The sequence below is a fragment of the Azospirillum lipoferum 4B genome (assembly GCF_000283655.1).
Taxonomy (GTDB): Bacteria; Pseudomonadota; Alphaproteobacteria; order Azospirillales; family Azospirillaceae; genus Azospirillum; species Azospirillum lipoferum_C.
In genome coordinates this window covers 925,883-982,739 of record NC_016585.1, presented here as the reverse complement: position 1 = coordinate 982,739, position 56,857 = coordinate 925,883, and the positions used below count along the sequence as shown (strand labels likewise).

Genomic DNA, 56,857 nt, shown 5'->3' with positions numbered 1-56,857 from the left:
ATGGTGATCGGCGCCGGGTCGGTTCCGGCCCTCAGCGGCCGCACCTATCCGGTCCACAACCCGGCGACGGGAGAGGTTCTGGCGCAGGTTCCGGCCGGCGGGGCGGAGGATGTCGATGCCGCCGTCAAGGCGGCGCAGGCGGCCTTCGAAGGGCCGTGGTCGCGCCTGCCGCCGACGCAGCGTCAGGCGGCCATGCTGCGGCTGGCCGACCTGATCGAGGCAAACGGCGAGGAGCTGGCGCAGCTGGAGACGCTGAACAACGGCAAGTCGATCATGATGTCGCGGCTGCTGGAGGTTCAGGGAACGGCCGAGTATTTCCGCTACATGGCCGGCTGGGCGACCAAGATCGAGGGGTCCACCCTCGACGTGTCGATCCCGATCCCGCCGGGCATGCGCTATCAGGCCTTCACGCGGAAGGAGCCGGTCGGCGTCGTCGCGGCGATCACGCCGTGGAATTTCCCGCTGACCATGGCCGCCTGGAAGGTGGCGCCCGCCCTGGCCGCCGGCTGCACCGTCGTGCTGAAGCCGGCGGAGGAGACGCCGCTCACCTCCATCCGGCTGGCGCAGCTCTGCCTGGAGGCCGGCATCCCGGAGGGCGTGGTCAACGTCGTCACCGGCATGGGCGAGGAGGCGGGCGCGCCGCTGGTCGCTCATCCCGGCATCGCGAAGATCAGCTTCACCGGCTCCACCGAGACCGGCAAGCTGATCGGTGTCCAGGCGGTGCGCGACATGAAGCGGGTGACGCTGGAACTCGGCGGCAAGGCGCCGATGATCATGTTCGACGACATGGACCTGGATCTGCTGGGCGTCGCCGCCGGCGTCGGCAGCTTCTTCAACACCGGGCAGACCTGCTGCGCCGGTGTGCGCATCTATGCGCAGAAGGGCGTCTACGACCGCGTGCTGGACACCATCTCCGCCGTCACGCGCAGCCTGTCGATCGGCTCCGGCCTCGACCCGCGCCACCAGATCAACCCGCTGGTGTCGGCGCGCCACAAGGCCCATGTCCAGGCCTGCATCGCCCGCGGCGTCGAACAGGGCGCCAAGCCCGTCATCCGGGGCAGCGCGCCCGCCGACGGCTTCTATGTCGCGCCGGAACTGTTCGTCGACGTGCGCCAGGACATGGCGCTGATGCAGGAGGAGGTGTTCGGCCCGGTCGTCACCGTCACCCCCTTCGACGATGCCGACGAGGCGATCCGGCTGGCCAACGACACCCGCTTCGGGCTGGGGGCGTCGATCTGGACGACCGACCTCAACAAGATGATGCGGTATGTTCCCAGGATTCAGGCCGGGACGGTGTGGGTGAACAGCCACAATCTGCCGGACCAGAACATGCCCTTCGGCGGCTTCAAGCAGTCGGGGATCGGCCGGGAGCACGGGCGCGGCGCGCTGGACAATTACCTGGAGACCAAGTCTGTCTGCGTCGCCTTCCGCTGAGTTCGGGCGAGGGGCGGGTTGCCATGGCCCGCCCCGTCTTCACGCCATCCGGCTTCGGCCATCGGCGCCGCCGCATTGTGGGAAATTCAAGACATGCTGGATGCGATCCTTGCAGGCCGGCCGGGCGGCCGGCGGTTCCGGCGGCACCTGTTCCGCCATATCTTCGAAGCGTCGCCCGATGCCTTCATGCTGGTGTATCGGGACGTCGTCGTCGACTGCAACGATGCGGCGTTGCGCATGTTGGGCTATGACAGCCGCGAGGCCATTCTCGGCGTGTCGCCGGACGATTTCGATCCGGAATACCAGCCGGACGGCAGGCGGTCGGCCGATGCCAGCCTGGAGATCGTCGAGCTGGCCCAGCGCAACGGCCACCACCGCTTCGAATGGCAGCATGTCCGCAAGGACGGCACGCTCTTTCACGTCGTCATCACCCTGATGACCTGCAGGATCGCCGGCTACCCGGTGATGCTGAGCTTCTGGCAGAACATCGATGCGCTGGTCGCGGCGCGGCAGGCGGAACAGCGCAGCCAGCGCGAGCTGGGCGATTTCCTGCGCGACCTGTCGGGCGCCTTCAGCGCCACCGTCAGGACCGTCGAGGCGGATCTGTCGCGGAAGGTCGGCGCCGCGGTGCAGGAGGCCGCGAGGCTGTCCGAGCTGGCCGTCGACGCCAGCCGGCTGGCGAAGGTCGGCGCCGATGCGGTGTCGTCGGCGAACGGTGCGGCCGACGGGGTCGCCTCCGCGGCGATCGAGCTTTCGGCCTCGATCTCGGAAATCGGCCGCCAGCTTCTGTCGGGCCTCGGCGTGACGGAACGGTCCGACGGGCAGGCCGATCAGGCCCGGCAGATCGTCGGCCGTCTCGATGCCGCCGCTCGGCGGATCGACGGCATCGTCGATCTGATCCGCACCATCGCCAACCAGACCAACCTGTTGGCGCTGAACGCCACCATCGAGGCGGCGCGCGCGGGCGAGGCGGGACGGGGGTTCGCGGTGGTCGCGACCGAGGTCAAGGCGCTCGCCGGGCAGACCGCCCGCGCCACCGAGGAGATCGGCGCCGAGGTCGCGCGCATCCAGGCGGTCGCGCGGGAGGCGGCGGAATCGACCGGCGCCCTGGCCGGCGCCATCGGCACGCTGGGGCAGGTGATGGCCGGCATTTCCGCCTCCGTCGAGCAGCAGCGCGCGGCGACTGAGGAGATTTCACGCGGAATCCAGCATGTCGCCGACCGGACGGCGAGCGCCGCCGACCGCATCGGCGCCTGCGAGGCGTTGACGGGCGACACCCGCGACGCGGTCGGCGGGCTGGCGCGCGACGTCGGCGACGTGAAGGCGCTGGCCGATGCGCTGGGCGGCCATACCGAGGAGTTCATGCGGTCCCTCGGCCGCCGCCAATCACTTGAGTGAAAAGTTCAGTCGGGATCGGCTTCGCCGGCCGTCCCATCGGCGTCCCGCTGGGCATCCCGGCGGAATGCGCTGGGTTCCACCCCGGTCCATCTCCTGAAGGCGCGCCAGAACGCCGTTTCGTCCGAATAGCCGAGCGCACTGGCCACCTCGGAGATCCGCGCGCCCTTCTGGGACAGGTAGACCTGGGCCATCTGCTGCCGGTGCTGGGTCAACAGGTCGCGCAGGCTGGTGTTTTCCTCGGCCAGCCGGCGCTGGAGGTTGCGGGACGACATCCGCAGATCGCGGGCGAGCGTTTCGACCGTGATCGGCTTTTGCCCGAGATAGAGGCCGATCAGCGCGAGCACCTGCTCGGCAATGGTTTCCTCGGCATATTCCTGTCCGATCAGATCGGCGATGTGGTGTTCGAGGATGGTGGTCAGGCCACGGTCTTCCGTCCGATGGATGCGCGAAGCGTCGTCGCGGCGCATGACGAAGCGGTTTCCCGACTGCCGGAACAGCACGGGTGCCCGGAAAACCCGCTGGAGAAGGGCGGCGTCGCCCTCCTCGGCATGTTCGAAATGCACCTCGACCGGCCGCCAGTCCTGCGCGAAGCAGGATCTGACCAGCTGGCAGTTGGCGACGAGGGTGTATTCGGCATCCTGACGGCGCGGCCAGAGCGCCGCGTCGGCGATGCGGTAGCTCCACACCAGATCCTCGCCCACCTCGAACAGGGTCGACTGGGTCCCGCCCTGCAGGGCCTTCACGTAGGTGGAGAGCCGCTCAAATCCGACTCTCACCGTGGGAGACAGCGAGAACAGAACACCCATCGGCCCGATGTCGGCCGGGCGGATCTTCAAGCCGAGCTTGATCCCCAGATTCGGCTCCGCCAGGTCATCTGCCGCGCTCTCGAACAACCTGACATATTGCGCCAGAGGAAGCCTTGAATAGGGATCGGTCACCATGCCCTGAATTAAGCCATGCCTGCCCAAAAACTCAGCAATATCCATCTTGTACTGGGACAGATGGGTAAAGAGCGGGGCAAGAGCAGAGGCCCGGATCAGCGCCGATCTCCGGCTGGCGGATAGAGTATTGGCAGGGGGCATGGGGGGCGGTCCGCAGGCGGGGGGTTGGCGCACTCTATCGGAAAAATGGCGCGGAATACAATGGGGCCGGCTGAAAATACGTTCATAGTCCAGACACAATAAAAACCTACGCAGGGAGTCAATCTCATGTCCCTCGACGCAACCGCCCATGCGCCCAACGGTGAGCGCCTGTCGCGGAATTCCATCGGACTTGCCCATATCGTCTTTTTCGTCGTCGCCGCCGCCGCTCCGCTGACCGCGGTGGTGGGGGCGTCGCCCGCGGCCTTCGCCTTCGGCAACGGCGCAGGCGTCCCCGGCGCCTTCGTGCTGGCCGGGCTTCTCTACATCGTCTTCTCCGTCGGATTCACCGCCATGAGCCATCATGTCGGCGGCACCGGGGCCTTCTATGTCTATATCGCCCAGGGCCTGGGCCGGCATCTGGCGGTCGGCGGCGCGCTGATCTCGCTTCTGACCTACAGTTCGGTGCAGATCGCGGTCTATGCGCTGGCGGGCGTCTTCCTGTCGGGAATGCTGGCGGGCCAAGGCGTTGAGGTGCCGTGGTACGGCTGGTCTTTCGCGATGCTTCTGCTGGTGCATCTGTGCGGCCAGCGCAACATCTCCTTTTCGGGCAAGATCCTCGGCGTCGCGATGATCCTCGAATTCATCGTGCTGCTGATGCTGGATGTCGGCATCCTGTTCCAGGGCGGCGGCCCCCAGGGGCTGAGCCTGGACAATTTCTCGCCCTCGGTCGTGTTCGGGCCGGGGCTGGGCATCGCCCTGGTCTTCGTCGTCGGATCCTTCATCGGCTTCGAATCGACGGCGATCTTCGGCGAGGAGGCCCGCGATCCGGCGGTGACCATTCCGCGGGCGACCTATGTCGCCGTGCTGCTCATCACCCTGTTCTACGCCTTCTCCACCTGGGCCATCGCCCAGTATTACGGCTCCGCGCAAATCCAGCAGGAGGCCATGAACAACAAGGAAGCCCTCTATTTCGTGGCGGCCGAGAAGGTGCTGGGCGGCTGGTCGGTCGCGCTGATGAACGGGTTGCTGGTGCTGTCCTTCTTCGCCTGCGTCCTGTCCTTCCACAACACGCTGAACCGCTATTTCTTCGCGCTGGGCCGCGAGGGTGTCGCCTGGCACAAGCTGGCGGCGATCCACCCGGTCCACAATTCCCCCCATGTCGCCGGAACAGTGCAGACCCTCTCTGCGGGGGCCATCCTGCTGGCCTTCGTGCTGGGCGGCGCCGACGGGTTCGCGGTGGTCTTCTCCTGGATGTCGGCGCTGGCGGTGCTGGGAATCCTGGCCGTGCAGATCATGGTTTCCCTGGCGATCATCATGTATTTCCAGCGCAACCACCGCGGCGAGCATGGCCTGCTCTCCACCCTGGTCATGCCGGCCGTCGCCACAATCGGCCTGATCGGGGCCTTCTTCCTGGTCACCGAGAATCTGGAACTGCTGACCGGCAGCGACAGTCACATCGTCCAGGCCTTCCCGGTGGTGGTTCTGGCCTTCGGGCTGGGCGGGCTGCTGCTGGCCCGGGTGATCCGGCTGTGCAAGCCCGACCTGTACGAGAATCTCGGCCGGGTCTTCGACTGAGCCCTTCGCGATTGCGGAGCCGGGCCGGACGTCGGCAGAGACGTCCGGCCCGCCGTCATTCCGTCTCCGCAATCGGATCCTGCGTTCGGTGCCGCTTCCGGTACATCGACGGCGTCATGCCGAACCAGCGGCGGCAGGCGCGGGTGAAGCAGGCGCCGTCGGCATAGCCCAGGACATGGGCGATCTCCGTGATCGACAGGTCCGATCCGGTCAGGTAGTTCGCCGTCAGCGCCCGCCGCTTGTCCTGCTTGATGGACGAGAAGCTTTCCCCCGTCCGGCGCAGGGACCGCTGCAAGGTGCTGGGCGACAGGCCGAGGGCATGGGCCGTCGATTCCATGCGGAAGCAGCCGTCGCCGGGGAAATGATCCGACGCCATGCGGCGGACCTTGTCCTCCAGCGACTGGGTGGGCGCAGCCCGCTCGCGCAGCATGCCGAGGTAATGCTCGACGAAACCGCTGACCCGCTGGTCGACGCCGCTGCGGGAAATCGCGAGATCGCCGGCGGGAAAGATCAGCTCGTTGGCCGGCTGGTTGAAATAGAGCGGTGCCTTGAAAACGGCGTCGTGGGTTCTGAGGCTGGCCGGGGCCGCATGCTCGAAATGCACCTCCAGCGGACGCCATCCCGGGCCGGCCAGCGACCGCATCATCTCGACGACGATGGCCAGCGAGAATTCCGCGTCATGCCGGCGCGGAAAAATCCGCTTGTCTTCGATGCGATAGCGGAAAACGCATGCATCCCCATCCCGCGTCATGCTGCAGGTCGTCCCCTGCTGGACCAGCCAGTTGTATTCGATGAATCCGTTGAGTGCCGCCCCAAGCGTGGGTGCGGTGGTGAACAGCAGCCCGACCGGCCCGAGGGTGAGCGGTGAGAGGTTGCGGGCGACGGACAACCCGAAATTGCCGTCCTGGACATAGGCGGCGGCCGCTTCGAACGCGGCCACATAGTTGCGCAGGGGAATGTCGCGGTAAGGGTCGCGCGGCGTCGCTTCCGACAATCCGAAGCGGCCGAGCAAGGTGTCGGGCGCGTAGCCCCGGCCTCTCAGCGCGTCGATCAGGCTCTGCGTGACCATTGCCCAAATTTTGGGCTCATCGCCGGAAGACGTCTTCTTCGGCATGATTCGGATCCGGCTGCGGGATTATGACCTCGAATATCAAATTCCTGCCCGCAGTTGGCAAGCGGAATCGGTTGGCGGTTCCCTGTCGAAGGACTGAAGGGGGCGGGAACCCGGATGCGGAGCCGGAGCGGGGGCCGGATGCCGGTCATCCGTCCGCGCCTGCCGAATTTGTGCCGAATCCGGATAACCGGGGTAAATGTTGGCTGCCTAAGCTTTCTGCACAAAGCAATTTTCAAAAAGAGCAGGGAGCAACATGAGCAAACTAAAATCGATGCGCCGCTTCTGGAGTCCGGTCGCGCTTGCCGTCGCCGTCTGGGCAGGCCTGACCGCATCGCCCGCGCTTGCAACCGAGAATGGAGCGCCGACCACGCCTTTCGGCGTGTTCGAATTCGGCGCCGGCATCCTGCCGCCCCCGACGCCCTACGGTACGGTCGGCCTGCGCACCAATTACTATTCGGCCAGTTCGGTCAAGGACGGCGGCGGCAACACGCGGCTGTCGGATTTCAATATGCATGTGCTGTCGCTTGGCGCCGCCTACATCAAGATGACCGAGACGCAGTTCCTCGGCGCCAATGTCGGCTTCGGCGGCGTCGTCCCCTTTCTCGATATGGGCGGGCATGTGACTGTGCCGACGCCGGGCGGGCCGCTGACCCTCGAAAGCCAGACCTTCAAGCTGGGCGACATCCAGCTGTATCCGCTCATGCTGCAATGGAGGTCGAAGTCGCTGTTCGTCAACGCGGTCGCCCAGATCCAGGCGCCGACCGGATCCTATGACGCGAACCGCCTGTTCAATCCGGGATCCAACCATTGGTCCTTCGCCCCGGTGGTCGGCGTGACCTACATCACCGAAGGCGGATTCGAGCTGTCGTCGAATTTCGAACTCGACATCAACACGGTAAACCATAAAACCGACTACCGCAGCGGCATGGAATTCAAGCACGAGTTCGCCGTCGGCCAGCATTTCGGGCCGGTCGTGGCCGGTCTCGGCGGCTATTGGTATCAACAGATCACCGACGACAGCGGACCGGGATCGGGGGACGGCAACCGGGCGCGCGTGTTCGCGCTGGGGCCGGCGGTCAGTTACGTCGAACCGGGCATGCCGCTCGTCGCCTTCCATGCCTACAAGGAGTTCGGGGCGCGGAACCGGGCCCAGGGCTATGCGACGGCGCTGCGCGTCGGCTATTCCTTCTGAGGGGGCGGAACGATGACCGAACCCTCATTCCTTCCATCGACACCGCCACGCCCGGCCACGGCGCGCCAGGGCGCGGTGATCCTGCTGGGCAGCAGCCTGACCATCGTCGGCGCGGTGATGGTGGCACCGGTGCTGCCCAAGCTCGCCGCCGAGTTCGGCCCCACCACACCGCATGCCGATGCGCTGATCCCGCTGGTGGTCGCCGGGCCGGCGCTCGCCATCGCGCTGTTCGCCCCGGTCGCCGGCTGGCTGGCCGACCGTTTCGGGCGAAAGCCGATGCTGATCCTGGGGACGCTGCTCTACGCCCTTCTGGGCGCCGCCCCCAGCCAGTTGAACGACCTGTCGCTCATCCTGCTCTCCCGCCTGCTGTTCGGCTGCGCCGAAGCGATGGTGATGACCTGCTGCACCATCCTGGTCGGCGATTACTGGAGCGGCGCCGAACGCTCGCGCTACATCGGCCGGCAGGTGGTGACGATCGGCGTGGTCGGGTCGCTGTTCTTCGTGATCGGCGGGGCTGCCGGCGAAAGCTCGTGGCGCACGCCATTCCTGCTCTATCTGCTGCCGTTGCTGCTGCTGCCGGCCATGGCCCTGGTGCTGTGGGAGCCGGTCCGCACCCCACGGTCCGAGCGGCCCAAGGCGGCCTTCGACCGGGACAACCGGCGCAGGATGGCCGTGGCCTGCCTGCTGGTGTTCGCCGGCATGCTCGGCGCCAACATCGTGCCGGTGCAGGCGCCCGGCATCATCGCCGCGCTGGGCGTCAGCTCCTCCACCCTGATCGGTCTGGCGGCCGGGCTGGGGCTGCTGTCGTCGCTGTTCGGTTCCATCATCTGGCCGGGCCTGCGCCGCCTGCTCGGCACCCGGATGGTCAACGCGCTGTTGCTGGCGCTGATGGCGGTGGGTCTGTGGCTGCTGGTCCATGCCGGCACTTACGAGATGGCTCTCGTGGCGGTCGCCATCGGCGGGACCGGCGTCGGCCTGCTGGTTCCCAATGCGCTGGCCCCGCTGCTGGAGCATCTGCCGGAGGCCGCCCGCGCCCGCGGCGTCGGCGGCTTCACCTCCTGCCTCTATCTGGGCCAGTTCGGCAGCCCCATCGTGATCGCGGCCATCGCCGCCCATGTGCAGGGCGATGCCCAGGGGGTTCCGGCGGCGATCGGCGTGTTCAGCCTCGCCCTCCTGGGGCTGGCCGGCGTCTGGCTGGTCATCGGGCTTCGCCGCCAAGTCCCGGCCGGTGAGGCCGGATCGGCCTGAGCTCCCCGCAACCATTGCCGCGGGAGCCTGCTCCCGCGGTCCCCGCCTCAGCTTTGTTCCTTGGAGATCGCATCATGCAACACCCGACATCGACCGCCCCGTGGCGGGACGGGCTCGATCTGGCGGAGCGGATCCGCCGGGGTGACGTCACGCCGCTGGAGGCGCTGGATGACGCCCTGTCGCGGCTGGACCGGGTCAACCCGACGCTGAACGCCATCGTAGAGCCGCTGTTCGAGACGGCGCGCGACGCCGCCCGCAACCAGGAACGCGGTGCCGGCCCCTTCGCCGGGGTGCCGACCTTCGTCAAGGATCTGTTCCTGCCGGTCGCGGGCGCCCGCATGACCAACGGCTCGCGCCTGTTCGAGCAGGCGACCGGCCCGCTCGATTCCGATCTCGTCCACAGGCTGCGCAAGGCAGGGGCGATCATCGCCGGGACCACCACCTCGCCGGAGTTCGGCACCTCCTACAGCACCGAATCCCAGCTGTTTGGCGCCACCCGCAATCCCTGGTCGCCCGGCCATTCCCCCGGCGGATCGAGCGGCGGTGCGGCGGCGCTGGTGGCGGCGCGCGTGGTTCCCTTCGCCCAGGGCAACGACGGCGGCGGCTCGCTGCGGGTTCCGGCCTCCTGCTGCGGTGTGTTCGGCCTGAAACCGACGCGCGGCCGCGTTCCGAACGGCCCGCTGATCGGCGAAGGCTGGGCCGGCATGGGCATCGGGCACGCCATCACCCTGTCGGTGCGCGACAGCGCCGCCCTGCTCGACGCCACCGCCGGCACCGCTCCGGGCGATCCCTATGCGGCTCCGGCGCAGGAGGGCCGGTTCCTGGATGCCGTTGCACGGCCGCCGGGCGCACTGCGCATCGGGCTGGTGCGGTCTCTGGCGCCCTGGCCGACCCATCCCGACTGCCTCGCCGCCGTCGACCACACCGTCCGCCTGTGCGAAAGCCTCGGCCACCGGGTGGAGGAGACCGAACTGCCGGTCAGCGCAGCGGAGTTCTACGACCGCGTCTTCACCATCATCGGTGCCCAGACCCGCAGCCTGCTCAATATGGTCGGCGCCATGTCGGGGCGTCCGGCCGATGAATCGGTGCTGGAGCCGCGCACCCGCATCCTGTTGCGCGCCAAGGGCGAGGTCAGCGGCGCCGCCTATGCCGCCGCGGTGGACTCGATCCACATGCTGGGGCGGCGCATGGCCGCGCTGCTCACCGGTTTCGACCTGCTGCTGACGCCGACGCTGGCCAAGCCGCCGGTCGCCATCGGCGCCTTGGACATGGAGGATTCCCAGACGCTCGACGAGTTGATCGACCTGTTCCACAGCTACTCGCCCTTCACTGCGCTGTTCAACGCGACGGGCCAGCCGGCGATGTCGGTTCCCCTCTTCTGGTCGGCGGACGGCTTGCCGGTCGGCTCGCATTTCGCGGCGCCCTTCGGCGGGGAGAACCTGTTGTTCTCGCTGGCCGGCCAGTTGGAAGCCGCCCAGCCCTGGCACGGCCGGGTGCCGCGCGTCAACGCGCTCTGATCCGTTTCGGTGTGGTTGCCGCCCGTGCGTTCAGTCGCGCGGGCGGCGCAGCGTTTCCGACGGCAACTCCCCGAACAGGGCGCGGTATTCGTTGGCGAAGCGGCTCCAGTGCCAGAATCCCCAGCGGGCGGCGATGTCGCCGATGGAAACCGGGCCACGCCCGGCGGCCCGCAAGTCCCGGCGGACTCTGTCCAGCCGCATCGTCCGCAGGAAGTGGGTCGGGCTGAAGCCGAAGGTGTCGTGAAAGCAGTTCTGCAGCTTGCGGCGGCTGACGCCGACATGGCGGCAGATGTCGTCCACCGAGGGCTGCAACTCGGCATGCTCCATCACATAGGCCCGCGCCTTCTCGGCGATCCGTTTCTGCGGCGTGTCGATGCACAGCCGTTCCTCGTCCTCCGACAGGATGTCCAGCAGCAGATCGGCAATCTCATTCTCGATTGCCAACCGGCTCGCGGCCTGATCCAGGGCGCGGGCCAACACCGGCAGATCGGCGAAGATGTCCGAAACGGCGGTCTTCAAGGGCCACATCCGCGCTGTATCGCCGTACAGGAACGGCTGTATCTTGCGCAGGCGGCGGGCGGCGGACGCCCGGCCCTGGTTTTCCGCCATCTCCAGAAGCCATCGGCGCTCGACTGCGATGCAGACCAGATCGAGCCGGCGGGGGGAGCACAGTTCCGACAGCTCGCTGCCGGAGACAATGCAGGTTGGGAAGGTCAGTGCCCGTCCGGCGAAACGCCCCTCGCCGTGGGCGTCCATCGGCAGGTTGAACACCATGGTGCCGCTGGGGGCTGTTCCCTGCTTGGCGAGGGAGGCGTTGGCCACGTCGCGCAGGAGCTGCATGCGGTCGAGCCGGATATCGGTCAGCCTGCCATCGAAGCGGCCGCCGGAAAGCTGGACGAACCTCATCGACCATCCCCGTGCCTGCCCGGCACATTCGTCGATGTCCGATGTCCGGACCGTCGCAATCCGCGGAAGGTAAGGGCCTGCTCCCGATGGATTTGGCGTGATGTCCAGCAAAGATGCTCCTCCAGAAGGATGAGAGGATCGCGACCGCCAACGGTCCCGCCCGGCTTTCGGGAATGGCGGAACCGGCCCGGCCTCGGTCGGGGGCTAGGCCGGCTCATGCACTGTGCCACCCGTCCGATGAGCCGAGAACCATAATTGCTATTATAGATGATTGTTATGAGAAATACGAAGAAAATCGCCGGGCCGGGCCCTGCCTTTCAGGCACGTCGGCTTCGTCCGGTTCGCCAATCCGGATATGGCAGGGTGGAAATGTTGCGCGTGAGGGGGAGGCTTCGATTACTGCAGGCGGGCGAGGCGGTAGGGGGTCGGATCCACGATGGGCGCTCCGCCGGTCACGAGATCGGCGGCGAGCTGCCCGGCCGCCGGGGCGGTGCCGAAACCGTGGCCGGAGAAGCCGGTGGCCAGCGTCAGGCCGGGGATCGTCTCGACCTTGTCGATCACGGGGAGGGAATCCGGCGTGATGTCCATCGTGCCGCCCCAGACCTCCTCGATGCTTGCCTTGGCGAAGACGGGCCAGGCCGACCTGATATTCTCCATCGCCTCGGCGTTGATGCCGTGATCGACACGCGGGTCCATCGTCCGCACCTTTTCGAACGGCGTGGCGGCGGAGGGACGCCAGCGGCGCGCCAGCATGAGATCCTCGAAGAACTCCCTGCCGAAGCTGATGCGCAGTTGGCTGCGCCCTTCGCGGAACATCGGCAGATAACGCATGCCGAGCAGCGCATGGTCGAGGACCAGCGGCGAGCCGACAGCCCCGCGCTGGCAGATGGTGAAGCCGCCGTCCTTGCGCTTGCGGAAGGAGAAGTTGGGAGCGCCGACGGCGATGTCGGTGGGGCCGTCCATCGGCGCGGTGCGGATCGCGTAGCACACCAGCGGCAGGGTGGGCAGGAAGACGCCCAGATTGCCGAGAAAACGGCGGGACCACAGTCCGCCGGCGAGAACGACCTGCTCGCAGGCGATCTCCCCTCTTTCGGTGACGACGCCGCTCACCCTGCCGCCGGTCCGGGACAGGTCGCGGACGGCGCAGTTCTCCACGATGACGGCGCCCTTCGCCATCGCTGCCGCGGCGATGGCGCTGGAGGCGAGGGTGGGTTCGGCGCGGCCGTCCGACGGGGTGTGGATGCCCCCGGCCCATCCGCCCGTGCCGCCCGGCACCAGCCGGTCGACCTCCGCCGGCGAGAGGATCCGCGTGTCGAGCGACAGGGCCTCGGCCGTCTTCATCCACCGGCGATGAACGTCGAGTTCGGCCTCGGTCCTGGCGAGGAACATGATCCCGGCCTGCCGGTATCCGACATCCATGCCGGTGCGCGCGTTCATTGCGCCCCACAGCCGGTCCGATTCCAGGGCCAGCGGCAGGTCGGGGGCGGAACGGGAGGTCTTGCGCACCCAGCCGAGGTTGCGGGACGACTGCTCTCCCGCCAGCCGCCCCTTTTCCAGAACCACCACCGGAATGCCGCGCTCGCTGAGGGTCAGGGCGGTCACCAGCCCGACGATCCCTCCCCCGATCACGACGACGGTCGTCGACTTGGGCAGAACCGTGGATGTCTGAACGGGAGAGATGACCGGGGCCATGGCGGATGTCCTTGATGCGAAAGGCGCGGGGAAGGTGACGGGCAGGGGGATCAGGGGGAGAGTGTGATGCGCTCCACCTCCGCCCTGCTGCTGCCCCGGTAGGCGGTCACCTCGATCTCCACCTTGTAGGTGGTCGAGCCGAGCGGCGGGCAGGTGACGGTCGTGGTCGGATCGACGCCGCGGAACCGGTCGCCGAAGATCCCCATGACGGTGTGGGTGTCTTCCGGATTCTGGATGAACACCCGGGTCGCAACCACATCGGCCAGGCTGGCGTCGACCGCCTTCAGCGCCCGTTCGATGTTGTCGAACACCTGATTGGTCTGGGCGGTCACGTCGGCCGGAATCTCCTTCGTCTCCGGATTGCGGCCGGCGGTGTTGGACACGAAGATCCAGTCGTCCACCGCGACGATGCGCGAGTAGCTGCTGATCTCTTCCAGCTTCGTGCCGGTTTTGACTTTGGTGATCTTCACCATTTCGGACGCTCTCAAATGCCAGGGGAAAGGGCCAGGGGGGAACGGGTCAGCGCAGAACCGGCGTGTCCCAGAGATTGAGCGTCACCCCGATCCCCTTCTTCACGGCATTGCGGTAAACGACGGTGCCCCAGGCGACGTCCTCGACCGGCATGCCGCCGACCGACAGGATGATGATCTCCTCGTCGTTGCGGCGGCCCGGCCGGGCGCCGGCGCAGATCGCGCCCAGATCCTCGAGTTCCTCGCGGTCCATCTTTCCTTCATGGATCATGTCCATGAAGCGGACGCCGATGACCGGGACATGGACATGGGCGGGCTTGGGCAGTTCTTCGAACCACGCCTCATAGAGGCCGATGTTGTCCATCACCTTGCGGATGTCGGATTTTTCCATGCCGGCGTCGATCTCGCAGGATGCCGGCATCGACAGGAACGCGCCCGGCTTGACCCAGTCGCGCCTGACGATGGGGTATTTTGAAACGTCGCCGGTCTCGCCGGATGCGCAGTAGGTCACGATGTCGGAACCGCGGACGATGGTCTCGATGTCGTGGACGACTTCGATCGTGGTGATCTGCGGGTAGGTCTCCCGCGTCCAGGAGATGAAGCTGTCGAGGCTCTTCTGCCCGCGGCCCTGGACCTTCACCGTATCGATGTTCGGGCAGGTCGCCATGAAGGCCGCCAGCGAGGTTTTCGCCATCACGCCGGGACCATAGACGCCGATCACGCGGGAGTCGCGGCGGGCCAGATGCCGGGCCCCGACGCCGGGAACCGCACCGGTCCGGTAGGCGGAGAGCAGGTTGGCCGACATATGCGCCAGGGGAGCGCCGGTGTCGGCGTCGTTCAGCGTGAACATCAGGATCGAGCGGGGAAGGCCCTTTTCGCGGTTCGCGATGTTCGAGCCGTACCATTTCATGCCCGCGGTACAGTATTTGCCGCCGAGATAGGCGGGCATCGCCATGAAGCGGCGGTCGGCCGTCGGCTTCGGCATGGTCGGGAACGGCGAGTTTTCCGGGAAGACCACCATGGCGCCATGGGAGTCGTTGTTGGCGCCGGCCATCCGGTAATCGCCGGTATGCAGCAGCACGAACATGTCTTCCATCGTGTCCACGCAGGCGGCCATGTCGGTCACGCCGGCTTTCACCATGTCCTGTTCCGAGAGATAGAGGAAATCGATCCTGGGCAGGTCGCTCATCGTGTCGTTCTTTCCTGAAGGCGCCGGGGGCGAGCATTCCTGCGCTCACGATGGCGGCGGAGGCCGTTCGCCCGGCGGGTGCGGGTGGTCGGGAGGGAGCATCCGAAGAAATGGGATCGGATATTTCCGGTCCTTCGGATATTTATCTTAATCAAATCGGGCGTTGGAACGAAAATGTGGGCGCGAATATTTTAAAAATGGAATGCCAAGCGACGCGTTATCGATCATCGAACATGGTCACAGAGATTTTAATCTTGTTTTCTGATGGAACGACTCGAATCTCTTGGTCGAGGCGCCGGGGAGTTAGTGATTTCCCTGAGCTTGATCGGTGTTGCACGGATAGCGTCCTTCTTAGCGGAAGCTTGGTCGGTGGGCTCAATTGCTGCCGATGCCGATAGACGACTTGCCCAATCAAGATTTGGGAAATGGCTCCAAACTGCTTGATCGGATCGGTCAATTTTTTGATATTTCAGGTCAGTCGATGGTTTCGGTCTCTCAAACCGCTTCGACGGGACGCGGTGAAATCGGCTGTACCCGGCCAGCCGGTCGCGATCTCTCCGGCCGTGACCTCTCCGGCTGTGGAAAGTGGGGCCGGGACGACCGCGGCGAGGGTCTTTTCAACTGCGTGAGCTGTGAGGCGCCGTCGGCATGATTATGGAGAGTAGGCATTCCTCTGGCGTGGGAATGGACGATATCTATAAATATAGACGCAAATAATAATGCCTATAATGCCATATATAGCAACAGAATGAATCCAAATATGTTGCCGATTCGCAAAATATACATTGACAATGCTGCCGATGCGGCGGTATGTTGTTTCTGCACAAAGGGCATTTAACTCTCGGAAGCCTGCCAAATATCCATTGGCAGGCTTCTTTTTCTGCCCAGTGACGCTATCCGTGGGCTGCGCTCAATGGTTGAGGCAAACGCCGGTCGGCGTCGTCCTGCATCGGTTTCCGGCGACAGGCAACGACAACCTGTGACTGGGCGAGCGCCAGGACGCCTCGAGCGATTCGCGGGCTTGGCTGGTCGGGCCGGCCAAGGCGATCCGTTGAGCCGATCGTCCGCCGGAGCCTGGGTCAGCGCCGTTCCGTTTTCTCCTTCAGACCTCCAAGCCCGGCCTGTATGAATTTGGTCATCGCCGCCTGGGCGGCTGCATCGTCGAGTGTCTCGGGCGGGTAGTTCCCGGTGTCGCCGCGGTAGAAGCGTGCGGACCATCGCACCGTGCTGCCGTCGTTCGGGGCTTCGCTCACCGTAAGCGTGGCCGAGTAGAAGCTCACGGGAAAGCTGTCGAGGTTCGGCTTGATCAGGCGGTAGGAAAGGCTCCGTCCAGCGGCATCCATCTCGTCCAGGCTCTCCACCAGCGCGCCGCCGTCGCGCAGGGTGAGGGTCCGTTCGACGTTGCTGGCGGTCTCTGCCGCAACCGTGCAGGTCGCGACCAGCGGATGCCAGCCGGCGAGACCGGCGAAGTCCGCAAGCTTTTCCCACACCACGGAGGGGGCTGCCGCGATGACGATGCTCTCCTCCACCTTGTGCGGGGTCGGGCCATGTGCCGAAGCGGGGGTGACCGATAGGAGGAGTGCGGCGATCAGAAGGAATCGTTTCAGCATCGGGTCAACCTTTTGCGGTGAATGGATGGGCAGGCCGGCGGCGGCGACGCCGCTCCAGGATCGGCAGCAGGCCGTACAGCGTCAGCAAGGCCAGCAGCGCCAGGCTTGCGGGAAGGGGGCTGAGGTCCACCGCAGCCACGATGGGGCGGCCGGCGGCATGGAGTTGCAGGGCGGCTTCGAGGGCGTCCGTGCTGGTCAGGTGGACGTAGCCCAGCCCGGTCCGTTGCGCCAATCCCTGCAGATAGGCTTCGCGAACCGAGGTGAGATGCTCGGTGCCGGCCACCGGGATCGCGCCGAAGGGGGCGTTGCGCGGGTGCCAGCCTTCGCGGGCCGCCGCACCCGCCGGCGGCGGTCCGAGGCGCGATTCGTGAGGCACGTCCGCAGCCTGGACGAACCCGATCTCATGCCCCCGGTCGTCGAAGCGGGGGATCGGCACCGGGACCGTGCCGCCGACACCGACGATGATGCCGTTCACCGCTCCCGGCCTCCGTTCGAATGGTGGCGGACCGGACGCCGGCGGCGGCGGGGCCTCCTGCCCGTCGGTCAGGAAGACCAGGCTGCTTTTCAGGTCGCCGGCAATGGCGATGGCGCTGTCGAGCCCCGAAACGATCCGGCTGTCACCCTCCCAGGCCATGCGCCAGTCGAGGGAGGCGATTGCCCCGTCGATGGCCGCATAGCTGCCGCAGGTCTCGACCGGCTCGAACAGCAGGAAGCTGCGCCGCTCCGTGAAGATTCCGAGGCCGGCGCGGGAGCCGCAAGGCAGGCGGGCGAGCAGATTGCGAAGCCGATGCTTCACGAACTCCAGGCGGGCCACCGCGCGACCGTCGAGCGTCTGGTCGCGCGCGTTCATGCTGCCGGTGATGTCGGTGACCAGCAGCAGGTCGAAGCCGGGACGCGACGCCGTGGTCTGCGGCCGGGCGAGTGCCGCCAGCAGGCCGAGGAAGGCCAGGACGAGAAGCCGGAAGCGCAGGTCGCCGGACATCCGCAGCTTCATGGCAGGCCCCTTGGCAGACCGGGAAGGTCCGACCACAGCCGCACCGGCAGATCGGGAGGCTCCTCCTCCGACATGCGGTCGATCTGGGGGAAGTCCCTGATCAGCCGCATGGCGACGTCGAGGTTGTATTTCGCGTCCCACAGCCCCGGATCGAGGGCCAGCGAACGCCGGTAGCCGTCCTTGGCGAGGCGGACCAGCGGCCCGGCGGCATCGATGCGTCCGGCTTCCAGCTGGGACAGCGCCGCCCGCAGGCGGGCATTGGCGAGGTCGTACTGCCCCATCGCCGCGACTCCGTTCCGGCCGGGCGGCAGGCGGTCGACCAGGATCTGCGCCTCTTCGAAGCGGTCCCGCGTCATCAGGAAATGGGCGCGGGCGAACCGCGCCTGCGGGGCGGCCGACTCCTCGACCGGCAGGTCCCGGCCGGCCGAAAGCCCGGCGATCAGACGGTTGTCCCGCAAGGTCAGCAGCAGCATGCCGGAGCAGACCGCGCAGACCACGAGCGCCAGCCCGAGCAGGCTCCAGCAGATGGCGGAGAGGACATGGCCGCGTGGCCATCTCCTGCGGGACGGGCCGGCCCGCCCGGCGGGCGGGGCCTGACGGGTGGCGGAGATCATGGGGTCTGCGCCCTCCCGTGCCGGATGGCGCCCTCCGCCGGACCCTGGCTGCTGCCGGACCGCCGTTCGGCCAGCTTGGCGAGCATGAGGACCCCGACGCACACCGCCGCGCCGCCATAGGCCGCGCCGGACAGGTCGCGGCGGGGAATGCGCTCCCAATAGCGGGTCGGGCGGGATTCGAGTGAATCGATCTCGCCGATGGCCGCTTCGACCGCCTCGGCGCTCGTCGCTTCGAACGCGCGGTAGGAGGCGCCGAGCCCGGCGAGGAAGCGGTGAAGATGTCGTTCCGGCATCGCCTGCGGCGTATCCTCCCCCGCGCTCTGCGGTTCGTCGAAGATGCCGCGGCTCCCCTTGGTCCGCAGGAACAGCCAGTAGAGGTGGAGCGGCGTGCGGACGGCGGCATCGCGCAACGCCTCCTGCACCCGCCGGTCGATCACCGCCGCGCCGTCCGACACCAACAGAACGGCATGGGCTATGTCGGGCCTGTCCAACTCCACCATCGAGAAGGCGAGCACGAGGCCGCGCCCGACATCGGTATAGGCCAGGCCGGGCCGGTCGATGGCGTCGATCGCCGCCAGCACAGCCGCACGCTGGTCGGTGATCGGCAGCACCGGCATCGGCGCGGTGGAGAAGGCGACGATGCCGACGCGGTCGTTGGGCCGGCGGGCCAGAAGCTGGATGAGCAGCCGCCGCGCCGTGGCCGATTTCGTTTCCTCGTCGCCATCCGGCGGACGTCCGGCGAAGCTGTCGTCCATGCTGCTGCTGCGGTCGAGCAGCAGCACGATGGGCGCCCCCCGGCCGATCCGCTCCTCCTGCAGCGCCACCCGGTGCAGACCGGCCAGCCCCAGGACGATGGCGGCAATCGCCCCGGCTGCGGCCAGCCGGAGACCGATGTCGAAAGCGGTCGATACCGGATCGCGGGGAATGAGCGAAAGGGAAGGCCAGGACGATGGAACGAGGAGGGGCGCCACCAGGGGAAGCGCCGCGAGCGGCAGCAAAAGGAGTATGGCGGGGGCGTCGAAGGCCAGGGTCATCCCGCCGCCCTTTCCGCTGCGGCCAGACGGCCCGCCAGAACCAGCAGCGCTTCGGGCGGCAGGAGACGAACGGCCGCTGCGTCGTCGCTGCGAAAGAACGCCTGCCGGGATGCGGCGAAGAAGCGCTCGATGTCGCCTTGCAGCGGACGGAATGTCGGGGCCGCGTCGAAGAAGATCGGAAGATCCTCCGACAGCAGCCGCCGCTTCGCGGTGGCGTCGAAGGCGCGATGGAGGGTCTGCAACGCGGTGCGGAAGGTCCGCTCATCGGCGCGGTTGCGCAGGCTGTGCCGCAACTCCCGGACGGCGCGGGCGAAGGGACGCCGGGCACGGGTGCGGAACGGCCACCAGCCCCGGTGACGGGCGATCAGCCCGGCCAGCAGGAGGGCGGAGCCGCCGGACCCGCCGGTCGCCACCAGCCAGCCCGTCAGCGGGACGCTTCGCGGCGCCGCATCGGGCCGCAGATAGGTGCCGGTCTCGTCGCGCTGCGGACGGATTTCGCGCAAGGAGGATGTCAGGAACCTCCAGGCCGGGACCGTGGCCTCGGCCCGCTCGTCACCATCCTGCAGCGTCAGGGTGAAGGCGGGAATCTCCAGAGCCAGCGTTTCGAGCGGCGCGTAGAAACTCTGATACTCCAGATGCAGCCGGTGGCGCCGCACCCCGCCGCCGGTGCCGAGATCCTCCAGGTCGATCCCCCTCAGATCGAGCCAGTAGGTCAGCGGACCCGGCCGGGGCAGCGAGGCGGCCACCATCCGGAGACCCGGATCGGCGGTGATCGTGACCTCATGGCGGATGACGTCGCCGATGAAGACGCCGAAGGGCCGCGGGCCGGAGAGCTCCACCGAACGGACGGCTGCGGCGGCCGGAAGCGGACCCATGGCGCTGCCCGCAATGATGGCGAGGACCAGGGAAAGGGCTGACGGAAGGCGCATGGCGGGGCTCATCCGGCGGCCAGATGTTCGGCCAGGGCATCGGGATCGAACGGATCGGTCAGGATGAACGGTGCGCGTCCATGCCGCCTGAACAGACGGTCGAGCGCGGTCCGGTGTGCCTGTGCGGCTTGGCGCCATGCCGCGCGCAGCCCTGGCCGCATCACGGCGAGCCGACGCTGTCCGGTTTCGAGGTCGCGCAGAGCCACCAGCCCCCAGGCCGGCAGGTCGGTTTCCTCGCCGCTGTCGCGGAGCAGGACGGGGAGGACATCGTGCCGCCACAGCCGGTCGAACACGGCCCCCACCAGATCGAGCGGCAGCAGGAAGTCCGAGATCAGCACGACCAGGCTCCGCCGTGCCGGCAGCCGGTCGGCCGCTTCCAGCAGCCCTTGCGCGCTGGCTCCTTGCGGCACCGCCGCCAGAAGACGGGCGCAGGCATCGGTCTCCACGCCCCGGCGGTGGGTGGCCGGGATGAAGACATCCTCGCGCAGGCCGGCATCGCAGCCGATCAGGCCGAAGCGGTCGCCCATCTTGCCGGCCGAGACGGCCAGCGTGGCGCAAAGGGCGGCCACCATCTCCATCCTTGCGGCCCGCCGGGAGAATACCCCATCGAAACCGCCGTCAAATGCCATGGATCCGGTGAGATCGACCACCGCCACCACGGCGACGGCGCTGCGGCGGGCGAAGCTGCGCACCTGCACGTTGCCCAGCGGATCCCGAACCGTCTCGCGCAGATCGATGCGCCGCGGGTCGGGGTTCTGCCAGAGCGGCCTGTGCCGGAGGAAGACGCCCTCGCCGCCCTCGCCGCTGCCGGGATGCGCCCCGGCCCGCGCCCCGCCGGGACGCCAGCGCAGCCGGTAGGGAATGGGCGTGGCCGGCATCATGGCGCTGGCACCCGTTCGAACAGCGCGCGGCACAAGCCCTGCACGATGGGGGTGCGGCGCCGTTCATAGACCGGGTCCAGGAAAATCCGGTGGGCCATGACCTCGAAGAAGACGTCGCGCAGATCCTCGGGAACCACCATGTCGCGGCCTTCCAGCCACGCCCTCACCCGCGCGGCCCGAACCAGGAAGGAGACGCCGCGGGGGCTGGCGCCGCCGATCACCAGCCGCTCGGTGTCGACGCCGTCCAGCAGGATCCCATGACGGTGCGGGTCGCGCACCGCTCCCCAGAGCGCGGCGGTGTAGGTTTCGATGGCCTCGCTCGCCCGCACCGTGGCCTGGATCGCCTCGGCGGCGGCGGGAAGCCCGGTGACGTCGAGGATGCCTTCGGGGACGGTGGCGACCAGCCGGTCGATGTCGTGGAAGCGCGGATCGAACACCAGCCGGCGCCGGATCGCGTCATCCGTCGGCATCGGAACCTCGATCTCCATGAAGAAGCGGTCCCTGGCCGCCGCCGGCAGCTCGAACGTCTCCTCCTGCTCGACCCGGTTGCGGTCGGCGAAGAGCTGGAGATGGGGGAAGCGGTAATCGCGATTGAAGGCGGAGACGCTGCGCTCGGCCATGAGCCGCAGCAGCAGCGAATGGACCTGGGGGCGGGCGCGGTTGATCTCGTTGAAGAAGAAGATCGACAGGTCCTCTCCCTGGCGCAGGAGCGGTCCGGGCTCCACGCGCGGCCGGCCATCCTCGGCGAGATGGGCGTGATAGACGAGATCGGTCGGCATCAGGTCGATGGTGCCGTCGATGCGCTCGAAGGTACCGCCGATGGCGCGGGCAAGCGCGCGCAGCAGGGTCGTCTTGCCGACCCCGACATCGCCCTCCAGCAGCACATGTCCGCGGGCGAAGACGGCGATGGTCAGCAGGCGGATGACCCGCTCCTGGCCGACCACCACCTTGCCCACCTCCCGCTGCAGTTCGTCGGCACAGGCCAGCCAATCGCTCAGCGTCGCGTCGGCGTCGCGGACAGAACGCATCATCGCCCCTTCCAGGTCCCTTCCAGGTCATGGCCGACCGATGCCCGCCGGTCACGACCGGCGGGACACCGTTCATTGCTTCGGGATCTTCTTCACGTCGTAGATGAAGGTGCCGGTCTTTTTGAAATGGTCGACCCGCTGCCGGTTCCGCTCATCCATCGCCTTGATGGATTCCTGCTGCTTGTTGAGTTCCATCGGGTCGTGTTTGGGATCGTATTTGGAGCCGGCGATCTTCGCGGGATAACCCGGCTTCGGCTCCCAGCAGTTGCCCGGCGCCTTGCAGTTGGTGCCGTCATAGGCCGCCGCCGGGAGGGGCGTTCCGGCAAGCACCGCGGCCACGGCCAGGGCGGCAAGCAGGGTGCCGGTGCGGTCGGACCGGGGCATCGACATGGCTGACGGTCTCGTCATCGGTTTGATCCTTTCTCGCTTGTTGGGGCGGCCGGATGTGCCGCCACGGTCTCGGTCCTTTGTCCGACTCGAAGGCATCAATTCGGCACCGGCCGGCATTCGCCGGCATTGGCGGGAGCCCGTGCCGTTTCCACCCGTGCCGGCGAGTAGGGTGTGAAGGTCCGGCGCTGCTCCTCGCTGAGCCATTCCGCCCCGTTTGCGGGACCGGTGTAGAGATGCCGGACCCACGCCATCACGAGCAGCATGTCGTTGAGCGACAGCGAGCCGTATTGCGGCCCCATCTGCCCCTGGGCGCCGCCGAAGATCGTCTCGAACAGTCCCTTGTCCGTGGTGTTCTTCGGGTAGGTCCAGTAATCGTCGTTGAGGCCGGGTCCGATCTTGCCTTCGGCCACATGGCCATGGCAGCCGGAGCAGGCCGACAGGAAGATCTCGGACCCGGCGGAAAGGCAGGAGGCATTCTCGTTGTAGGGGTTGCGGCCGGACTCCAGGAACTGCTTGACGGCCGGCGTGTCCCGGCCTTCCGGCAGTCCCTGGCTCAGGTCCAGCACCTCTCCGGTGACCGTATTGTTGAAGGTCAGGGCCGCTTCGGCCCCCAAGGCTCCCGCGACGCCGAGAAGGGCGCCGAGGGCGATACCAACGATTGTCTTTCTCTTCATCGTGCTCCGTCGCTCCCACGGCGGCCATGACGGATCGACTGCGTGTCGGGCGGCGTTTCGGGCAGGGTGTCGGGCGCCATCATTGCCCAAGCCCCGGTTCCATCGGAGGAATGCCCTCCTCGCGCAGGATCGCCACGATTTGCGGGCGCACCTTGGCGATTGCCGCATCGAGTTCGGAGCGCAGCGCGGTGTCGTCCTTGCGCACGGCCATCGACTGGTCGAACTGCTGCGGAACGAGCTTGCCGGCGGCGGTCATGCCGTTGCGGTCGATCATCGTCATCCGCAACGGAACGCCGGACGCCTTCACATAGCGCGCCACGTCCGGCGCGAAGGCGACGGCGACATCGGCGGCCCCCTTCGCCACCTCCGACACGAGGACATCGCCCGGCACCTGGGTGTATTGATTGCGGCGGTCGGTGAAGTTGATCAGGGAGTATTGATAGATGAGGTTGTCCTCGTAGAGGCCGGTCTGCTTCAGCATCTCCTCGGACGGCGAATGGAACTGGTAGGCGATGCGCCGCACGCGCGACAGATCGTCGTCCGACCAGCTGCTAAGTTTCAGCGGGCTGTCGGCGCGGGTGATGAAGGCGTAGCCGGTGCGGTAATAGGGGGCGGTGGTGAGCACCCGCGGATCGCCGTCGTCGACACCGACGATGACGTCGCAGGCCCCCTTGTCGAGCATGTCGCGCACCAGGAAGATCGCCGGCTTGTCGGTCCAGACGAATTCCGCCTTGCGGTTCATGGCCCCGGCCACGGCGGCGGCGATGCGGTTCTCGAAGCCGCTTCCGTCGACGGCGGCGTAGGGCGCCGCGGCCTTGGAGGCGCAGACCCGGAGGGCCGGAGGGTCGGCCCGAAGAACGCCGATGGAGGCCAGCGAGAGAGGAAAGGAGAGGGCGATGGCGGCTGTCGCAAGGCGCCGGCCCCTGGCGGACGCATGCGCCGGCATGCGTGAGGCCGATCGGGGCGGCCCCGGTTCGTTGAAGGCACGGGTCATCGTCGGATGAACTCCAGATGGCATGATCGGCTTGCGGTCGACCGACCGCCGGCGGCGCATGTGAAGGCCGCCGGCCATCGGCAATGCTGTTGCGGCAATCCTGCCGACGTCACCGGACGCCGTGTCAGCCGCCGTACTCGCCGACGCTGACGTTGTCGAAGGGGCTCTGGCCGTTCAGCGAGAAGACCATCACGCCGCCGCCCATCTGCGTGTAGTGCTGCAGGTTCTTGAAGGCGCCCACCGCGCCGAGGCCGGCGGTCGGATCCTGCAGGTCGAACACCAGACCCACGCCGGGCCAGCCGCCGACCCCGTACATGATCGCCACATACTGGGTGCCGGCATGCTCATAGGTGATCGGATAGCCGATCACGCCCGAAGGCAGCTTGAACTTCCACAGCAGCTCGCCGGTGTCGCTGTGGCGCGCCTTGATGAAGCCGTCGAGCGTTCCGTAGAAGACGAGGTTGCCGGCGGTGGCGAGCGTGCCGCCCCAGACGGCGAAGCGCTCCATCTTCTCCCATTTGAAGTCGCCGGTGATGGAGTTGTAGGCCTTGATCTGACCGAGGCCCTCATAGCCCTGGCGGTCGCCCTTGGGTCCCGGATACATGTTCAGCGTCGCGCCGACGAAGAACTGCCCGGCCCGGTAGGGCAGCATGAAGGGCTCCCAATCCATGCAGATGTGGTTGATGCCCATGAAGAACAGCTGCTTGTTCGGATCGTAGGAATCGTGACCCTGGTTGTGATAGCCCATCGCCGACGGACAGATGTCCCGGCTGGTGTGGTCCATGCGGGTCGAATATTCCGGATTGCGCACCGGCACGCCGGTCTTCAGGTCGACATGGGTGAAGACGTTCACCGTGTCGTCGATCTTGTCGGCCGAAACGAGTTCGCCGTTGGTGCGGTCGAGCGTGTAGACGATGCCGTTGCGGTCGGGATGCGTCAGCAGTTTGCGCGTCTTGCCCGACTTGTCCTTCTGCTCGCTCAGCATCATCACGTTGACGCCGGCATAGTCCCACTCGTCGTGCGGCGTCTTCTGGTATCCGAACTTGGCCTTGCCGGTGGAGGCGTCGCGCGCGAAAATGGTCATGGTCCATTTGTTGTCGCCGGGACGCATCGTCTCGTTCCAGGGCGCCGGATTCCCCGTTCCGTAATAGAGGAGGTCGACGCCGGGATCGTAGGCGTACCATCCCCAGTTGGTGCCGCCGCCGATCTTCCACGCATCGCCTTCCCATGTCTGCAGGCCCAGCCCCTTCTGGCCGTAATGGGGGTTGCTGGCGTTGAAGTCGTCGCCGATCAGCATGGCTTCGTCGGAGCCGGTGGCGAAGGCGCGCCAGGCCATGGAACCGGTCTTCACGTCGTACGCCGTCACATAGCCGCGGACGCCGAGCTCGGCGCCCGAGGAGCCGATGATGACCAGATCCTTCACCACATAGGGGGCGATGGTCAGCGTCGAGCCGACGCGGATGTCGGAATTCTCGATCTTCCAGTATTCCTCGCCGCTGTTCGCGTTTAGGGCGACGACATGGCCGTCGAGCTGCGTCTTGAGGATCAGCGGCGGCACGCGGCCGTCGCCGGGCCAATAGGCGAGGCCGCGGTTGACGATGTCGCAGCAGGCGACGGAGCGGGCGACCGGATCCTGCTTGGGCTTGTGCTGCCAGAGGATGCGGCTCGGATCCTTCAGGTCGAGCGCGAAGGTGGAGTTGGGGAACGCCCCGTGGACATACATCTTGCCATCCACGACCAGCGGCGCGCCTTCATGGCCGTTCAGGACCCCCGTCGAGAAGGACCAGGCGGCGCGCAGCTGCTTGACGTTGTCCGAATTGATCTGGGTGAGCTTGCTGAAATTGTCGGAATTGTAATTCTTCCCCGGCATGACCCAGTTCTGTTCGCTTTCGGACAGCTGGACCAGCTTTTCATTCGCCAGAGCCGGCGTGACCGCGCCGATCTGCCCTCCCGCGGTGATTGTCGCCGTAAGTGCCACAATGGGCAACGACGTCAGGAAGCGGTTCATCAACGTTCCCTCCGATGTTTTTCTTTGACAGGGCGGTGGGCTCGCGAAGACCCGCCCGGTGCGGTGCTCAGCGATGGCCTTCGCTCCCGCCGCCGTCTCGGCCCCTGCGCTTGCGATCCGTCGGCAGCCCTACCCAGAGACCGATTGTTTCACTGACCAACATTCCTGTCTTGAGGAAGTCTGGCAAATCCGACCGGGAGTTTTTGGCAATAATGACCGCCGTCCTGCGGCGGCGAAGGCGGGCGATTGCGGCGGGCGGCAGCGATACCCATAGCTGCGGGAGCCGGCTGCGACCATGCCGCCGCCGCCAAAATCGCTGCCAAAATCGCTGCCCAAGTGGCTGCCAATGATCGCAGGGAACGGAGAAGGCCGTGTCGTGCTGGCTTCGATATGCAAGGGGTCGCGATTGCCGGACCGTCCTGTCCGCACCGGCGGCCTTACGGTCCGGCCTGCTGCTCGTCGTCCTGCTGGCGGCGGCGGTTGCCTGCGATTCCCAATCCGACGGGAATTCCTCGGCGGAGCAGGGCACGGCGCCGCTGGAGCCGCTGCCGGCGGTGTCGATGGCGAACAAGAACTGGCTGGAGGCCGGCGACCGCACACCGCCGGAACAATGGCTGGCCAGTCGGGCGGCGCATGCCGACCTGCCCCTGTCCGCCCCCTCGGTCGCGGCGTTCCACACGCTCCTGGCCCAGGCCGACCATGCCTATGTCGAGACGCCGCGCATGATCGCCAATCGTGTCGCGCAATTGCAGGAGATGCTGGCGGGGCGCGGCATGACGGAATCCGCGGACACCCTCATCGAGGGGTTCCTGTCGCTCGGCAGCGACGGCGGCAGCCGGCGGTTCGGCGAGGATTGCCAGCATTACTTCAACCTTCGCAGCACCAACCACGATCATCGCGACGTTCTGGCGGCGCTCAGGGGGGAGGCGGGCGGGCAGAATCGGTGAGCGTGCTCCACCGGACCGGTGGCGTCCTTCGTTCCGTCACCACATGACCATTGGTCAGCTATGCCGATAATTCGCCGAAAGAGCGATTGCGGTCTGCTCACGCACTCGTCCACACTTGAACAACTTTGAAGTTCGGCGATGACCGGGCAACCACACCGGCCAGCGCCGCGGCACGATGACACTAAAAAAAACGGCAGCCGTGAAGCGACGAACACCGCCTTCGAATCGTCGGACGCGGGTCGATCCGGAAGTCCGGTAACGGGTGCTCCTGCCGGGGGGAGGCTGGATGAAAATGGCCGATGTCGGCGTGAAAGACGACTCCAGCGCATCCTACCGCTTGCGGACGGCCGACACCGCTCCTGCGCCCGGCCGGGAAGCGGGCGCGGCCAGGCTGGCACGGCTGCTCGGGTTCAAGCGCACCATCCGCAGTCAGATCCTGTGGGCCTTCATCCTGATCAACCTGCTCGCCTGCGTCGCCACGTCGCTGCTCATCGTCTACAACGCCCGGCGGGCGACGCTGGTCGAGATCGGCGCGTCGATGGAGATGGCGGAACGGCTGGTGCGGACGGCGGTCGACGATCTCCAGCGGGTCAGCCGGGGCGGCGCAGGGCTCCAGAAGCTTCCGCTTCGGCTGAGCGGGCAAAGGCATGTCCGCATCCTCGTGACGACCGCCCAGGGGGAGCCGGTGTGGCCTCCCCAATCCACGCTTGCCCAATCCACGCCTGCCCAACCGGCGTCGCGGGAAGGAGCCCCGGATTGGTTCGCCTCGCTCGTCGGCGTCGAGGTTCCGAACCGCGATGTGCCGGTCTTCTCGGAGGGACGGAGGATCGGGACGGTGACCATCGTCAGCGAAGCATCCGACGAGATCGCCGAGGTCTGGGACGACATGACCGATCTGGCGCTGGTCGCGCTGATCGTCAATGTTCTCGTCATCGGCGTGCTTCACGTCGTATTGGGGCAGGTGCTGAATCCGCTGCTTCGCGTCGCCGCCGGCTTCCGCGAGCTGGAACAGGGGCATTTCCAATACCGTCTGCCGTTGCCGAGGGGCGGTGAACTGGCGGATATCGTCGCCCGCTTCAACGCGCTTGCGTCATCGCTTGCCGCGGCACAGGCGGACAACCTGTGCCTGAACCGGCGTCTGGTCGCGGTTCAGGACAGCGAGCGTCGGCAACTTGCGGTCGAGCTTCATGACGAATTCGGCCCGTGCCTCTTCAGCCTGAAGGCGAATGTGGCATCGCTCGCCCGCTTTGCGGAACAACTGCCGCCGGAAATCGGCGGTGCGGTGCGCGAACGCGCGGGCACGTTGCGGGACATCGGCGAACGGATCGAGACGACCAACCGCCGCCTGCTCAAGACCGTGCGCCCGATGGCCTTGGGCCACGTCCCCCTTGCGGATGCCATAGCGGGCCTCCTGTCGGAATTCGAACGATTGGCGCCCGACTGTGCCATCGAGTTCGCCACCGGCAAGCTGGCCTACAGCTACGGCGACCCCATCGACCTCAGCATCTATCGTTGCGTGCAGGAGGGGCTGACCAATGCCGTCCGGCACGGGGGAGCGCGGCGGATCAGGGTGGAGGTGGAGGAACTCGACCGTCCGGCTGCCGCCGGGGGCGCCAGGGCCAGGACCGGGGCCGGGTGCGAAATCCGCCTTTCCGTCCAGGACGACGGGCGCGGGATTGCGGTGGGGACGGCGACCGGTCTCGGATTGACCGGGATGAGGGAGCGCATCGCCGCGCTGGGGGGCTCGCTGTCGATTTCGAGCCGCTCGGGAGGCGGAACCTGTCTCGCCGTCGCGATTCCGCTGGAGGAGGATGAACGCGTGCCGGCGACATCGGCAACGAGGGGGGAGGCGGGCCAATGACCGGAGTCTTGCTCATCGACGATCATCCGATGGTGCTGCAGGGGTGTCGATGCGTCCTGCAGGACGCTCATGTCCAGGAAATCCATGAGGCCAACACCGCGATAGCCGGTTACCGTGCCTACCGTCGTCACCGCCCCGACATGGTGATCGTCGATCTTGCCCTGCAGGGGAATGGCCTCGGCGGTTTCGCGCTGATCCGCCGCATCCGTGTGCAGGACAGCCGCATCCCGATCCTGGTGTTCAGCATGCATGGCGATGCGGTCATCGTCAGCCGCGCGCTGGAGGCCGGTGCGAACGGTTATCTGCTGAAGGATACCGCTCCCGAGGATTTCCTTGCGGCGTTCCATGCGGTGCGCCGCGGCCAACCCTATCTCAGCCATCAGCTTGCCATGCAGGTCGCCACGCTGGGCATGCGCAGCCGCGAGAACACGCTGGGTTCGGTAACGCCTCGTGAACTCCAGACGATGGCCCTGATCGCCGACGGAAAATCCTATGGGCAGATCGCCGATGAACTGGGCGTCTCCTACAAGACGGTGGTGAATACATGTTCGCAGCTCAAGGCCAAGCTCGGGGCGCACAACCTGCCCGAACTGATGCGCATGTCGATCGAATTCCTTTCGTCGTCGCCAAGCCAGGCTCCGAAGGCACTCGCCGGCCATATCGCCTGGTGAGGTGAGCCGCGGTTCATCTTGCCGCTTTCGGAGCTTTGCGACGTGCTGCGCGACGGAGGGTACCGACGGCGAACTCACGCCGCAGAGGGATGAAAATCGGAATGCTGCGGGTCGATGTTTGTTAAGATGGCTCCGGGACCATGAGGAGCCGCTTCCTTGAGCACAGGACTGATCGCACTGCTCGACGACGTGGTCGGCTTGACCAAGATCGCCGCCGCCTCGCTGGACGATGCCGCCGGGCAGGCCGCGAAGGCGGGAGCCAAAGCCGCCGGCGTGGTGGTCGACGACGCCGCCGTCACGCCACGATACGTCGTGGGGTTCACGGCGGACCGTGAACTGCCGATCATCGGCAAGATCGCTCTCGGTTCCTTGAAGAACAAGCTGATCCTGCTGTTGCCGGCCGCCCTGGTGTTGAGCCTCGTGGCACCCTGGGCGATCACGCCGCTGCTCATGCTGGGCGGCGCCTTCCTCTGCTACGAAGGGGCGGAGAAGATCTTCGAAGCCGTCTGGCCGCACGCGGCCCATGACGGCCATGGTGCGGATGGCATGGCCGGCGGGCAGTCGGCCCGGCAATTCGAAGATTCCAAGGTGAACAGCGCGATCAAGACCGACCTGATCCTGTCCGCCGAGATCATGGCGATCACGCTGTCCGCCGTCGCTGCGGAGGTTTCCTCCTTCTGGATGCAGGCGCTGATCCTGGGCATCGTCGGAACCGGCATCACCATCGCCGTGTACGGCGCAGTGGCCCTGATCGTGAAAGCCGACGACGCCGGCCTTTCCCTGGCGCAGAACGACCGGCCGATCTCCAGCCTCTTCGGGCTGCGGCGGCTGGCCCCCGGTGCGCCGGGCGGGGCGGACCGGCTGCTGCGCCCGCTGACGCAGGGGCTGGGCCGCGGCCTCGTCTATGGAATGCCGCTGTTTCTCAAGCTCCTCAGCCTCGTCGGCACCGCTGCGATGCTCTGGGTCGGCGGCGGCATCATCATCCATGGGCTGGAAGGCTATGGGCTGGAGGAACTCGGGCATGCGATCCATGACACCGCCGCGGCGGTCGGCCACGCGCTTCCGGCGGGGGCGGCGGTGATGGAATGGCTGGTGGCCGCCGGGATGGCAGGGGTTGTCGGGCTTCTTCTCGGCGCGCTGCTGATCCCGCTGGTCCACCGCGTCGCCATGCCGGCCTTCGCGATGCTGAAACGCTGACGCGGCTCCCCGACCGCCCTGCTGCAAGCGAGTTCCGGAAATCGGCGCGCTAATCGGGGTGGAAACCACCACTTCGCCTGGCATGTGCCGAAGTCCTCGCCATTTCGGCCAACAGCTTGGCCGTCGCAACGGCGAGTTGGTTCTGCGTGTATGGCTTGGCAAGCCGCGGCAGGTCGGCGACGACGCCCTCCGGCAGATCGGCGTATCCCGTTGCCAGCAGAACCGGCAGGTCCGGGTCCATGGCGCGGGCTGCCTGGGCAAGCTCGACGCCGGTCATGCCCGGCATCGCATAGTCGGTCAGCATCAGGTCGACCGCCTGACCGCTGCGCAGAAGCTCCAGCGCCTCGGTGCCCGAACTCGCTTCGAGGACCGTGTGCCCGAGGTCGGCCAGCATATCGACGGTGCTCATGGCGATCAGCGCGTCATCGTCGACCACGAGGACCACGGCGGGAGACACGTCGACCACCGGGGCCGGCGGCGGCTCGGCCGCCTGGGCTGGTGTGGCAGCCTTCGGCAACCACAGCTCCACGACCGTCCCCTGGCCTGGAACGCTCGACAGCCGGAACGCGCCGCCGGACTGCACCGCCAGACCGTGGACCATCGACAAGCCCAGCCCGGTGCCCTTGCCGATGCCCTTGGTCGAGAAGAAGGGCTCCACCGCCCGCGCGAGCGTTTCCCCATCCATTCCCGTGCCGGTGTCCCGCACGCTGACATGCGGGTGGCAACCGGGCGGCAGTCCCGAAGCCACGGAAACCGGCGCCTCGTCCACGGTCACGGTGAGCGTGCCGCCGTCGGGCATGGCATCGCGGGCATTGACGGCGAGATTCAGGATCGCCAGTTCGAGCTGGTTGGGATCGATCAAGGCCGCCATCGTCGCCGGGGGAGCGTCGATGCGGATGACGATGCGCGGGCCGACCGAGCGTTCCAGCAGCGTTTTCATGCCGTCCAGCAGCCCGGCAAGGTCCACCGCCTGCGGCTGCAGATCCTGGCGACGGGCGAAAGCCAGAAGCCTTTGGGTCAGCGTCGCTCCGCGTTGGGCACCCTGCATGGCGCCGTCGAACAGGCGCTCCGTCGTCGGATCGGCGGGAAGGCGTTTGCGCAGCAATTCCAGATTGCCGAGCACCGCCATCAACAGGTTGTTGAAGTCGTGAGCGACGCCGCCGGTAAGCTGACCGAGGGTCTCCAGCTTCTGCGTCTGGCGCAGTTGCTCCTCGGCGCGCTCGCGGTCGCGGATCTCGTCGCGCAGCTGGTCGAGCGTCGCCGCCAGTTCGCGGGTGCGTTCCTGCACCTTGGTCTCGAGCGTCGCGGTAAGGCGCTGCAGCGCCTCCTGCGCCGCCTTCTGGTCGCTGATGTCGACGATGACCGCGAGCGCGCCGGCTGTCTTGCCGGTGGAATCCTGCACGGGCACGCCGCTGACACGGGTCCAGACCGGCTCGCCGCCGGCAGGACGATAGATGAACTCGATGCCGCTGACGGTCTCGCCGCGCAGGGCCCGCACCGCGACATACCGATCCCGCGGCAGGCGGCGGCCCTGCTCATCGTAGCCGATCCAGCTCTCTTCGCCGTCCGGCCGCTGGGACGGGATGACGGCATCCGGAAGGAAGCTCCGGAATGCCGGATTGGACAGAATGGTCCGGCCGTTCAGGTCCATCAGGTTCACCGCCACCGGCAGGTGTTCCACCAGCGTTTCGAAGCGTGCCCGTTCGTCGGCGAGGTCGGCCAGGAGACGCTCGCGCTCGGCAAGCCTCGCCCTCGCCTCGTACTGCCTGCGCCGGCCGCGCAGACAGGTCCGCACGACGCTGATCAGGGTGGTCGGGTGGAAGGGGCGTTCCACGAAGGTGACGTTGCCCAGCAGTTCGGTCAGGCGCGCCGCCTCGGGCGTGCGCTCGGCGCCGTCGCCCCGCAAGGTGAGCAGAATGACGGGAAGGTCCGACCATGCCGGCTGGGCGCCGATCCAGGCGGCAAGACATTGGAGATCGGCGGTGCGCACCGCCTCCTCCGCAAGGATGAGCAGCCCGGCCCCGTCCTCCAGCGCCATGCACAGTGCCGGCAGGTCGGGGCAGGCGTGCGCGGGGATCCCGACCTCACCCAGCAAGGCCGAAGCGACGGCGGCATCCCGTCCGTGCGGCGCCAGGATCAGCGCGCGCTCGATGGTCACGGCCTCGCTCAAGCAGGATCGTCCTTCAGCAGAGGTCCGCCTTGGCCAATATAGACCGGCACGCCGCGCAGCACCCCCTGGAACTCGTCCAGAGGCGGCCCCACGGCGATGCCCTTGTCGTTGATGCGGTACTCGCGGATCGTATCCTCATGCGGACCGGCGCGCTTCTTGATCACCGAGATCGCCCGCCGGCCCCGGCCCCGCGCCTCGAAATAGCGCAGCAGCACGACGGTATCGGCCAGATAGGTGACGCCGGCGGTGCCTGCAAGCACGCGGTGGAGCATCTGGCGCGCAATCGCCAGTTCCTGGGCGGCCTGGGTCACCGTCAGCCGAAGCTCGGGCAAGACGTGGTTGCGCAGAACGGCACCGGGATGAGGTGGAGGATCGGCGGACGGAGACAGTTCTGCGGACATCGATCCTGACCGGAAAACACGGTCGACCACATGTAACGCATCGCGCGACAAAGCGCAGCCTGTGCAATCCTCATCGACCCTTTGGCATAGAGGCTGCGCCGCTCTTTGGCTTGGCCGCCTTGCTGTTGCCGCTCGACCCCCGGGCTCGCGTATCGCTATAGTCGGAGCCCGGCCGTGCCGGGTCGGTCTCCTCTCCGCCAGCGCCTGGAATCGTGAATGCAAGCCCGCCAATTGGAAGTCTTCTGCATGCTGATGCGCTGTGGAACGGTTACCGGTGCGGCGGCGATGCTGAACATTTCACAGCCGGCCTTGAGCCAGATCCTGCTGCACGCCGAAGATCAGCTGGGATTCAAGCTGTTCGACCGGGTGCGCGGGCGTCTGGTGCCGACGCAGGAAGCCAACGAGCTGTATCCGGAGGCCGAGCGCATCTTCTCCGAACTGGGTGCGTTGCGCCGGCGCACGGTCGACATGCGCCATGGCCGAACCGGGCTTGTGCGCCTCGCCGCCTCGGCCCCGCCATCCATGTCCATCGTTCCGAAGGCATTGTGCGCCTTCCGCGAGGCGCACCCCGACATCGTCGTGCGGTCGCTGGTCGCCCCGATCGCCAACATCCTGGACATGCTGCGCAGCGGCGAGGTGCTGTTGGGGGTGGCGATGAACGACATGCCCCATCCCGATCTCGATGTCGAAACGGTCGGCCATGCCGAGCTGGTCTGCCTCATGCCGGAGGGGCACCGGCTGGCCGGACACGCCCAGGTCGGCTTTGCCGATCTGGCGGAGGAGACGTTGATTTCATACCGCGTGAACACGCTGCCCGGCCGGCTTCTGGCCGGGGCGCTGGAGGCCGAAGGCGGCGTCTACGCCCCGGCGGTGGAGATCGACCTGTCGATCACCGCTCTGCCCTTCGTGCGGGAGGGGATCGGCGTTGCGGTCGTCGACGGGCTTTTGCCGTGGACCCAGTTTTCCGGCATCGTCCAGCGGCCTTTCCGTCCCGGCATCCGCGTGCCCATCGCCATCCTCACCAGCAAGGAGCGCCCGCTGTCCGGCAGCCACGACCTGATGCGCGAGTGCCTGCGCCTGGCCGCCCGTGCCATCGCGCCGGGCGGAACCGAACGGCTTTGACCGGAGCGGCCGGCTTCCCGGTCAGAAATCGGCGACCTTTCCGGCGGAAAAGCCGGCGAAGCGGTCGGGGTGATAGGGGTTGGGATCGACGATGGGCGGCTGGTCGGTGACGAGGTCGGCGATCAGATGCCCGGCGCCGGGGCCGATGCCGAAGCCATGGCCGCTGAACCCGGCGGCCAGGATCAGGCCGGGCAGGGTTCCGACCTCGCCGATGGCGGGAACGCCGTCGGGCGTGCTGTCGATGTAACCGCCCCAGGCGGCGGTGATCGGCGCGCCTTTCAGGCCGGGCAGCAGCGTCATCGCCCGTTCGTGGGTGAGGCGGATGGTGCCGTGGTCCGGGGTGGGGTCGAGCACCCGCACCCGCTCCATCGGGGTCGGACGGTCGAGCCGCCAGCGCCGCAGCGTCTCGTGGCCGGAGCGCAAGCCCTCCAGCCCGCCGGGCATGAGGCTGCGCCAGCGTCGTTTGAACATCGGCATGAATTGCGGCGCGAAGCGGATCTGCTGAAGGGTCGGATCGACGCGCCCGCGCCCGCTGATGGCCAGCGTGTGCCCGCCGTCGCCGCGCCGGGTGATCGACACCGCGGCGGTGTGCAGGGCGTCGGGCAGACCCGCGGGGCTGGGACCTACCGACAGGATCGACGACCGGATCGAGGCGAGCGGGAGCCGCACGCCGACCTGATGGCAGAAGGAGGAGGCCCAGGCCCCGCCCGCCATGACCACCAGCTTCGTGCGGATCGTGCCCATTTCGGTGACGACGCCGCTGACCCGTCCGCCGGCGGTTTCCAACCCGCGGGCGGCGCAGCCCTGATGCACCGTGCCGCCAAGCTTCATGATCGCCCGCGCCACGGCGGGGGCGGCGCGGGCCGGATCGGCGATGCCGTCCGACGGCGAGAAGACGCCGCCCTTCCATGGCTTGCCGGTCGCCTGCCCGCGCTCGGCGGCTTCCGCCCCGCTCAGCATGTGGGTGGTGACGCCGACCGTCCGGGCGAAATCGCGCCAGCGCGCCCAGCCGGCAAGTTCGCCGTCGTCGTTGCTGAGATAGAGCAGCCCGCAACGGCTGAAGCCGGTGTCCTCGCCGCTTTCGGCGGCGAAGCGCTCCCACAAATCCAGGCTCTTGGTCGCCATCGGCAATTCGCGCGCGTCGCGGTTCTGCTGGCGGCACCAGCCCCAGTTGCGGCTGGACTGTTCCGCCCCGACCTGTCCCTTTTCCACCAGGGCCACCGACATCCCGCGCCGGGCCAGGAAATAGGCCGCCCAGACGCCGACGATGCCGCCGCCGATCACGACGACGTCCGCCTGGTCGGGGAAGTGTGGCGAGGACGGGATGGTTTGCAAAGGGGCGGGCATTGGGCGGGTCTCCGATTTCGGCGTTGCGCCATCTAGCCACGGCGCGCGGATGCGTGGGCGCTGCTTTGGCCGTTTCCACGGCATTATCTTCTGTCGATGCCGGTGTGGCCGATGCTTTGTTCTGCCGGAGGAAAGCCACTCGGTTATCGACAGGCAGGCAGCGCGTGCTAAGCTGTTGTGGCCCGATCGGCAGAATTTTCTGCTGTCGTCTTCCGTTCTCCCGCCCTCGAACCGGATGGGTTCCCCATGAAGCTGGACCGCATCGACATCAAGATTCTGCATCAGCTCCAGAAGAACGGCCGGATCACCAACGTGGAGTTGGCCGAACTGGTCAATCTGTCGCCCAGCCCCTGCCTGATGCGGGTCAAGAAGCTTCAGGCGGAAGGCTACATCGAAGGCTATACGGCCCAGATCAACGTCAGCAAACTCGGCCAGACCCTCACCGTCTTCACCGAGGTGACGCTGAAGAACCACCGGCAGGTCGATTTCGCCCGCTTCCTGGCCGCCGTCAAGAAGATCGAGCAGCTTCTTGAATGCCATCTGGTGTCCGGCGGCTACGACTACATGCTGAAGTTCGTCACGTCCGGCATCGGCGAATATCAGGAGATCATGGAGAAGCTGACCGACATGGACATCGGCATCGACAAGTATTTCAGCTATGTCGTGCTGAAGTCGCCCATCGTGCGCTCGCACATGCCGCTGACCACGCTGTTTCAGATGTGAGGCTTCGCATAGGCACCCGCGCGGCGGTGAACCGCGCGGGGTGCCGAGCCGGTCACGCCACCCGCATCCGGTCGGCGTCGATGTTCAGCGTGTCGAGCCAGGTCGGGTCCAGCTTCGGGACCGACGAGAACAGCAGCTTCGAATAGGGGTGCTGCGGCTGCTGCCGGGCGGAGGGGATGATCGTCTCCACCGTCTGTCCGCGATACATCACGATGATCTCGTCGCAGATCGCCTCGATCACCGACAGGTCGTGGCTGATGAAGATGTAGGACAGGCCGAGTTCGCGCTGCAATTCCTTCAGCAGGTCGATGATCGCCGCCGCGACCACGGTGTCGAGGGCCGAGGTGATCTCGTCGCACAGGATCAGTTTCGGCTCGGCGGCCAATGCGCGGGCGAAGTTCACCCGCTGTTTCTGGCCGCCCGACAACTCCGCCGGGCGGCGGTGGCGCAGGGCGCGGGGCAGGTGGACCATGTCCAGCAGCGCATCGACGCGCGCATCGCGGGCCTTGCCGCGCAGGCCGTGATAGAAGGTCAGGGGACGGCCCAGGATGTCCTCGATCGACTTGGCCGGGTTGAGCGCGGTGTCGGCGTGCTGGAAGACGATCTGCAGGTCGCGCAGTTGCTCGTGGCTGCGCTGGCGGGCGCTGTGCCACAACTCCTTGCCGTTGAACTGGATGTCGCCCTTGCAGGCCGGCAGGATGCCGGCGATGGCCCGCGCCAGGGTGGATTTCCCGCAGCCGGATTCCCCGATGATGCCGAGGTTGGTGCCACGCTTCACCTGCAGGCTCACCCCCTTGACCGCCAGGACCAGCGGTTGCCCGTTGGATTGCGGCGGGCCGTAGCCGGCGCTCAGCGTGTTGATCTCCAGCAGCGGGGCGGCAGTGTTGGCGAAGGCCTCCGCCGCCGCAACCCGCCCGCCGGTATCCGGGTGGAAGGCGTGCAGCAACTCCTTCGTGTAGGGGTGCTTCGGGCGCGTCAGGATGTCGTCGACGCTTCCGATCTCCTGCACCTCGCCGTGCCGCAGCACCATGATGTGGTCGGCGATCTGCGCGACCACGGCGAGGTCGTGGGAGACATAGACACAGGCGATCCGGCGCTTGGCGGTCACCGCCTTGAAGGCGCGCAGCACCTCGACCTGGGTGGTGACGTCGAGCGCGGTGGTCGGCTCGTCGAAGATCACCACCTTGGGATCGCCGATCAGCGCCATCGCCGCCGCCAGCCGCTGCAGCTGCCCGCCCGACACCTGATGCGGGTAGCGGTCGCCGATGCCGTCGGGATCGGGCAGCGACAGCGCGCGGAACAGGTCGACGGCCCGGCGGCGGGCCTCGTCCGGCGGCATCAGGCGGTGGATCTTCGTCACCTCGATGACCTGATCCATGATGGTCGCCGCCGGGTTGAAGGCGGCGGCGGCACTCTGCGGCACATAGGCAACGACCGTGCCGCGCAGCGCGGCCCGTTCCTTCTCCGACAGGGTTACCATGTCATGGCCGTCGACCCGCACCGAGCCGCCCGAAATCCGGCAGCCCGGACGGGCGTAGCCCAGCAGCGCCATGGCGGCGGTGGTCTTGCCGGACCCGCTTTCGCCGATGAAGGCGACGGTTTCGCCGGCGGCGACGTCCAGGGTGATGCCCTTGAGGATCTGGATCCAGCGGCCGGAATCGGTGGTGGCCTCGACCGTCAGATTGCGGATTTGGACGAGGTTCGTCATCAGGAGGCACTCCGGTCCCGGATCTTCTGCGGAAGATTGTCGATCAGCAGGTTGACGCTGACGGTCAGGCTGGCGATGGCCAGCGACGGCACGATCACCGCCGGGGCGGCGAAGGGCAGGCCGCCGATGTTCTCGCGCACCAGCGCCCCCCAGTCGGCGTAGGGCGGCTGAACACCCAGACCCAGGAAGGACAGGCCCGACAGCAGCAGGACGATGAAGACGAAGCGCAGACCAAGGTCGGCCAGCACCGGGCCGATGATGTTGGGCAGGATCTCAGATCCGATCAGGTAGGGCAGCTTTTCCCCGCGGATGCGGGCGACCATGATGAAATCCATCGTGTCGATGTTCACCGCCATCGCCCGGCTGAAACGGTAGGCGCCGGGGATGTAGATGATCGACAGGGTCAGGATCAGCACGGGGATGGACGACCCGACCGCCGCCACCACCATCAGGCCGAACAGCTTGCTGGGAATGGAATTGAGCGCGTCGAGCAGGCGGCTGACCACCATGTCCACCGGCCCGCGCAGCACCGCGGAGGTCATGCCCAGCACGACGCCGGTGAAGCAGGCGATGGACACCGCCGCCAGCGAGATGCCGACGGTGTAGCGGGCGCCGAAGATGACGCGGGAGAGCATGTCGCGCCCGAGATAATCCGACCCGAGCCACAGGCCGGGCCGCATGGGGCCGAAATAATCCAGGTCGACCATCTCCCCGACCGAATGGGGGGCGATGTAGGGGGCGAACAGGGCGACCAGCGCCCAGAACAGGACCACGAAGAAGCTGACAAGGCCGACCGGATTGACCCGGTAGCCCGACCGTGCCGCGAGGATGCCGGTGGGGGAGTGTGTCTTCATCGGAGCCTCGGGTTCGACAGGATGGCGACGATGTCGGCGGTGGTGATCAGGAGCAGATACCCGAAGCAGAAGATCATCGCGCAGGACTGGATCAGCGGCAGGTCGCGGGTGGACACCCCGTCCACCATCAGCTTGGCGATGCCCGGATAATTGAAGATCGTCTCGACGATGATGACGCCGCCCACCAGATAGGACAGTGACAGCGCCACCGCGTTGGCGATCGGGCCGAGCGCGTTGGGCAGGGCGTGGCGCAGCACCATCCGGGGCCGCGACGCCCCTTTCAGCAGCGCCATCTCGACATAGGACGTGTTCAGCGTCTCGATCACCGCCGCCCGGCTCATGCGGATCATCTGCGCCGATACCCCGAAGGTCAGGGTGATGACCGGCATTGCGTAGGCCCGGAACAGACCGGCGAAGCTGTCGACCTGATAGGTGAAGGACAGGGCCGGCAGCCATTTCAGGTAGACGGCGAACACCAGCACGGCGAGGGTCGCCAGCACGAATTCGGGGACGGAGATGATGCCGATGGTGGCGATGGTGACGATGCGGTCATAGAGCGTGCCCCGCCACATGGCGGCGGTGATGCCGAGCGTCAACGCCAGGGGAACCGTCACGAGCGTCGTCAGCCCCGCCAGCTTGAGCGTGTTGGCCAGCCGGTCGGCGATCAGCGTGGTCACCGGCATCTGGTTGGCATAGGAGGTGCCGAGATCGCCCTGGAACAGCCCGGCGATCCAGTAGAGGAAACGCAGCAGGGCGGGGTCGTCGAGATGCATGGCCGCGCGCAGGCCGGCGACCGCTTCCGGCGTTGCCGACTGCCCGAGCAGGATCATCGCCGTGTCGCCGGGCAGCATGGTGGTGGCGAAGAACACGGCGAAGGACACGATCGCCAGCGTGACCAATGCGATGAGCAGCCGACCAAGGATGAGGGAGGGAACGCGTGATTTCATGCCTGGCCTCCGCGAGGTGAGGCGCCCCCGGAGGGGTTGCCCGAAGGGGCGACGAGGGGCGGGGCGGCCGGGCCTTGGTCCGGACCGCCCCGTCGATCCGCTGTATCAGCCAGCCAGCCAGACGTATTCGGCGAAGGCGTAGCCCATCATGCCGCCGAGCGGGTTCGGTTGGAGGCCCTTCAGCTTGTCGGTGATGGCGTCCACGTTGGAGATGTAGGCCGGGATGATGGTGCCGGCTTCCTCGGCGATCATCACCTGCATCTGATCGTACAGTTCCTTGCGCTTGGGCCAGGCGAGCGTGGCGCGCGCTTCGAGCATCATCTTGTCGAACTTCTCGGACTTGTATCTGCTCTCGTTCCACGGCGCTTCGGAGGCGTAGAGCAGGGAGAACAGGATGTCCGGCGTCGGGCGCGGGTTGATGTTGCCGAAATGGATCGGAGCCTTCAGCCAGTAATTGCTCCAGTACCCGTCGGACGGGACGCGCTGGACGTCGAGCTTCATGCCGATCTCGGCGCCGGCGGCCTGGACCACCATGGCCATGTCGATGGCGGACGAGGCGGCATCCGACGTGATCACCGGGACGGACTGCCCCAACAGGCCCGCCTTCTTGAACAGGGATTTCGCCCGTTCCGGGTCGAAGGGCTTAGGCTTCAGCGCGGCATTGTGGAAGGCGCTGGACGGGGACACCGGCTGGTCGTTGCCGACCTCGCCGAAGCCGCGCAGGGCGGATTTGACGATCTGTTCGCGGTTGACGAGATACTTCATCCCGTCGACGAAATCCTTGCGGCTGCCCGGCTCCATATCCAGGCGGATGTTCAGGTTGGTGTAGTTGCCGGACGTTGACTTGGACAGGGAGAAGCCCTTCTGCCCGTCAACGAGCCGCGTGGAGCGCGGGTTGATCGCCGCGGCCAGATGGATGTCGCCGGACAGCAGCGCGTTGACGCGGGCATTGTCGTCGCCGATCGCGAAGAACTCGAAGGAGTCCACATGCGGACCGCCCTTCCAGTAATTCGGGTTGCGCACGCCGACCGAACGCACGCCCGGCTCGAAGCTCTTGCAGATGAAGGGGCCGGTGCCGTTGCCCTTGGAGAAGTCGGTGGTGCCGTCGGCCACGATCATGAAGTGATGCATGGACAGGATGGTCGGCAGGTCGGCGTTCGGGCCGGCCAGCGTGATCGCGACGGTGCTCTTGTCCACCGCCTTGATGTCCGTCATCTGGGCGGCGATCTTCGCGACCTTGGACCCGACGGCCGGATCGAGGTGGCGCTTCAGCGAGAACACCACGTCGTCGGCGGTCAGCGACTTGCCGTCGTGGAAGGTCACGCCGGTGCGCAGCTTGATTGTCCAGGTCTTGGCGTCGTCGGTGTCGATGGATTTGGCCAGCTCCATCTTCGGGATGCCGGCCTTGTCGAGAAAAGTCAGGCGGTTGTAGAAGGAGCAGCACCGGACATAGTCGGTGGACAGCGACGCCTTCGCCGGATCGAGGGTGTCGGCGGTGGACGACGACCAGCCGGCGGCCCTGAGCGCGCCGCCCTTCACCGGTTCGTCCGCAACCGCGGCGTGGGCGCGGCCCAGGAGGAATTCGGCGGCACCGAGGGATGCCCCGCCCGCCAGGAGCATTTTCATCAGATCGCGGCGGTTGGCCCCGCGCCGGATGGCGTTTTCGACCATGCCGTCGTCGGTCCGGTTCCAGCTATCGGGAATTTTCGTCATGCTAGCCTCGCTCTGTTCGTGTGTCGTTCGTTTCTTGTTTTGGCGCGCTCCGGTTTCGTCCGGTTACGCGGAGGTCGTCGATGCCTCTGCTGCGGCGTCGACGGCATCGGCCAGTTCCGCCATCGAGCGGAAATGAAAATCCGGTTCGGTGAACTCGGCCGGTTCGATGGTCCCGCCATAGCCCTTCTGGGCGTGCCGCCGCTGGATCCAGCAATTCGTCATGCCGAGGCGCCGGGAAACACCGATGTCGTGATACTGGCTCTGGGCGACGTGCAGGATGTCGTCCTTGCTGCCGCCGTCGCGCTCGACGAACGCGAACACCTGCTGGAAGAAGGCCGGGTCGGGCTTTTCCACGCCGGTGTCGTCGGCGGTGAAGCCGGCAAAGAAGGGCTCGCCCAGCTCGCGGGAGAAATGGGTGAAGGCCCAGCGCCGCGCGTTGGTCATCGCGATCAGCTTGAACCGCTTGGCCAGACGCGCCAGGGCGTCCCTGCTGTCGGGGAAGCCGGCCCAGGACGCCGCCGAATCCCGCAGGCGCTCACCGTACTGCGCGCCTGCGGGAAGGCCCAGCTTCGGCGCGATGACCGAATAGACGCGCACCAGATCGTCGGGAAACAGGCCGACATTCGGGGCGTATCGCGCATCGCGGTAGAGGGCCAGCGCCTCCTCGCCGTCGACGGTTGTTCCTGCCTCGGCCGCGATCTCGGCCAGGCAGTTCTTGATGCCGGCTTCGAAGTCGATCAGGGTGCCGACGACATCGAAGGTCAGATATTTGAAGTTCAGCAGAGTTTCGGGCAACGCACCAACTCCTCATCAAGAACCGCATGGGTGCCGTTTCGATCCGGCGGGGCGTTTTCAGGTCCGGCAGCATCGTCCGCCGGGGTGTCGCTGGAGCTGGCTCCTTTGCAGATGGTTCGGAGATCCGGTCTTCTTCCCTTCCAGTGTGGTCCATGGGCTTGACGCGGGTCTCCGAATCATCGGTGCCGGACAGCAGAAAATGCTGGATACGAGGGTATTCACGGATTCTTCCGCGGGTGCCCCGCTTTTCGTCTATCGCATCGCCCGACGGACGTCGGGGTCCTCCAGCGTCTGGTCGAGCGTGCGGGCCGTGCGCTCCAGGATCGCGTCGATGTCGTCGTCGGTGCAGCAGAGCGGCGGGGCATAGCCCATGACACCGTTCGTGAAGGCGCGGATCACCAGCCCGTTGTCCCAGGCCCGGTCGAAGATCCGCCTGGACGGTTCGGCGGCGGCGGGCAGCGGGGTCTTGCGCTCCTTGTCCACCACCAGTTCGATGGCGGCCAGCATGCCGCGCCCGCGCACGTCGCCGACCAGCGGATGGTCGCGCAGCGCATGGAGCCCGGCCATCAGCCGCGCGCCGGCCTTCACGCCGTTGGCGAGCAGGCCGTCCTCGTACAGACGCAGCGCTTCCAATCCCACTGCGGCACTCACGGGGTGGGCGGAGTAGGTATAGCCATGGCCGACCGCGGCGGTGCCGGCGGCATCCGCGATGGTGGCATAAACCGCGTCGGACAGGAAGACCGCGCCCATCGGCACATAGCCGGAGGTCAGGCCCTTGGCGGTGGTCATCAGGTCGGGGACCACGCCGTCGTCGGTGCAGGCGAACAGCGGGCCGGTGCGGCCGAAGCCGGTGATGACCTCGTCGGCGATGAACAGGATGCCGAGGCTGCGGCAGCGGTCGCACATCGCCTTCATCCAGCCGTCCGGCGGCACCAGTACGCCGCCCGATCCCTGGATCGGCTCGGCATAGAAGGCGGCGACCCGTTCCGGCCCGCCGATCTCGACGATCTTGGCATCGAGGGCGGCCAGCGAGGCGGCGATGATCGCATCCGCATCGTCGCCCACCGGGTTGCGGTAGGCATAGTGCGACGGAATCTTGTGCTGCCAGTCGAAGGGCACGCCGAAGCCGGCATGGAAGGCGGGCAGGGCGGTCAGCCCGGCGCCGACGGTGGAGGAGCCGTGATAGCCCTGCTCGATGGAAATGAACTGGTCGCGCTGCGGCTGGCCCTTGGCCTGCCAGTAATAGCGGATGAAGCGGATGGTGCTGTCCACCGCGTCCGACCCGCCGAGGGTGAAGAAGACGTGGTTCAGGTCGCCGGGGGCGCGCTCGGCGAGCGCCGCAGCCAGCCGGATCGCCGGTTCGCTGCCAAGCCCGAAATAGCCGGTGGCATAGGGCAGTTCCTGCATCTGGCGGGTGGCGGCCTCGACGAGGCTCTGCTGCCCGTAGCCGGCATTGACGCACCACAGGCCGGCGAAGCCGTCGACCAGCCGGCGGCCGGCGGCGTCGGTGATGGTCGCACCGGCGCCGGAGGCGATCACCCGGACGCCGGCCTTCTCATGGCCGCGGTAGGAGGCGACGGGATGCACCAGATGGGCACGGTCGAGTTCGATCAGGGAATTGCTGAGCATGGTCCTCTCCGGATCAGCCGAGTGCCTGGCTGGCGAGCGCGAAAGTCGATACGGGCGCTGCAGGTGGGGCAGCCGTCGCAGGGGCGGGGCGGCGCATGGCGATGCCGCCACCGACGTGACGCAAGCCGCAATCGGCCAGCCATGACCCCAGACCGGTGTCGACGGTGGTGTCCACCCGCAGGAATTTTCCCGGATGCGCGGCGACGATCGGGCCGATCAGGGATCTGGCACCCTCGGCATCGGGGGCGACCACCGGGCCGATGACCTGCCCGCGGCCGAAATCGCGCAGCGCGGCGAAGCCGGCGGGAGCGCCGTTCCGCCGCAGCAGCGTGAAGGATGCGACCTCGGCGAAGCGCTCCAGCAGAAGGCCGCGGTCGGCGCCGAAGGCCTGCCGGTCCAGGGCGGCGATGGCGGTGCGGTCGTCTGCGCCTGCGGGGGCGACGTCTTCCGCCGCGACGAACGACATCGGACTGGCTTCGCCCTGGTGCTGAAGCACAGTACCGACCTCGCGGAAGCCGAGCTTTTCGTAAAGCGGCAGTCCCTCGCGGGTTGCGGTCAGGCGCAGGGGTCGGTCGCCGGCCAATGCCATCGCCTCGTCCATCAGGCGGCGGCCGATGCCCTGGCCGCGGCAGCCTTCATCGACGATGACCATGTTGATGGTGGCCGCATCTTTGCCATATGGGGTCATCAGCACGGTGCCGACCACCTGCGGCCCCTCCGGCCCCTCCGTGACCGCGACCACTCCCTTGCTGATCCGGAGGGTCAGGGCCCAGTCTTCCAGCCGGTGCGGCCATTGCGCCTGTCGTGACAGGGCCAGCGCGTCCTTGAGATGCTTGGGTTCGAAAGCCAGACAGTGAACTGTCTTATCGGAAACCGAGTTCTTGCTCATGGGCAGTCCTTTCACCCTCTGTCCCAAGAGTGAGCGCTGCGGCCCCGGACGATTGTCTGAAGGCGACACCCGCCGCGACATCTTCCACCTTTGCTTCGGCAGTCCGCCGCATCTTATGCCGTGACCGGCACCCCCTTGCCGCCGCCAGGCCGCCGGCGCCCCGTTCGCGGCGCCACGGTGCCGTTCCGCCCCCAACCAAATGCTGAGGGTCGAGACGGAAACGGAACTTTGTGCTTTCGCGCAGGGCAATTCGGTCAGGTCCGGCATCGCGGCGACGCTAGGATCATGGAGCAGGGCCGAACGAGCCCTTTCCCACCCAGCCCCCACCGCCCCATCCCGAGGAAGCAGCAATGAGCCAGTTCCGGCCGAAATACGTCACCTTCGATTGCCACGGCACGCTGATCAACTTTCAGATGGCGGTGGCCGCGCGCGATCTGTACGGCTCGATCCTCGACGAAGCGCGGATGACGGAGTTCATCAAGAATTTCTCCGCCTACCGCCTCGACGAGATCATGGGCGACTGGAAGCCCTACGCCGATGTCGTCCACAATGCGCTGGAGCGCAGCTGCAAGCGCAACAACGTCGTCTTCCGCGAGGAGGACGCGCGCATGGTCTATGAGCGGGTTCCGACCTGGGGGCCGCACGCCGACGTGCCGGCCGGGCTGGCGAAGGTGGCCAAGGAAATTCCGCTGGTCATCCTGTCCAACGCCATGAACGACCAGATTCCGTCGAATGTGGCGAAGCTGGGCGCGCCCTTCCACGCCGTCTACACCGCCGAACAGGCGCAGGCCTACAAGCCGCGCTTCAAGGCCTTCGAATACATGTTCGACATGCTCGGCTGCGGGCCGGAGGACATCCTGCACTGCTCCTCCTCCTTCCGCTACGACCTGATGTCGGCGCATGACCTGGGGATCCGCAACAAGGTGTGGGTCAACCGCGGCCACGAACCGGCCAACCCCTATTACGGCTATACCGAGATCCGCGACATCTCCGGTCTGCCCGGCGTGGTCGGGCTTTAAGGGACGCATTTCACGGTTCAGGCTGCAACGGGAAGGACCCAGGTCATGAAATTCGTCTCCTACTGGCACGACACCGCCCCCGCCTTCGCGGGCGGGGCCGAGGGGCCTGTTGAGGGCGGTTACGACGTCGCCATAGTCGGAGGGGGGTTCACCGGCCTGGGTGCCGCCCGCCAGTTGGCCAAGGCCGGGGCGCGGGTGATCGTGCTGGAGGCCGGCCGCATCGGCGGCGGCGCGTCGGGGCGCAACGGCGGGCACCTCAACAACGGTCTGGCCCACAGCTTCATCGCTGCCAAGACCGCCTTGGGGACGGAGCGTGCCGTCGCCCTCTATCGCGCCTTCGACCAGTCCATCGACACGCTGGAGGCGCTGATCGCCGAAGAGGGGATCGACTGCGATTTCCGCCGCGCCGGCAAGCTGAAAATGGCCTCCAAGCCCGCGCATTTCGACGCCATCGCCCGCAACTTCGAGGCGGTTCACCGCGAGGTCGATCCCGACACGGCACTGCTGACCGCCGAGGAGCTGAAGAGGGAGGTCGGCTCGCCGTTCCATGGCGCGATGCTGTCGCGCAAGAGCGCCATGATGCATATGGGCCGCTTCGTCACCGGACTGGCTGAGGCGGCCGTGCGGCACGGCGCGGTGCTGGTCGAAAACGCGCCGGTCACCGCCATGACCCGCTCCGGCGACGGGCATAGCCTGACCACGCCGCGCGGCACGGTCACCGCCAAGGAGGTGCTGGTTGCCACCGGCGCCTACACCACGCCGAATTTCAGCCATTTCCGCCGCCGCATCATCTCGGTCGGCAGCTTCATCATCGCCACCCGCCCGCTGAGCGACAGCGAGATCGCGTCGGTGGTACCCGGCAACCGCACCTACGTCACCTCGATGAACATCGGCAACTACTTCCGCCTGTCGCCCGACCGGCGGCTGATCTTCGGCGGCCGGGCGCGCTTCTCCGCCACCTCCGACCAGCGGTCAGACGCCAGGAGCGGGGCGATCCTGCGGGCGAGCCTTGCGAAGATCTTTCCGCAGATCGCCAGCATCGACATCGATTACTGCTGGGGCGGGCTGGTGGACATGACCAGCGACCGTTACCCGCGCGCCGGCTATCAGGACGGCCTGTGGTACGCCATGGGCTATTCCGGCCACGGGGCGCAGCTGTCCACCCATCTGGGCATGACCATGGCCGACACGATCCTGGGGCGGGAGGACCGGAACCCGCTGAAGGGTCTGTCCTGGCCCGCCGTCCCCGGCCATTTCGGCAAGCCCTGGTTCCTGCCGCTGGTCGGGCTGTACTACAAGGCGCTCGACCGGATTCAGTGACGTCGAGGTTTGAGTGGCAATCTCCCTCTCCCCCCCTCACCCTAACCCTCTCCCCGCTCTCGGCGGACCGGTGGTCCGCCTGTCGCGTCAGCGCAAACGAAGTTTGCGCGTGAGCGGGGGGAGAGGGGACTTTGTTACCCCAACCCGCCGATGTGGAAGGTCTTCATCTCCAGATATTCCTCGATGCCCACCTGGGCGCCTTCGCGGCCCAGGCCGGACTGCTTGACGCCGCCGAAGGGGGCGACCTCGGTGGAGATCAGGCCGGTGTTGAGCCCGACCATGCCGGCCTCCAGCGCTTCGCCGACCCGCCAGGACCGTGCGAGGTTCTGCGTGTAGAAGTAGGCCGCCAGCCCGAATGGCGTGGCGTTGGCGAGCGCGATGGCCTCCTCCTCGGTCTCGAAGCGGAACAGCGGCGCCACCGGGCCGAAGGTTTCCTCGCTGGCGAGCAGCATGTCGGTGGTGGCGTCGGTCAGCACCAGCGGGGCGACGAATTGCGAACCCGGCGCCGCCATGGCGGAAGACGCGACGGTCGCCCCCTTGGCGAGCGCGTCGGCGACATGGCGCTCGATCTTGGCAATGGCGGCTTCGTTGATCATCGGGCCGATGGCGATCCCCGGCTCCAGCCCCGATCCCACCCGCATGGCGTTGACGCGGGCGACCAGACGGTCGCGGAACGCCTCGTAGACGCCCGACTGGACCAGGATGCGGTTGGCGCAGACGCAGGTCTGGCCGCCGTTGCGGAACTTGGACAGGATGACCCCGTCCACCGCCTGATCGAGATCGGCGTCGTCGAAGACGATGAAGGGCGCGTTGCCGCCCAACTCCAGGCTGAGCCGCTTGATGCCGTCGGCGGCCCCGCGCATCAGCAGCGAGCCGACGCGGGTGGAGCCGGTGAAGGAGATCTTGCGGACGGTCTCGTTCGCCAGGAGCTCCTCGCCGATGGCCTCCGGCCGGCCGGTCAGGATGTTGATGACGCCGGCCGGGATGCCGGCCCGCTCCGCCAGCACGCCGAGCGCCAGCGCCGAATAAGGGGTGAAGTCGGACGGCTTGATGACCACTGTGCAGCCGGCGGCCAGCGCCGGCGCCACCTTGCGGGTGATCATGGCGTTGGGGAAGTTCCACGGCGTGATGATGCCGCAGACGCCGACCGGCTCCTTCAGCACGACGATGCGGCGGTCGGGGGTGGGGGAGGGGATGGTGGTTCCGCCGATGCGCCGCGCCTCCTCGGCGAACCATTTGACGAAGGACGCGCCATAGCGGATCTCGCCGCGCGCCTCGTCCAGCGGCTTGCCCTGCTCCAGCGTCAGGAGGCGGGCGAGATCCTCCAGATTCTCGATCATCAGCGCGTGCCAGCGCTCCAGCAGAGCGGCGCGGTCGGCATGGGTGCGCCGCTTCCAGGCCGGGTAGGCTTCGGCCGCGGCGGCGATGGCGTTGCGGGCGTCGGTGCCGTCCATGTCGGGAACGCTGCCGAGGCTGCCGGCGGTCGCCGGATTGCGGACGTCGATGGTCCGGCCGGCGGCCCCGTCGCACCAGCGGCCGCCGATCAGCCCCTGCTCGCGGAACAGGGAGGAATCCGTCAGGTGATGGGTCATGGTCGTATGGTTTCCGCTGCGTATGGTTTGCGATGGACCGGCGTCACGACAGGGCCGACAGCACGGCGGCGGTGATCGCGTCCGTCCTGTCCTTGCCGGGGACGGTGCCGATGCCACGGCCGGTGGTGTCGCCCAGCGCCGCCATGACGCGGTCGGCGGCGGCCTTCTCCCCCAGATGCTCCAGCATCATCGCGCCGGACCAGATGGCGGCGATGGGGTTGGCGATGCCGAGATGGGCGATGTCGGGGGCCGATCCGTGCACCGGCTCGAACATCGACGGCGCCTTGCGGTCGGGGTTCAGGTTGGCCGAGGCGGCGAAGCCCAGCCCGCCCTGGATCGCGGCGCCCAGATCGGTCAGGATGTCGCCGAACAGGTTGGAAGCGACGACGACGTCCAGGCTTTCCGGCGCGGTCACCATGCGCGCCGCCATGGCGTCGACGTGGTAGCTCGTCACCTCGACGTCCGGGTGTTCGGCGGCCAGCTGGCGGGTGATCTCGTCCCAGAACACCATCGAATGCTTCTGTGCGTTCGACTTGGTGACTGAGGCGAGCTTGCCGCGCCGGGCGCGGGCCTGGGCGAAGGCGAAGCGCAGGATGCGCTCCACCCCCATGCGGGTGAAGATGGCGGTCTCCACCGCCACCTCCTGCGCCGTCCCCTGATGGACGCGCCCGCCGGCACCGGCATATTCGCCTTCGGTGTTCTCGCGGATGCACAGGATGTCGAAGCCGCCGTGCCGCAGCGGCCCCTCCACCCCCGGCAGCAACCGGTGCGGACGGACATTGGCATACTGGTCGAACGCCTTGCGGATGGGCAGCAGCAGCCCGTGCAGCGACACCGCGTCCGGCACCTCCGCCGGCCAGCCGACGGCGCCCAGCAGGATGGCGTCGTACTTGCGGAGCGTCTCGATCCCGTCGGCGGGCATCATGACGCCGGTTTCCTTGTAATGGGCGCAGGACCACGGCATCTCGGTGCCGGCAAGCACGAAACCGGACTGTTTCGCCGCGGCCTGGAGAACCTGCCAGGCGGCGTCGACCACGGGATGTCCGATGCCGTCGCCCTTGATGATCGCAATGTTGTGGGTTTTCATCGAACGCTCCCTGTTGGTTTTCATCGGGTCACAGCCCGATCAGCACGCTCTTGCTGCGGCGGTTGGCGAGATAGGCCTCGCGTCCCAGGTCCTTGCCGATGCCGGAGCGCTTGTAGCCGCCGGTCGGCAGGATGTGGTCGCGCGAGCGGCCATAGCGGTTGACCCACACCGTTCCGGCCTGCAGCCGCCGGGTCAGGCGCAAGGCGCGCGACAGGTCGCGGGTATAGAGGCCGGCGGCGAGCCCATAGGTCGGATGGTCGGCCAGCGCCATCGCCTCCTCCTCCCCGTCGAAGCTCTGCACGGTCAGGACCGGGCCGAAGATCTCCTCCATCACCGCGGGGGAATTTTGATCGACCCCGGCCAGCAGCGTCGGCGCGTAGAAATAGCCCTCGCCGTCCATCGGTGCCCCGCCGGTCAGGCATTCCACCGTCCCGGTCAGCGAGGCCGTGACGATGGAATGGATGCGGGCGCGCTGCCGTTCGGAGATGATGGGGGAATAGCGGGTTGTCTCGTCCCAGGTCGGGCCGGGACGGACGGCGCGCATGTGGCCGAGGATCATGTCGATCAGCGGTTCGGCCACGCTGGCTTCGACCAGCAGGCGCGATCCGGCGACGCAGGCCTGGCCGGCATTCGACAGCACGCTGGTGGCGATGGATGCCGCCGCCTTGTCCAGGTCGGCGTCGGCGAAGACGATTTGCGGGCTCTTGCCGCCCAGTTCCAGCGTCATCGGCTTGACGCCGCTGCGGGCGATGTCGGCCATGATCGCCGATCCGGCCGCCGTCGAGCCGGTGAAGCTCACCTTGGCGATGCCGGGATGGCGGGTGATGGCGGCGCCGGTGGTCGGGCCGTCGCCCTGGACGATGTTGATCAGACCGGCGGGAACGCCGGCCTTCACCGCCAGCTGCGCCAGCAGGACGGTGGAGAAGGGCGTCATCTCCGACGGTTTCAGCACCACCGCGTTGCCGGCGGCCAGCGCCGGGCCGAGCTTCCAGCCAGCCATCGACAGCGGGAAGTTCCACGGCGTGATCGCGCCGACGACGCCGTAGGGCTCCGTCATCACCATGCCGAAGCTGCCGTCGTCGGTGGGGGCGAGGTCGCCGCCCTCCTTGTCGGCGAATTCGGCGAAGAAGCGGATCTGCTCGGCCGTCACCGCGACATCGCCGGCGACCAGCTGGCCGACCGGGCGGGTCGAGGACAGAGCCTCCACCTTCGCCAGGGTTTCCGCCTCCTCCTCGATCAGGGCGGCCCAGCGCTGCAGCACGGCGGTGCGCTCGCGCGGGCGCACGCCGCCCCAGTTGCTGGACTTCAGGGCGGCCTGCGCGGTGGCGACCGCCTCATCGACGAGATCCGATGAGGCCACCGGGCAGTCGGCGTAGGCCCGGCCGTCCGACGGCCGGTGCATGGGCAGCCCGCCTTCCATTGCGATGGCCGCTGGAATCAGGCGGTCACCGATGAAATGGCCGATCGGCAGCGGCAGGCGGTCCGGGTCGAAGGACAGGCTCATGACGCGCCCTCAGCTGACGGTGAGGTAGATCTTGCGGACGGTTTCGATGGTCTTCCACACGCCGGTGAAGCCCGGCTTCATGACGAAGCTGTCGCCCGCCCGGTAGACCACCGGCTCGCCGCCGTCCGGCGTGATTTCGATGACGCCGGCCAGGATGTGGCAGAACTCGAAGGTCTCGCCCTTGATCGAGCGGGTTTCGCCCGGCGTGGCTTCCCAGACGCCGGTCAGGACCTTGTCGTCCTTGGCGGCGTCCTGCGCCCAGGTCTTGAAGGCGGGCGAACCGGCGATCAGCCGTTCCGGCATCGGGGTGGATTCCCGCGGGGCGAAGGTCGGGTTCGGATCGATGGTCTTGAGCAGCGACATGAGGGATCCTTGCTTAACGAGCGGCTGTGCCGCAGAGGGAAAGATTCGGGTGGCGGCGTCAGTAGCCGCGCTGCCGGTCGATGAGGCCGACCGGGTCCTGTCCGGCGAAATGCCGGCGGAGATTCGTGATGACGGCCCGCGCGGCGCTGTCAGGCTGCGTGATGCTTGCGACATGCGGGGTCAGCACGATCTTCGGGTGGGTCCAGAAGGGATGGTCGGGAGGCAGCGGCTCCGGGTCAGTGACGTCGACCACAGCCCCGGACAGGTGGCCGTCGTCGAGCGCGCTCACCAGCGCGGCATGGTCGAGCTGCGGCCCGCGCCCGGTGTGGACCAGCGCGGCCCCCTTGGGCAGCTTGGCGAGCAGCCTTGCGTCGAGGAAGCCGCGGGTGTCCGGGGTCAGCGGCAGCAGGACGATCAGGATGTCGGTGTCGGCCAGCATCGCGTCGAGGCCGTCCGCGCCGTGGTGGCAGGTCACGCCGTCAAGCCGGCGCGGTGAGCGGCTCCAGCCCGACAGCGGAAAACCGAAGGGCTTCAGCCGGTCCAGCACAGCCTGCCCCAGCACGCCCAGCCCCAGCACACCGACCCGCCGCTCCGCCGCTTGCGGCTGATGCAGGGGGCGCCAGATGCGTTCCGCCTGCAGGGCGCGATAGGCCGGCATCTGGCGATGCAGGGTCAGCACGGCAAGCGTGGCGTATTCCTGCATCATGCGGACGATGCCGTCCTCCACCATGCGCACGACTTTCACATGGTCGGGGAGGTCGGCCATGGTGAACTGGTCCACCCCGGCCCCGATGGAAAAGACGATCTCCAGATTGCGGTAACGGGCGAGGTCTTTCGGGATGGTCCAGGTGATCAGGTAGCGCACCGCATCGGGATCGACGGTGGCCGGATCCATCGAAAAGGGCAGGTCGGGCAGCTCGCTGGCGAAGGCCTTGGCGAAAACGGCGCCGCGCGTGGCATCCGAATTGAACAGGAAGGTCATGGATGTTCCTTTTGGATGTCCCTTTGGCGATGGGCGTCGGCGCTTCAGAGGCGGCAGCGTTGGCCCAGCGCCTCGATCATCGACTGGCAGGCCTGCAGCTCCTCGACGAGGATGTGTTCGTTGGGGCGGTGCGCCCGCGCGATGTCGCCGGGGCCGCAGATGATCGCGTCCATCCCCGCGGTCTGGTACAGCCCGGCCTCCGTGCCATAGCTGACGGCGGCCAGCGGTTCCTGTCCGGTCAACTCCTCCAGCAGGCGGGCCAGCGGCGTGCGGGCGGCCAGGAACAGCGCCGGGTATGCGCCGGTCTGCGTCCAGTCCACGGCGAAGCCGCGTTCCTCCAGCCGCTCCGCCGCCTCGCGCACCGGCTCCAGCAGGGTTGCGGGATCGATCCCGGCGATGGCGCGGGCTTCGAATTCGGCGGTGCAGGCGTCGGGGATGACGTTCACCGCAAGCCCGCCCTGGATGGTGCCGACCTGCAGCGAGGAGTAGGGCGGCTCGAAGGCCGAATCCCAGGGGCCCTGGGTCAGGCGGTCGGCCTGGGCGACGGCGGCGGTCAGTGCATCGGCCATGGCGTGAATGGCGTTCAGCCCCCGGTCGGGACGGGAGGAATGGCCGGATCGTCCGCGGACGGTAAGCCGGGCTGCCGCCTTGCCCTTGTGGGCGCGGACGGCGCGCAGGCCGCTCGGCTCGCCGACGATGACGCCCAGCGGCGGGGCGCACAGGCTGGGCAGATGCGGCAGAAGATGCGGCGCGCCCTGGCAACCGGCCTCCTCGTCATAGGTGAAGGCCAGATGGATCGGCCGGGCTAGCGGGGCGGCGGTCAGGGCGGGCAGCGCCGCCAGCGCCGCGGCGATGAAGCCCTTCATGTCGGAAGTGCCGCGTCCGTACAGCCGGTTGCCGTCTGCGCGAAGTTGGAACGGATCGCCGGTCCATTCGGGTTCGGTGGCCGGAACCACGTCCATGTGACCGGACAGGACATAGCCCGGAACCATTGCCGGACCGATGGTGGCGAACAGGTTGAAGCGGTCGCCCTCCGGCCCCGGCAGGACCTGGACGCGCACCCCGGCCCCTTCCAGGATGCCGCGAATCCCGTCGACGATGGCGCCGTTGGGGGTTCCGACCACGGAGGGAAAGGCGATCAGGTCCTTGAGGATGTCGATCACGGTCATGGCGGCCTCAACCTTGTCCCATGCTGCGCGCCATGGCGCGGAGGAGTCGTTTTACGGGGTCTCTGCGCTGTGCGGAGAAGGGCGGCGGCCTTGGCGGCTGAGACTGTTACGATCTTAGCGGGCGGGCGCTCCATTCCATGCTGAATGCATGGGCGATTTAGAGGATTGTTGTGCCGGGCCCACGCATTGCGGTGATTTGTGCGGCGGTTGCCCCGGTAATCTCGGGGAGCGGTTGGTGGCTCAGGCATGCCGGTTGCCCCATAGGAGCACCGCATCACGCTATCGAAACTCCGGGAAGGAGGAAGCTTTGAGCGAACGCGGGTTGGAGGGTGGATCGGCGGACGGTGCGTTACCGCCCTCCCTGACGGTCGACGCCTTCGACGTGCGGGTGGCCGACGTCGTCGATATCGACCTTGAACGCCTGCAGGCGCTGTCGATCTCAGTCGGCTGGCCGCACCGTGCGGAGGATTGGCAGTTCGCGCGCGAGGTCGGCCACGGTTTCGTCGCGTTGGACGAGATCGATCGCGTCCTGGGGTCGGCGATGTGGTTTCCCCACGGCGATGACTTCGCGACCATCGGCATGGTCATAACCTCTCCCCGGCTGCAATCGCTGGGCGTCGGCGAATGGCTGATGAAGCGGGTGCTGTCGGCGTCGGCGGGCCGGACCTATCGACTCAACGCCACCCGTGCGGCGCTGGCGCTCTACCGCTCGCTCGGCTTCATCGGCCACCGGACCGTCTTCCAGTGCCAGGGCCAGGCGCGGCGCGGCGACCGGCCCCCCTCCGCCGATCCGGTGCGGCGGTTGGAGGCGGCGGATCTGGCGGCAGTGACGGCACTGGACGAACGCGCGTTCGGGACCTCGCGCGCCGGGCTGATCGCGCGGCTGTTCGAACAGTCGGTCGGCTATGGGCTGGAGCGGGACGGCGCGCTGGTCGCCTTCGCCCTCTGCCGTCCCTTCGGCCGCGGTCATGTCGTCGGTCCGGTGGTCGCCGGGCTGGACGAGGACGCCGTCGCCGTGGTCGGCCCCCATGTCGATGAGCATGACGGCCGCTTCCTGCGCCTGGACACCCATCTGGACGAAGGACTCTTTCCGCTGTTCGTCGCCCGCTCCGGCTTGCGGATCTTCGACACGGTCCTGACCATGTCGCTGGGTGCGCCGCTGACCGATCCGGCGACGCGGGCGTCGGACCGCCCCGTCACATATGCACTCGCCACCCACGCCCTGGGTTGAGCCTTCACCGGCTTCACATAAAGGATGCGCCGATCATGCCGGGACAGACGCCGGACCCCTCCGCCGGCTCTCACGCCGAACCCGTGCCCGAACCCGTACCAGAACCGATACCCCCACCATCCTCCGCCGGCAGCCGGGGCGGGGTTCTGCTTCGGCTGGTGTCGGCCGGGCTGTTCGTGGTGATGTCGCTGTTCGTCCGGCTGGCGACCGTCGAGGCGCCGATCGGACAGATCGTCTTCTACCGCAGCGCCTTCGCGCTGCTGCCGATCGTCGCCTATCTGATGTGGCGCCGGCAATTCCCGCGGGCTTTGAAGACGCGGCAGCCAGCCGGACATTTGAGGCGCAACCTGTATGGCGGCGCGGCGATGGTGCTGTCCTTCATTTCGCTGGCCTATCTGCCGCTGGCGTTGGCGACGGCGCTGGGATTCCTGGCTCCGCTGCTCGCGGTGCCGGCCGCCATGCTGTTCCTGAGGGAGCGGCCGGGCGCCGTGGCCATCGGCGCGGCGCTGGCCGGCTTCGCTGGGGTGGTCCTGATGCTCGCCCCCGCCTTCGAAGGGCCGCGGCTGGACCATGACACCATCATCGGGGTGGCGGCCGGTCTGGCCATGGCGGTCGCGACCGCCGCGGGGCGGGTCGAGATCAAGACGCTGACCGCGACGGAAGCGCCGGGGACCATCGCCTTCTATTTCGCCGTCATCTGCGCGCTCGGCGGTCTGGCGAGCTGGCCCTTCGGCTGGATCACCCCGACGGGGCATTCGCTGGCCTATCTCATCGGCGCCGGCATTTCCGGCGGTCTGGCGCACATCGCCATGACCGAGGCGATGGCCCGCGCACCGGTCTCCACCCAGGCGCCGTTCGACTACACGGCGATGCTGTGGGCGCTGATGCTCGACGCGCTGATCTTCGGCCTGCTGCCGTCCCCGGTCAGCCTTGCCGGCGCCTTCGTCATCGCCGCCTCGGCTCTGGTGGTCCCGCTGGCCGGCCGGTTCGGCGCCCGGTCCGAAGCGCTGCGACCCGCAAGTTAGCGGGCCGCGGCAGCGCGGTCAGGGTGGCGCGGTCAGGACAGGCCCGCTTCCAGGCCGACCGCCTGGCCGGCGGTCTGGAAACGGTCGATGCGGAAATCATGCAGAGGCGTGTCGGTGCGCCCGGTGGCGATGATCTCCGCCATCACGTCGCCGACGCCGGGGCCGAGCTGGAAGCCGTGGCCGCTGAAGCCGAAGGCGTGGAACAGTCCGGGCGTCGTCGCCGACGGCCCCATCACCGGAAGTTTGTCGGCGACATAACCCTCGCAGCCCGACCAGGTGCGGATCACCGCGACGTCGGCAATGGCGGGCAGCAGCCGGACCAACCCCCGCAACTGACCGGGCAGCCGCGCCGGGTCCGCCCTGGCGTGGCCCGGGTCGAGCGGCACCGCCACACGCTCGGCCGCGCCGCCGAAGACGATGTTGCCGCGCTCCACCTGACGCAGATAGCCGTCCCCGCCCGCCCGCGACCACATGCCCACCACCGGCAGGATCCTGTGCGGCAGCGGTTCGGTGACGCCCATCTGCGGCCCGTAGGCCGACATCGGCACCGGCTCGCCGAAGCTGGCGGCGACGCGGGCACCCCAGGCACCGGCGGTATTCAGCAGGCAATCCGCAGTG

At 67.5% G+C, this 56,857-nt stretch carries 49 protein-coding genes and 1 pseudogene (2 of these 50 cut by a window edge); 16 read left to right on the top strand and 34 right to left on the bottom strand.

Features of this window, described 5'->3' with window-relative positions; genetic code table 11:
• Window positions 1–1,434, top strand: partial view of an aldehyde dehydrogenase family protein gene (locus tag AZOLI_RS18105; RefSeq protein ID WP_014188611.1) — the 3' portion only. The gene continues 75 nt to the left of window position 1, outside the view; the window shows 1,434 of its 1,509 coding nt (coding positions 76–1,509); the start codon falls outside the window, past its left edge; its stop codon occupies window positions 1,432–1,434.
• 93 nt (window positions 1,435–1,527) lie between these two features.
• Window positions 1,528–2,832 carry a methyl-accepting chemotaxis protein gene (locus AZOLI_RS18100; RefSeq protein WP_014188610.1) on the top strand — a complete coding sequence of 435 codons (1,305 nt, stop codon included), beginning with the start codon at window positions 1,528–1,530 and terminating at the stop codon, window positions 2,830–2,832.
• 5 nt (window positions 2,833–2,837) lie between these two features.
• On the opposite strand, the gene AZOLI_RS18095 is transcribed toward AZOLI_RS18100, so the two are convergent.
• On the bottom strand, window positions 2,838–3,914 hold the full coding sequence (locus tag AZOLI_RS18095) for an AraC family transcriptional regulator (RefSeq protein ID WP_044551629.1): 1,077 nt from the start codon (window positions 3,912–3,914) through the stop codon (window positions 2,838–2,840).
• 126 nt (window positions 3,915–4,040) lie between these two features.
• Here AZOLI_RS18095 and AZOLI_RS18090 point away from each other — a divergent pair, with 126 nt between their 5' ends.
• Window positions 4,041–5,489: an APC family permease gene (locus AZOLI_RS18090; protein WP_014188608.1), complete on the top strand. Its 1,449-nt coding sequence runs from the start codon at window positions 4,041–4,043 to the stop codon at window positions 5,487–5,489.
• Window positions 5,490–5,544: 55 nt separating this feature from the next.
• Here AZOLI_RS18090 and qhpR read toward each other — a convergent pair whose 3' ends face one another.
• Entirely contained in the window at window positions 5,545–6,603 is a 1,059-nt protein-coding gene (qhpR, locus tag AZOLI_RS18085) for an AraC-like transcriptional regulator QhpR (protein ID WP_162488262.1), read from the bottom strand.
• Between the two features lie 271 nt (window positions 6,604–6,874).
• Between qhpR and AZOLI_RS18080 the strand changes: the two genes are divergently transcribed.
• From AZOLI_RS18080 to AZOLI_RS18070, 3 genes are all read left to right on the top strand, one after another.
• Window positions 6,875–7,795, top strand: coding sequence for a SphA family protein (locus tag AZOLI_RS18080; RefSeq protein WP_014188606.1), 921 nt, complete (start codon window positions 6,875–6,877; stop codon window positions 7,793–7,795).
• A gap of 12 nt (window positions 7,796–7,807) precedes the next feature.
• On the top strand, window positions 7,808–9,043 hold the full coding sequence (locus AZOLI_RS18075) for an MFS transporter (protein ID WP_014188605.1): 1,236 nt from the start codon (window positions 7,808–7,810) through the stop codon (window positions 9,041–9,043).
• Between the two features lie 74 nt (window positions 9,044–9,117).
• Complete coding sequence (locus AZOLI_RS18070; RefSeq protein WP_014188604.1) at window positions 9,118–10,560, top strand: amidase; 1,443 nt, start codon at window positions 9,118–9,120, stop codon at window positions 10,558–10,560.
• Window positions 10,561–10,590: 30 nt separating this feature from the next.
• Here the strand turns inward: AZOLI_RS18070 and AZOLI_RS18065 are convergent, their stop codons facing one another.
• The 15 genes from AZOLI_RS18065 to AZOLI_RS17995 form a co-directional block, all read right to left on the bottom strand.
• On the bottom strand, window positions 10,591–11,466 hold the full coding sequence (locus AZOLI_RS18065) for a helix-turn-helix domain-containing protein (RefSeq protein WP_014188603.1): 876 nt from the start codon (window positions 11,464–11,466) through the stop codon (window positions 10,591–10,593).
• Window positions 11,467–11,862: 396 nt separating this feature from the next.
• Window positions 11,863–13,158, bottom strand: coding sequence for an NAD(P)/FAD-dependent oxidoreductase (locus tag AZOLI_RS18060; protein ID WP_014188602.1), 1,296 nt, complete (start codon window positions 13,156–13,158; stop codon window positions 11,863–11,865).
• Window positions 13,159–13,208: 50 nt separating this feature from the next.
• Entirely contained in the window at window positions 13,209–13,631 is a 423-nt protein-coding gene (locus AZOLI_RS18055) for a RidA family protein (RefSeq protein ID WP_014188601.1), read from the bottom strand.
• Between the two features lie 46 nt (window positions 13,632–13,677).
• The gene (locus AZOLI_RS18050; protein ID WP_014188600.1) at window positions 13,678–14,817 is read right to left on the bottom strand and encodes a tyramine oxidase subunit B; all 1,140 of its coding nucleotides are present in this window, start codon (window positions 14,815–14,817) and stop codon (window positions 13,678–13,680) included.
• Window positions 14,818–15,896: 1,079 nt separating this feature from the next.
• Window positions 15,897–16,427, bottom strand: a complete 531-nt coding sequence (locus AZOLI_RS18045; RefSeq protein ID WP_014188599.1) for an SRPBCC family protein — start codon at window positions 16,425–16,427, stop codon at window positions 15,897–15,899.
• 4 nt (window positions 16,428–16,431) lie between these two features.
• Window positions 16,432–17,421: a vWA domain-containing protein gene (locus tag AZOLI_RS18040; RefSeq protein WP_014188598.1), complete on the bottom strand. Its 990-nt coding sequence runs from the start codon at window positions 17,419–17,421 to the stop codon at window positions 16,432–16,434.
• Complete coding sequence (locus tag AZOLI_RS18035; RefSeq protein WP_014188597.1) at window positions 17,418–18,035, bottom strand: hypothetical protein; 618 nt, start codon at window positions 18,033–18,035, stop codon at window positions 17,418–17,420. Before AZOLI_RS18035 ends, AZOLI_RS18040 begins: the two co-directional genes overlap by 4 nt.
• Window positions 18,032–19,069: a vWA domain-containing protein gene (locus AZOLI_RS18030; protein WP_014188596.1), complete on the bottom strand. Its 1,038-nt coding sequence runs from the start codon at window positions 19,067–19,069 to the stop codon at window positions 18,032–18,034. The genes AZOLI_RS18035 and AZOLI_RS18030 overlap by 4 nt, the downstream gene beginning before the upstream one ends.
• Window positions 19,066–19,998: a hypothetical protein gene (locus AZOLI_RS18025; RefSeq protein ID WP_044551624.1), complete on the bottom strand. Its 933-nt coding sequence runs from the start codon at window positions 19,996–19,998 to the stop codon at window positions 19,066–19,068. Before AZOLI_RS18025 ends, AZOLI_RS18030 begins: the two co-directional genes overlap by 4 nt.
• 8 nt (window positions 19,999–20,006) lie before the next feature.
• The gene (locus AZOLI_RS18020; protein ID WP_014188594.1) at window positions 20,007–20,879 is read right to left on the bottom strand and encodes a DUF58 domain-containing protein; all 873 of its coding nucleotides are present in this window, start codon (window positions 20,877–20,879) and stop codon (window positions 20,007–20,009) included.
• The gene (locus tag AZOLI_RS18015; RefSeq protein ID WP_044551930.1) at window positions 20,876–21,907 is read right to left on the bottom strand and encodes an AAA family ATPase; all 1,032 of its coding nucleotides are present in this window, start codon (window positions 21,905–21,907) and stop codon (window positions 20,876–20,878) included. The genes AZOLI_RS18020 and AZOLI_RS18015 overlap by 4 nt, the downstream gene beginning before the upstream one ends.
• Before the next feature lie 72 nt (window positions 21,908–21,979).
• Window positions 21,980–22,297, bottom strand: a complete 318-nt coding sequence (locus AZOLI_RS18010; protein ID WP_014188592.1) for a methanol dehydrogenase [cytochrome c] subunit — start codon at window positions 22,295–22,297, stop codon at window positions 21,980–21,982.
• 95 nt (window positions 22,298–22,392) lie between these two features.
• Window positions 22,393–22,971 carry a cytochrome c(L), periplasmic gene (gene moxG, locus AZOLI_RS18005; RefSeq protein WP_014188591.1) on the bottom strand — a complete coding sequence of 193 codons (579 nt, stop codon included), beginning with the start codon at window positions 22,969–22,971 and terminating at the stop codon, window positions 22,393–22,395.
• A 79-nt stretch (window positions 22,972–23,050) separates the two neighbouring features.
• Window positions 23,051–23,917 carry a methanol oxidation system protein MoxJ gene (gene moxJ / locus AZOLI_RS18000; protein WP_044551928.1) on the bottom strand — a complete coding sequence of 289 codons (867 nt, stop codon included), beginning with the start codon at window positions 23,915–23,917 and terminating at the stop codon, window positions 23,051–23,053.
• A gap of 172 nt (window positions 23,918–24,089) precedes the next feature.
• Window positions 24,090–25,973, bottom strand: a complete 1,884-nt coding sequence (locus AZOLI_RS17995) for a methanol/ethanol family PQQ-dependent dehydrogenase (RefSeq protein WP_014188589.1) — start codon at window positions 25,971–25,973, stop codon at window positions 24,090–24,092.
• Window positions 25,974–26,344: 371 nt separating this feature from the next.
• On the opposite strand from AZOLI_RS17995, the gene AZOLI_RS17990 reads away from it, so the two are divergent.
• The 4 genes from AZOLI_RS17990 (at window position 26,345) to AZOLI_RS17975 (ending at window position 30,649) form a co-directional block, all read left to right on the top strand.
• Window positions 26,345–26,920: a hypothetical protein gene (locus AZOLI_RS17990; protein ID WP_014188588.1), complete on the top strand. Its 576-nt coding sequence runs from the start codon at window positions 26,345–26,347 to the stop codon at window positions 26,918–26,920.
• 286 nt (window positions 26,921–27,206) lie between these two features.
• Complete coding sequence (locus AZOLI_RS17985; RefSeq protein ID WP_162488260.1) at window positions 27,207–28,781, top strand: ATP-binding protein; 1,575 nt, start codon at window positions 27,207–27,209, stop codon at window positions 28,779–28,781.
• Window positions 28,778–29,452: a response regulator transcription factor gene (locus tag AZOLI_RS17980; protein ID WP_014188586.1), complete on the top strand. Its 675-nt coding sequence runs from the start codon at window positions 28,778–28,780 to the stop codon at window positions 29,450–29,452. The genes AZOLI_RS17985 and AZOLI_RS17980 overlap by 4 nt, the downstream gene beginning before the upstream one ends.
• A 156-nt stretch (window positions 29,453–29,608) precedes the next feature.
• Complete coding sequence (locus AZOLI_RS17975; protein WP_014188585.1) at window positions 29,609–30,649, top strand: DUF808 domain-containing protein; 1,041 nt, start codon at window positions 29,609–29,611, stop codon at window positions 30,647–30,649.
• Between the two features lie 49 nt (window positions 30,650–30,698).
• On the opposite strand, the gene AZOLI_RS17970 is transcribed toward AZOLI_RS17975, so the two are convergent.
• Both AZOLI_RS17970 and AZOLI_RS17965 read right to left on the bottom strand, forming a co-directional pair.
• Complete coding sequence (locus AZOLI_RS17970) at window positions 30,699–32,819, bottom strand: hybrid sensor histidine kinase/response regulator (RefSeq protein WP_014188584.1); 2,121 nt, start codon at window positions 32,817–32,819, stop codon at window positions 30,699–30,701.
• Window positions 32,816–33,058: pseudogene (locus tag AZOLI_RS17965) on the bottom strand (ATPase domain-containing protein); the annotation flags it as partial. The gene AZOLI_RS17970 and the pseudogene AZOLI_RS17965, both read right to left, overlap by 4 nt.
• 378 nt (window positions 33,059–33,436) lie before the next feature.
• On the opposite strand from AZOLI_RS17965, the gene AZOLI_RS17960 reads away from it, so the two are divergent.
• Complete coding sequence (locus AZOLI_RS17960; RefSeq protein WP_044551614.1) at window positions 33,437–34,342, top strand: LysR family transcriptional regulator; 906 nt, start codon at window positions 33,437–33,439, stop codon at window positions 34,340–34,342.
• Window positions 34,343–34,363: 21 nt separating this feature from the next.
• On the opposite strand, the gene AZOLI_RS17955 is transcribed toward AZOLI_RS17960, so the two are convergent.
• Window positions 34,364–35,689 carry an NAD(P)/FAD-dependent oxidoreductase gene (locus tag AZOLI_RS17955; protein WP_014188582.1) on the bottom strand — a complete coding sequence of 442 codons (1,326 nt, stop codon included), beginning with the start codon at window positions 35,687–35,689 and terminating at the stop codon, window positions 34,364–34,366.
• Between the two features lie 246 nt (window positions 35,690–35,935).
• Here AZOLI_RS17955 and AZOLI_RS17950 point away from each other — a divergent pair, with 246 nt between their 5' ends.
• The gene (locus AZOLI_RS17950; RefSeq protein ID WP_014188581.1) at window positions 35,936–36,412 is read left to right on the top strand and encodes an Lrp/AsnC family transcriptional regulator; all 477 of its coding nucleotides are present in this window, start codon (window positions 35,936–35,938) and stop codon (window positions 36,410–36,412) included.
• Window positions 36,413–36,464: 52 nt separating this feature from the next.
• Here the strand turns inward: AZOLI_RS17950 and AZOLI_RS17945 are convergent, their stop codons facing one another.
• From AZOLI_RS17945 to AZOLI_RS17915, 7 genes are all read right to left on the bottom strand, one after another.
• Complete coding sequence (locus tag AZOLI_RS17945; RefSeq protein WP_014188580.1) at window positions 36,465–38,120, bottom strand: ABC transporter ATP-binding protein; 1,656 nt, start codon at window positions 38,118–38,120, stop codon at window positions 36,465–36,467.
• Window positions 38,120–38,974, bottom strand: coding sequence for an ABC transporter permease (locus tag AZOLI_RS17940; RefSeq protein ID WP_014188579.1), 855 nt, complete (start codon window positions 38,972–38,974; stop codon window positions 38,120–38,122). Before AZOLI_RS17940 ends, AZOLI_RS17945 begins: the two co-directional genes overlap by 1 nt.
• Window positions 38,971–39,921 (bottom strand): ABC transporter permease, encoded by a 951-nt coding sequence (locus tag AZOLI_RS17935; RefSeq protein ID WP_014188578.1) that lies wholly within the window; start codon window positions 39,919–39,921, stop codon window positions 38,971–38,973. Before AZOLI_RS17935 ends, AZOLI_RS17940 begins: the two co-directional genes overlap by 4 nt.
• A 105-nt stretch (window positions 39,922–40,026) precedes the next feature.
• Window positions 40,027–41,634 carry an ABC transporter substrate-binding protein gene (locus AZOLI_RS17930; RefSeq protein ID WP_014188577.1) on the bottom strand — a complete coding sequence of 536 codons (1,608 nt, stop codon included), beginning with the start codon at window positions 41,632–41,634 and terminating at the stop codon, window positions 40,027–40,029.
• 63 nt (window positions 41,635–41,697) lie between these two features.
• On the bottom strand, window positions 41,698–42,429 hold the full coding sequence (locus AZOLI_RS17925) for an HAD-IA family hydrolase (protein ID WP_014188576.1): 732 nt from the start codon (window positions 42,427–42,429) through the stop codon (window positions 41,698–41,700).
• Window positions 42,430–42,681: 252 nt separating this feature from the next.
• A complete protein-coding gene (locus AZOLI_RS17920; protein ID WP_014188575.1) occupies window positions 42,682–44,058 on the bottom strand; it encodes an aspartate aminotransferase family protein in 1,377 nt (458 codons plus the stop codon).
• A 13-nt stretch (window positions 44,059–44,071) separates the two neighbouring features.
• Window positions 44,072–44,947, bottom strand: coding sequence for a GNAT family N-acetyltransferase (locus tag AZOLI_RS17915; RefSeq protein WP_014188574.1), 876 nt, complete (start codon window positions 44,945–44,947; stop codon window positions 44,072–44,074).
• A 350-nt stretch (window positions 44,948–45,297) separates the two neighbouring features.
• Between AZOLI_RS17915 and AZOLI_RS17910 the strand changes: the two genes are divergently transcribed.
• Complete coding sequence (locus AZOLI_RS17910; RefSeq protein ID WP_014188573.1) at window positions 45,298–45,966, top strand: haloacid dehalogenase type II; 669 nt, start codon at window positions 45,298–45,300, stop codon at window positions 45,964–45,966.
• A gap of 45 nt (window positions 45,967–46,011) precedes the next feature.
• Window positions 46,012–47,286, top strand: coding sequence for an NAD(P)/FAD-dependent oxidoreductase (locus tag AZOLI_RS17905; protein WP_014188572.1), 1,275 nt, complete (start codon window positions 46,012–46,014; stop codon window positions 47,284–47,286).
• A gap of 134 nt (window positions 47,287–47,420) precedes the next feature.
• Here the strand turns inward: AZOLI_RS17905 and AZOLI_RS17900 are convergent, their stop codons facing one another.
• Genes AZOLI_RS17900 through argE form a run of 6 tightly spaced genes read right to left on the bottom strand, consistent with a single transcriptional unit; the run spans window position 47,421 to window position 53,983 of the window.
• On the bottom strand, window positions 47,421–48,878 hold the full coding sequence (locus AZOLI_RS17900) for an NAD-dependent succinate-semialdehyde dehydrogenase (RefSeq protein WP_014188571.1): 1,458 nt from the start codon (window positions 48,876–48,878) through the stop codon (window positions 47,421–47,423).
• 43 nt (window positions 48,879–48,921) lie between these two features.
• Entirely contained in the window at window positions 48,922–49,965 is a 1,044-nt protein-coding gene (locus tag AZOLI_RS17895) for a tartrate dehydrogenase (protein ID WP_014188570.1), read from the bottom strand.
• A gap of 28 nt (window positions 49,966–49,993) precedes the next feature.
• A complete protein-coding gene (locus AZOLI_RS17890; protein ID WP_014188569.1) occupies window positions 49,994–51,469 on the bottom strand; it encodes an aldehyde dehydrogenase family protein in 1,476 nt (491 codons plus the stop codon).
• A gap of 9 nt (window positions 51,470–51,478) precedes the next feature.
• A complete protein-coding gene (locus AZOLI_RS17885; protein WP_014188568.1) occupies window positions 51,479–51,832 on the bottom strand; it encodes a cupin domain-containing protein in 354 nt (117 codons plus the stop codon).
• 58 nt (window positions 51,833–51,890) lie between these two features.
• A complete protein-coding gene (locus tag AZOLI_RS17880) occupies window positions 51,891–52,814 on the bottom strand; it encodes a 2-hydroxyacid dehydrogenase (RefSeq protein WP_014188567.1) in 924 nt (307 codons plus the stop codon).
• Between the two features lie 44 nt (window positions 52,815–52,858).
• Window positions 52,859–53,983: an acetylornithine deacetylase gene (argE, locus tag AZOLI_RS17875; protein ID WP_014188566.1), complete on the bottom strand. Its 1,125-nt coding sequence runs from the start codon at window positions 53,981–53,983 to the stop codon at window positions 52,859–52,861.
• A gap of 307 nt (window positions 53,984–54,290) precedes the next feature.
• Here argE and AZOLI_RS17870 point away from each other — a divergent pair, with 307 nt between their 5' ends.
• Both AZOLI_RS17870 and AZOLI_RS17865 read left to right on the top strand, forming a co-directional pair.
• Window positions 54,291–55,214 carry a GNAT family N-acetyltransferase gene (locus AZOLI_RS17870; protein ID WP_014188565.1) on the top strand — a complete coding sequence of 308 codons (924 nt, stop codon included), beginning with the start codon at window positions 54,291–54,293 and terminating at the stop codon, window positions 55,212–55,214.
• A 35-nt stretch (window positions 55,215–55,249) separates the two neighbouring features.
• Complete coding sequence (locus tag AZOLI_RS17865) at window positions 55,250–56,239, top strand: DMT family transporter (RefSeq protein ID WP_014188564.1); 990 nt, start codon at window positions 55,250–55,252, stop codon at window positions 56,237–56,239.
• 32 nt (window positions 56,240–56,271) lie between these two features.
• Here AZOLI_RS17865 and AZOLI_RS17860 read toward each other — a convergent pair whose 3' ends face one another.
• Window positions 56,272–56,857, bottom strand: the 3' portion of a protein-coding gene (locus tag AZOLI_RS17860; protein WP_044551610.1) for an NAD(P)/FAD-dependent oxidoreductase. Its footprint extends 560 nt past the window's final position; the window shows 586 of its 1,146 coding nt (coding positions 561–1,146); its start codon lies off the right edge, out of view; the stop codon is at window positions 56,272–56,274.

Coding starts and splice junctions, on each gene's coding strand:
- AZOLI_RS18100 (WP_014188610.1), top strand. CDS start 1,528: ATGCTGGATGCGATCCTTGCAGGCCGGCCGGGCGGCCGGCGGTTCCGG.
- AZOLI_RS18095 (WP_044551629.1), bottom strand. CDS start 3,914: ATGCCCCCTGCCAATACTCTATCCGCCAGCCGGAGATCGGCGCTGATC.
- AZOLI_RS18090 (WP_014188608.1), top strand. CDS start 4,041: ATGTCCCTCGACGCAACCGCCCATGCGCCCAACGGTGAGCGCCTGTCG.
- qhpR (WP_162488262.1), bottom strand. CDS start 6,603: ATGCCGAAGAAGACGTCTTCCGGCGATGAGCCCAAAATTTGGGCAATG.
- AZOLI_RS18080 (WP_014188606.1), top strand. CDS start 6,875: ATGCGCCGCTTCTGGAGTCCGGTCGCGCTTGCCGTCGCCGTCTGGGCA.
- AZOLI_RS18075 (WP_014188605.1), top strand. CDS start 7,808: ATGACCGAACCCTCATTCCTTCCATCGACACCGCCACGCCCGGCCACG.
- AZOLI_RS18070 (WP_014188604.1), top strand. CDS start 9,118: ATGCAACACCCGACATCGACCGCCCCGTGGCGGGACGGGCTCGATCTG.
- AZOLI_RS18065 (WP_014188603.1), bottom strand. CDS start 11,466: ATGAGGTTCGTCCAGCTTTCCGGCGGCCGCTTCGATGGCAGGCTGACC.
- AZOLI_RS18060 (WP_014188602.1), bottom strand. CDS start 13,158: ATGGCCCCGGTCATCTCTCCCGTTCAGACATCCACGGTTCTGCCCAAG.
- AZOLI_RS18055 (WP_014188601.1), bottom strand. CDS start 13,631: ATGGTGAAGATCACCAAAGTCAAAACCGGCACGAAGCTGGAAGAGATC.
- AZOLI_RS18050 (WP_014188600.1), bottom strand. CDS start 14,817: ATGAGCGACCTGCCCAGGATCGATTTCCTCTATCTCTCGGAACAGGAC.
- AZOLI_RS18045 (WP_014188599.1), bottom strand. CDS start 16,427: ATGCTGAAACGATTCCTTCTGATCGCCGCACTCCTCCTATCGGTCACC.
- AZOLI_RS18040 (WP_014188598.1), bottom strand. CDS start 17,421: ATGAAGCTGCGGATGTCCGGCGACCTGCGCTTCCGGCTTCTCGTCCTG.
- AZOLI_RS18035 (WP_014188597.1), bottom strand. CDS start 18,035: ATGATCTCCGCCACCCGTCAGGCCCCGCCCGCCGGGCGGGCCGGCCCG.
- AZOLI_RS18030 (WP_014188596.1), bottom strand. CDS start 19,069: ATGACCCTGGCCTTCGACGCCCCCGCCATACTCCTTTTGCTGCCGCTC.
- AZOLI_RS18025 (WP_044551624.1), bottom strand. CDS start 19,998: ATGCGCCTTCCGTCAGCCCTTTCCCTGGTCCTCGCCATCATTGCGGGC.
- AZOLI_RS18020 (WP_014188594.1), bottom strand. CDS start 20,879: ATGATGCCGGCCACGCCCATTCCCTACCGGCTGCGCTGGCGTCCCGGC.
- AZOLI_RS18015 (WP_044551930.1), bottom strand. CDS start 21,907: ATGCGTTCTGTCCGCGACGCCGACGCGACGCTGAGCGATTGGCTGGCC.
- AZOLI_RS18010 (WP_014188592.1), bottom strand. CDS start 22,297: ATGTCGATGCCCCGGTCCGACCGCACCGGCACCCTGCTTGCCGCCCTG.
- moxG (WP_014188591.1), bottom strand. CDS start 22,971: ATGAAGAGAAAGACAATCGTTGGTATCGCCCTCGGCGCCCTTCTCGGC.
- moxJ (WP_044551928.1), bottom strand. CDS start 23,917: ATGCCGGCGCATGCGTCCGCCAGGGGCCGGCGCCTTGCGACAGCCGCC.
- AZOLI_RS17995 (WP_014188589.1), bottom strand. CDS start 25,973: ATGAACCGCTTCCTGACGTCGTTGCCCATTGTGGCACTTACGGCGACA.
- AZOLI_RS17985 (WP_162488260.1), top strand. CDS start 27,207: ATGAAAATGGCCGATGTCGGCGTGAAAGACGACTCCAGCGCATCCTAC.
- AZOLI_RS17980 (WP_014188586.1), top strand. CDS start 28,778: ATGACCGGAGTCTTGCTCATCGACGATCATCCGATGGTGCTGCAGGGG.
- AZOLI_RS17960 (WP_044551614.1), top strand. CDS start 33,437: ATGCAAGCCCGCCAATTGGAAGTCTTCTGCATGCTGATGCGCTGTGGA.
- AZOLI_RS17955 (WP_014188582.1), bottom strand. CDS start 35,689: ATGCCCGCCCCTTTGCAAACCATCCCGTCCTCGCCACACTTCCCCGAC.
- AZOLI_RS17950 (WP_014188581.1), top strand. CDS start 35,936: ATGAAGCTGGACCGCATCGACATCAAGATTCTGCATCAGCTCCAGAAG.
- AZOLI_RS17945 (WP_014188580.1), bottom strand. CDS start 38,120: ATGACGAACCTCGTCCAAATCCGCAATCTGACGGTCGAGGCCACCACC.
- AZOLI_RS17940 (WP_014188579.1), bottom strand. CDS start 38,974: ATGAAGACACACTCCCCCACCGGCATCCTCGCGGCACGGTCGGGCTAC.
- AZOLI_RS17935 (WP_014188578.1), bottom strand. CDS start 39,921: ATGAAATCACGCGTTCCCTCCCTCATCCTTGGTCGGCTGCTCATCGCA.
- AZOLI_RS17930 (WP_014188577.1), bottom strand. CDS start 41,634: ATGACGAAAATTCCCGATAGCTGGAACCGGACCGACGACGGCATGGTC.
- AZOLI_RS17920 (WP_014188575.1), bottom strand. CDS start 44,058: ATGCTCAGCAATTCCCTGATCGAACTCGACCGTGCCCATCTGGTGCAT.
- AZOLI_RS17915 (WP_014188574.1), bottom strand. CDS start 44,947: ATGAGCAAGAACTCGGTTTCCGATAAGACAGTTCACTGTCTGGCTTTC.
- AZOLI_RS17910 (WP_014188573.1), top strand. CDS start 45,298: ATGAGCCAGTTCCGGCCGAAATACGTCACCTTCGATTGCCACGGCACG.
- AZOLI_RS17905 (WP_014188572.1), top strand. CDS start 46,012: ATGAAATTCGTCTCCTACTGGCACGACACCGCCCCCGCCTTCGCGGGC.
- AZOLI_RS17900 (WP_014188571.1), bottom strand. CDS start 48,878: ATGACCCATCACCTGACGGATTCCTCCCTGTTCCGCGAGCAGGGGCTG.
- AZOLI_RS17895 (WP_014188570.1), bottom strand. CDS start 49,965: ATGAAAACCCACAACATTGCGATCATCAAGGGCGACGGCATCGGACAT.
- AZOLI_RS17890 (WP_014188569.1), bottom strand. CDS start 51,469: ATGAGCCTGTCCTTCGACCCGGACCGCCTGCCGCTGCCGATCGGCCAT.
- AZOLI_RS17885 (WP_014188568.1), bottom strand. CDS start 51,832: ATGTCGCTGCTCAAGACCATCGATCCGAACCCGACCTTCGCCCCGCGG.
- AZOLI_RS17880 (WP_014188567.1), bottom strand. CDS start 52,814: ATGACCTTCCTGTTCAATTCGGATGCCACGCGCGGCGCCGTTTTCGCC.
- argE (WP_014188566.1), bottom strand. CDS start 53,983: ATGACCGTGATCGACATCCTCAAGGACCTGATCGCCTTTCCCTCCGTG.
- AZOLI_RS17865 (WP_014188564.1), top strand. CDS start 55,250: ATGCCGGGACAGACGCCGGACCCCTCCGCCGGCTCTCACGCCGAACCC.